This window comes from Flavicella marina, assembly GCF_009193215.1.
Taxonomy (GTDB): Bacteria; Bacteroidota; Bacteroidia; order Flavobacteriales; family Flavobacteriaceae; genus Flavicella; species Flavicella marina.
In genome coordinates, this window is the sequence record NZ_VYVA01000006.1 from 115,343 (window position 1) to 173,013 (window position 57,671).

Sequence of the window (57,671 nt, forward strand, 5' to 3'; positions counted from 1 at the left end):
TTGGAGATGTGGTTTTATCTGATGCCGACAAGAAAATGTATATGGAGCAAAAAAATTCACGTTACTTATCGTATGTTGCTCAAATGGACGATAGTGAAATACTACCAGGTATAAAGGAATTGTTGACTTATTTGCATAAAAACAATGTGCCTTTTTCATTAGGTTCTGCTAGTAAAAATGCACGTGTAATTTTAGAAGGTGTTAATTTATTAGATGCATTTACAGCGATTGTAGATGGTAATGATGTTTCAAAAGCCAAGCCAGATCCTGAAGTGTTTTTGATAGCAGCTGATAAATTACAACTTAATCCAGAAAACTGCATAGTAATTGAAGATGCTGCAGCTGGAATCGAAGCTGCCAAAAGGGCTAAAATGATTAGTGTTGGTATTGGAGAAGAAGATATGTTAGGTGCTGCAGATTACCTCTTAAACAGTACTTCCAAATTATCAATAGCATTTGCTAAAAATCTGTTGAACTAAAAAATATTAAAATTTAGTATACGATTTCAAACCTAAAATGTAGAAATCGAAATTAAATTATGTGTGTTGTAAAACGGCATACATAGGTTGAATTTTGCCTTTATCTAACTATGGAGGCAGTAAAAAAATCTAGAAATGAATCAAAATTATATCATAGAAAACGAATGGTCAATCCTAGAAGAAGGGTTTGATCCTAAGAATGTTACTGCTTCTGAAAGTATCTTTAGTATAGGGAATGGAGTAATGGGACAAAGAGCGAATTTCGAGGAAAAATACTCAGGAGAAACGTTTCAAGGGAGTTATATAGGCGGGGTGTATTATCCAGATAAAACAAGAGTTGGATGGTGGAAAAATGGATACCCAGAATATTTTGCAAAAGTACTAAATGCTCCTAATTGGATAGGAATTAATGTTGTTGTAAATGGCATTGAGTTAGATTTAGCTAAAGCAAAAGTTTCTAAATTTAAAAGAGAATTAAATATGAAAGAAGGTTGGTTGCAGCGTTCTTTCGAAGCAGAATTGGTAAATGGAAATAAAATAGCCGTTTCTTCGTTGCGTTTTTTAAGTATGACTACTTCAGAAGTAGGAGCAATACGCTACAGTGTTACACCTCTAAATTTTTCGGGAGAAATAACTTTTTCACCTTATTTGGATGGTGGAATTAGCAATGAAGATACGAATTATGATGAGCTGTTTTGGGAAGTTTTAGACGTGCAACATGAAGGGGACTTTGCTTCAGTTTTAGCAAAAACCTTGAAAACAGAATATCATGTAAGTACAGCCATGCAAATAGAACTTGCATTGGATTCTGAAAAATGTGAATTAGTACCTGTTGTAACAAAAAATGAGAAGAGTATTGAGTTTTCTTATAGTGCTCAGGTTTCAGAAAATAAAAGTTTTACGATTTATAAATATGGAGGGTATGTTCATTCTATGAATCACGAAATCAATAGTTTACAATCAAATTCAAAAAAATCATTGGCAACTGCAGTGGATACAGGTTTCGATACTTTGTTGACGAATCAGGTTGCATATTGGAATAATGCTTGGGAAACAGCAGATATTGTTATTGATGGAGATGTAAAAGCCCAGCAAGCAATCCGTTTTAATATTTTTCAATTAACACAAACGTACACAGGTGAAGATGCAAGGTTGAATATTGGTCCTAAAGGTTTTACAGGTGAAAAATATGGAGGAAGTACTTACTGGGATACTGAAGCGTATTGTATTCCATTTTATATGCGTACTAAAGACCCTGTAGTAGCGAGAAATTTATTAGTATATCGTCACAATCAATTGGGGAAAGCAATAGAAAATGCAGAGAAATTAGGTTTTACAAACGGAGCTGCTTTGTATCCGATGGTTACAATGAACGGTGAAGAGTGTCATAATGAATGGGAAATTACTTTTGAAGAAATTCACAGAAATGGTGCCATGATTTACGCAATTAACAACTATGTAAATTATACAGGAGATTATAGTTATATCCCTGAATTGGGTATGGAAGTTATGATTGCTGTCGCTCGTTTTTGGCATCAAAGAGCAACTTTTTCTGAAGACAAAAATCAGTATGTGATTTTAGGAGTTACAGGACCAAACGAATATGAAAACAACATTAATAATAATTTTTATACAAATTATCTAGCAAAATGGTGTATCGAATATGCTGTTGAGAATTTATCGAAAATTGAAAAGGAGTACAGTAAGGATTATTCAAGAATTATTGAATTGACCAATTTAACAGCTCAAGAAATAGAAGCTTGGTTGAACGTGTCAAGCAATATGTACTTCCCTTACAGCGATAAACATGAGGTGTTTTTGCAGCAAGATGGCTTCTTAGACAAAGAATTGATTCCAGTATCTCAATTGTCGAAAGAAAATCGACCGATCAATCAAAAGTGGTCTTGGGATAGAATTCTAAGGTCGTGTTATATAAAACAAGCAGATGTATTGCAAGGGTTTTATATGTTTGAGAATCATTTTGATAAAAACGAGATTGAGAAACACTTTGATTTTTATGAGCCGTTAACCGTTCACGAATCATCACTTTCTCCTTGTATTCATTCAATTTTAGCTGCTTCAATAGATCGTATGCCAAAGGCGTATGAACAATATTTAAGAACATCGAGATTAGATTTAGATGATTACAACCATGAAGTGCACGAAGGTTTGCACATTACTTCAATGGCGGGTACATGGATGTCTATCGTTGAAGGATTCGGAGGAATGCGAGTTTGGAGCGATGGCAAATTGATTTTCAACCCTCAAATTCCAAAAGAATGGAATTCATATTCGTTTAAAGTGAATTTTAGAGGTGTAACGTTAAAAGTTGAAAAATCTCAAAACGATTGTAAGTTTATCAATGAATCTGCAGAACAAGTATCTGTTTATATTGATGATAAGAAAGTAGTGGTACCAGCGCAAGAAAGTGTTGTTGTGGTTGCTGCTGCAGTATGATTTTAGATTAGGTTTTTGAGTTTGGGGTGTTGGTATAAATAAATCAATTCCCCAAATAAAACCTAAAATATTGTATGTAAATTAGAACAAAAAATTAAAGATGATGAAGCAATTATTCTTATTCCTTTTTTTGTGTTTTGGACTGCAGGTTCAAGGGCAAAATTCACAAAGAGAATTCATAGAAGTTAAGAAGTACGATTCTTATATAGAGATTTCTGTAAGTGACGGAGTTTATAAAATTCAAGCTTTGTCTGATTTAATTTTTGAAACAACATTTACTCCTTTAAAAAAGCAAAAATCAATTCCTTCTCATGCAGTGGTGTTACAACCAACAATATTGAAAACTCAATTTGAGAATCACGAAAATCAAGTTGTTTTTGGAACGAAGGATTATCAGGCAATTATCAACAAAGCGCCTTTTCAAATTAGGTATCAATATCTAAATAGAACGCTACTATCTGAGAATTTAGGCTTTGTAGATAATGACACGTTGCAGATAATTGATTTTTCAATCGATAGTAAAGAAGCATTGTATGGAACTGGTGCAAGGGCTTTAGGAATGAATCGCAGAGGCAATCGTTTAGAATTATATAACAAAGCTCATTATGGATATGAAACTCAATCTGAATTGATGAATTTCACCATGCCAATTGTATTGTCGTCAAAAAGATATTTAGTGCATTTCGATAATCCACAAACGGGTTGGATTGATCTCGATAGTCATCAAAACAATTCGTTACGCTATGAGAGCATTGGTGGTAGAAAAACGTATCAGGTAATTGCTGGTGTTAGTTGGAGGTCTTTAATGAATTCTTATACAAATTTGACGGGGAAACAACCGATACCACCAAGGTGGTCATTCGGGAACTTCGCAAGTAGATTCGGATATCATTCAGAGTCAGAGGCTAGAGCTGTGGTTGCTAAATTCAAAGAAGACGAAATACCGCTCGATGCAATAATTTTTGATTTGTATTGGTTCGGAAAAGATATTCAAGGCACTATGGGAAATTTCGAGTTTTTAAAAGATTCTTTTCCTGAGCCGAAAAAAATGATCACTGATTTTAATGCTAAAGGAGTAAAAACTGTATTGATAACGGAACCTTTTATTTTAAAGACTTCGAAAAAATGGGAAGAAGCAGTTGCAAAAGATATATTAGGGAAAAAGAAGAATGGAACTCCTTATGTGTACGATTTTTATTTTGGTACCACAGGGTTGATAGATATTTTTAAGGAAGAAGGGAAAAATTGGTTTTGGGATGTATATAAAAGATACGCTGATATTGGCGTTGCTGGTTGGTGGGGAGATTTAGGTGAGCCAGAGGTACATCCAGAAGATTTGATTCATGCAAATGGTACGGCTAATGAAGTACACAATGTATATGGGCACTATTGGGCAAAACTTATTGCGGAAGGTTACAAAACAGCGTATCCAGAAACGAGACCGTTTGTATTAATGCGAGCAGGTTATTCTGGTTCTCAACGATTCGGAATGATTCCATGGTCAGGTGATGTAAATAGAACCTGGGGAGGTTTACAGTCTCAGATGGAAATATCACTTCAAATGGGAATGCAAGGGATGGCCTATATGCATTCTGATTTGGGCGGGTTTGCCGGGAACTACGAAGATGATGAGTTGTATACACGTTGGTTGCAATATGGAGTTTTTCAACCCGTATTTAGACCACATGCTCAAGAGGAGTTGGCTTCAGAGCCAATCTTTAAGAATGATTTCACAAAGTCATTAGCAAAAAAGGCAATCGAACTTCGTTATCAATTATTGCCCTACAATTATACATTAGCATTTGAGAATAATCAATCAGGAATGCCGTTTATGCGTCCCTTGTTTTTTGAAGAACCAGAAAATGAAAATTTGTTGAATGTTGCCTCGACCTATTTATGGGGGAATGACTTATTAGTACATCCTGTTGTAGAAAAATCTAAAAAGAAAAGTGTTGTCTATTTTCCAAAAAGAAACAATTGGTTTGATTTTTATTCGGGTCGTAAGTATAAAGGAGGGACAACAGAAATGGTGGATTTACAAATAGAAAACATACCTGTTTTTGTAAGAGGAGGAGCCTTGATTCCGATGATCAAAACCATTCAAAACACAGAACAATATTCGATTGCTAATTTTGATTTACATTATTATTTTGATAAATCAGTTCTCTCTAGCAAGTCACAATTATACCAAGATGATGGAAAAACAGCCGAAGCTTTTGAAAAAGGATTGTACGAGCTTTTAGATTTTGAAACCGTAGTTAAGAAAAAATCAATCATCCTAACAATCGATACAGTGGTTGGAAGTGAATACACATCACAAGACAAAAAAATGAACCTTGTAGTTCATAATTTTTCAGAAAAACCTGAAAAAATTATTTCTAATGGAAAAAAAATAAAGTTTGAGTATACAAACAATACCATAGTCGTTGAGGTTGCTTTGGAGCTTAATAACAAAATAAAAATATGTTTATAATGGTCAGATTTTTTAAAATAAATATTTTAATACTTTTTGTTTTGCTGCTTTCAAACTGCAAACAAAATAGCGTGGAAAAAATAACATCAGAAGCACCTTTTGTATGGGAAGCTGCAAATGTATATTTTTTGTTAACAGATCGTTTCTGTAATGGAAATACCACCAATGATGTGAATTTTGATAGAACCCAAAAAACAGCAACACTACGAGGTTTTAAAGGTGGAGATTTACAAGGGATAACGAAAAAAATAAATGAGGGATATTTTAATAAATTAGGAATCAATGCCATTTGGATGACCCCAATTTTTGAGCAAATTCATGGGTCAGTGAATGAAGGTTCCGGCGTTACATATGGTTTTCATGGGTATTGGATGAAAGATTGGACAAAACTTGACCCGAATTTTGGCACAAAACAAGACTTGAAAGATTTGGTGGAAACAGCACATGAACATGGAATTAGAATACTGTTAGATGCTGTTGTAAACCATACAGGTCCGGTTACGGATATAGACCCCGTTTGGGAAGAAGCTTGGGTAAGAACATCTCCAACATGTACATATCAAGATTATGAAAGTACTGTAACTTGTACTTTGGTGAAGAATTTACCAGATGTAAAAACAGAATCTGATGATGAAGTTTTACTTCCTAAACATCTAGAAGAAAAATGGAAAACAGAGGGGAGGTTTGAACAAGAAAAAAATGAGTTGGATACTTTTTTTAAAGAAACAGGGTATCCGAGAGCACCACGATTCTATATCATGAAGTGGTTAGCAGATTATGTCAGAGAATTTGGGATTGATGGTTACCGTGTGGATACGGTAAAGCATACGGAAGAATCTGTGTGGAAAGAGTTTAAGGAAATTTGTGAAGCTGCGTTTTTAGATTGGAAAAATGATCACCCGAAAGTAGTATTAGATGATAATTCTTTTTTTACTGTAGCTGAAGTATATAATTTTAATATTAGCACCGCTACTGCTTTTGACTTCGGAGATAAAAAGGTAAACTATTATGAAAATGGGTTCAATAGCGTTATTAATTTTGAGTTTAAATACAATGCTAATAATTCGTATGAAGAACTATTTTCGAGATATTCAGAAATTTTGAATACACAATTGAAAGGCAATTCGATAATGAATTATTTTTCTTCTCACGATGACGGGCAACCTTTTGATGCGAATCGAGAAAAAAATAAAGAATCTGCAATCAAATTATTATTGACACCAGGTATTTCACAAGTCTATTATGGAGACGAGTCAGATCGTCCTTTGGTAATTCCAAACACTATTGGTGATGCTACTTTAAGGTCTTTTATGAATTGGGAAGCCATAGAAAAAGATAGTTCAACACAAGCAAAAGTGGCTTTTTGGGGTGTGTTAGGTAGGTTCAGGAGAGATAATCCTGCTGTGGGTGCGGGTGTACATCAAATGTTATCGCAGTCACCTTATGTATTTGCTAGAACGTATAAAATGGGGGATTACGCTAATAAAGTGATAGTAGGATTAGAATTACAGAAAGGTGAAAAAGAATTAGTTGTATCGGATGTTTTTGCAGATGGAACTATATTGGTAGATGCTTGTTCTGGACATGAAGTTATGGTGAGAAACGGTCATGTTGTGTTAGATACAGATTATGATTTAGTATTGTTGGCAATAAAGAAATAGAACTATGAAGAAGATTGGTATAGTAGTATTTGGAGTATTGATGTTATTTGCTTGTGAAAATAGAAGCAAAGTACAGGACAAAAAAACAGTTGAACAAAAAAAAGTAGTTTATCAAGTGTTTACACGATTGTTTGGGAACACGAAAACAACAAATAAGGCTTGGGGAACTAAAGAAGAGAATGGAGTAGGGAAATTTATCGATTTTTCAGAGAAAGCATTGTCAGAAATTAAGAAATTAGGAGTTACACATATTTGGTATACGGGGGTTTTACATCATGCAATGGTTACCGACTATACAGATTATGGCATTTCTAACGACGATCCAGATGTGGTAAAAGGACGAGCAGGTTCTCCATATGCGGTTAAAGATTATTACAATGTAGATCCTGATTTAGCAGTGAATCCTGAAAAGCGTATGCAAGAATTTGAAGCATTGATTGAAAGAACACACAACGCCGGTATGAAAGTGATTATCGATATAGTGCCAAATCACATTGCCAGAAAATACGAGGGTAAGTCTAACCCTGAGGGAGTGAAAGATTTTGGTGCAAATGATGACACTACTAAAGAGTATGATAGAAACAATAACTTTTATTATGTGGTAGGAGAAGAGTTTAAAGTACCTAAACCGTTACATAATTACAAGCCATTAGGAGGAGAGAACCACATAGGTGTTGATGGTGAGTTTATTGAGAATCCTGCGAAATGGACGGGAAATGGCTCAAGGTTGGCACAGCCAAATTTTTATGATTGGTATGAAACTGTAAAAATAAATTATGGGGTAAGACCTGATGGAACCAAAGATTTTTCTGTACTTCCAAAAGGATATGCGTTAAAAGAAGCTAAAGAACATTTTGAGTTTTGGAAAGGGCAAGAAGTCCCCGATTCATGGAATAAATTTAAAGACATTGCATTGTTTTGGTTGGGTAAAGGAGTTGATGGTTTTAGGTATGATATGGCAGAAATGGTTCCGGTTGAATTTTGGAGTTATATGAATTCTTCCATCAAGATGAAAAATAAGGATGCTTTCTTGTTGGCGGAGGTGTACAATCCTGACCTGTATAGAGACTATATTCATTTAGGGAAAATGGATTATTTATATGATAAGGTAGCGCTGTACGATAGTATCAAAAAAATAGTTCAAGAAAAAGGAAGTACGGATGCGATTTCGATGATTGTTGATGATTTAAAAGATATAGAACACAATATGTTGCATTTTTTAGAGAATCACGACGAGCAGCGCTTTGCAAGTGCTGAATTTGCAGGAAGCTCTAAGAAAATAAAACCAGCAATGATTGTTTCGGCAACATTAACAAGTGCACCTACGATGCTATACTTTGGACAAGAAGTTGGAGAAAAAGCAGAAGAAAATGCTGGTTTTGGTACAGCAACACGTACCTCAATTTTTGATTACATTGGAGTGCCGGCACATCAGCGATGGATGAATAATGGAGCGTTCGATGGAGGACAGCTTTCAAAGGGAGAACAAGAATTAAGAGCGTTTTATAAGACATTGTTGAATTTTACAATAAATAGCAGTGCCCTGATGGGAGACTTTTATGATTTACATTCCTATAACAGGATGAATTCAGAGATGTATAATAACTTGCATTATGCATTTGCTCGATGGTCTGAAAACGAGCAGTTAATCATTTTTGTGAATTTTGATAAAAATATTACAAATCAACTCGTGCTGCACCTTCCAAAAGACTTAATTACAACATTTAATCTAAATGACGGAACATATACTTTGAAGGATCAGTTAGGTGGTAATGCAAAGCATAAATTGGTTGTGAAAAATGGTTTGGGTTTTATTAGGATCCATGCAAATGGCTTAGACGGATTTATTTTTAAAATTCAATAAATACATTGTTTTTTAAGCGTTGAAAGTACGTTTAATTTTATGGAAATGAGTGATCTGATGTTGTTCATACCTTCGAAAACGATATAGTATCGATAGTTGTTGTTAGTTCAAATATGTTATAATATATTTGAGAAAAATTAAACGAAAACTTATGATTTTAATAGCAGACGGAGGATCAACTAAAGTAGATTGGATTGCTTTAGATGAGAATAAAAATGAACTTTTTAAGGTAAGAACTCCAGGTTTAAATCCAGCAGTTGTTGATGAGAAAGTATTGAGAGAAAGAGTACTTTCAGCGAAAGAATTTTCTGAAAACTTAGAAAAAGTTACACAAGTTTTTTTCTATGGAGCTGGTTGTGGTACTGTTGTCGCTACTAAAATATTAAAAGATTTATTTGAAGAGCTTTTTTCTAATGCTGAGGTTGTTGTAGAAGAAGATATGTTGGCTGCAGTGTATGCGGCGACAGGAAGTGAACCTGCTATAGTATGTATTTTAGGTACGGGATCAAATAGTTGTTATTATGATGGAAAAGATATTTATTCTTCGACTGTTTCTTTGGGATATATGTTGATGGATGAAGCAAGCGGTAATTATTTTGGTAAACGTTTGATACGTAATTATTATTACAAAACTATGCCAGAAGATATTGCAAAAAAGTTTGAAGAATCTTACGATTTATCTCCAGATACGATCAAACATAATTTATACAAAGAACCTAATCCTAATACGTATTTAGCGGATTTTGCCAGTTTTATGTTCCAGTTTAAAGAGGAACAATTTGTAAAAGATTTAATGGAATCTGGATTTGAAGAGTTTTTTGTCACGAGGGTTTTACCTTATAAGAAAGACAAAGCAACTCCGATTTATTTTATAGGTTCGATTGCACATTATTTTTATGATATTCTTGAAAAGGTAGCTCAAAAACACGGATTGAATTTAGCGGGAGCTATTCAACGTCCAATAGATAATTTAATCAAATACCACAAAGAGCATTTAATCAAATAACGCTAATGTTCTTTCTAAAGCCATTCCTCTAGAGCCCTTTATGAGATAGGTGCAAGGAGTTGGTTCAAATGATTTACTAAAAGCCTCAAAAGAAGTATGCAAATTACCTTTTGAGGTTTTTACTTTTGAGAAATGTTCACCGATAAAATGTAATTGTTCGAAATCGAGTGATTGGGCATATTCTACAATATCTTGATGTTCTTTTTCGCTGTCAACACCGAGTTCAAACATATCACCTAAAATCACGACTTTATTTGCTGAACTCATTCTTGAGAAGTTGTCAAGAGCTGCTTTCATGCTAGTAGGGTTTGCATTGTATGCATCCAAAATAATTTTCGTCCCTTTTTTTTCTATTATTTGTGATCTGTTATTATCTGGGGTATAGTTCTCGATAGCAGATTTGATTTGTTCTGTGGTTATCTTGAAATGTTTTCCTATGGTAATTGCGGCCTTAATATTTGAAAAGTTATAGGTTCCTATTAAGTTTGTTTTTATTCTAGTTTTATCCAATGCAATCTCAAGAAATGGATTGGAATCAAGTAGCGTTATATTCTCGTAAAAATTGATGGAGGTGATATTTTCTGTTTTCGATACCTGGATGTGATCTTCAGGATTTACAAATGCAGTTTTTTCGTTCTTTTGTAGGTAAGTATATATTTCTGATTTACCTTTGATTACACCTTCAACGCCACCAAAACCTTCTAAGTGTGCTTTTCCAAAGTTTGTGATATATCCAAAATTTGGTTCGGCAATTGAACACAATAATTCAATTTCTTTTTGGTGATTTGCTCCCATTTCAACGATACCTATCTCCGTTTTATCTGAAAACGATAACAATGTTAAGGGCACTCCAATATGATTGTTGAAATTTCCTACTGTAGCTGTTGTTGTGTATTGGGTAGATAAAACACAATTAATTAACTCTTTTGTAGTTGTTTTTCCATTGCTGCCTGTAAGTGCAATGACTGGTATGTTTAGTTTTTTTCTATGATAGTTTGCAAGAGTTTGTAGGGTTGTTAAAACATCTTTTACTTGAATTAATTTACTATGTTTTTTGGTAGAGTCTACCTCGTCTACCACAGCATATGTAGCACCTGACTCTATGGCTTTTAATGCAAATTCATTTCCGTTAAAATTAGCTCCTTTTAGGGCGAAAAAAATACTATTGTTTTTAATTTTGCGTGTGTCTGTAGCGATGCCGCTTGATGCTATAAAAAGCTGATACAACTCAGAAATGTTCATTTGCAAACGTATTTATAATAAAAAACCTCACTAAGTTATAGTAAGGTTTTATTCAGTTAATTTTATCTTCTTATTTGTAATAAGGAGTTTTTTTAGATTCTGTCATGTTCCCTACTTTGTCTAAAGCACATCTAAATCCAATAAACTCAGTGGCCATATATTGTGGTAGGTATCTTCTTTGGGCTGGATCTAGCCAAAATTCTCGATCTCTCCAAGAACCTCCTTTGTATACTCTTGTTCTATCTCCAATTAAAGTAGTTCGTTTTTTGTCGTCAAACTTCGTCTCAAGTTCTCCAGTTTCATAGTCGAATGTAGTTACTGGGTCTAAAGGTGAATTGTACATTCTAGGGATAACTTCCATTTCGGTAATGTCTTTGTTGTAATATCTAGAATTCGTCAAATCCCCATCTCCTAAACTAGAATTGTCTGATTGAGTATAGTTAAAGCGAAGTTGTGCATCCTCTTCAGTTATAGGTTCGTAGATAACCCTACCAGGAATGTTTTTAGCCACGATTTTTCCGTTAGGTAGTGTATCATATAAAACATCATCGTAATCTGCAATCACAACTCTTCCTGTTTCATCTATAGATTTTTTCATAAATAGATTTCCTCGTACGTAGTTGAAGTCATTCATCTCAGTGTCGATATGAGGACGATATACGTCATACACCCATTCAGCAACATTTCCGGCCATGTCATACAAACCAAAAGCATTTGGAGGATAAGATTTTATGCGATTCGTAATGTCTGCACCGTCATTACTCCAACCAGCAATTCCACTGTAATCACCTCTTCCTTGTTTGAAGTTTGCTAGTTGGTCACCTCTATTGCTTCTAGAATTGTTTCTAGTGTATTTACCATCCCAAGGATATTTTTTTCTACCTCTAATGTTGTTGTATTCTCTGTTCTGAATAATTGCTTTCGCTGCATATTCCCATTCAGCCTCTGTTGGAAGTCTAAAATCTGGGTATAATATACCATCATGTGGTTTTACGTGTCTTCCTTTGAAGCCTTTTCTACCTTTAATAGTATCTTTTGTGATATCAGATCTTCTAATACTTTTTAATCCTTTGTTATAAATGCTTGAATCTCCATCAAAAAGGATATCTGGACTTGAATAATAAGCTTCTGTGTTGAAGTGGTTTTTACCTTCTACTAAAATAGAATCTTCATTGAATAGATTTTTAATGATTCCTAAGTCCATTAATATTTTTTCGTTCACACGATCGGTTCTCCATTCACAATAATCATTTGCTTGAGACCAACTTACTCCAACTACAGGGTAATTTGCATATGCAGGGTGACGTAAATAAGTTTCACTTAACGACTCATTACTACCTAATGCATTTCTCCAAACTAAAGTATCAGGTAAAGCCGCTTCATAAATATGACTATAATCATCGACTCTAGGAGGGAAAACTCTTTCTAACCACAGCAAATAAAATAAGTATTCTGAATTTGTAACTTCCGCTTCATCCATATAAAAAGAACGAATTTGCATTCTTCTAGGAGTTGTATTCCAATCAGACATAATATCATCCTGTACACTACCCATGGTAAAAGTACCTCCTTCAATCAAGACCATTGCAGGCGGTGTTTTGTGTTCTTTATACTTGTTATTTACAGCAAAGCCTCCATAATCTGGATCATTAAATTTCCAACCTGTTAACGTAGAGGTAGTTGAGCTTTTGTTTGAATTTGAATTTTTACTACAGCTTGAAATTCCTATGCTTAGAAGAACAAGGGCGAAAAATTTTATTTTAAACAATTGATTCATATTTAATATTAAATTATGGGGTATTACAATCAAGACGCAATTTACACTATTTATGTTTTTTCACAATAAATTCATCATAAAATAGTTCATTATAAATGAATGCTAATTTTTAGTTGCGCTTTGTTTATAACGTTTGCTTTTTTTCTTTATTATGTATTATCTTGCAGACTTTATTGAAATTCGTACTGTAACCAAACTTTATATGTGTTTTAAGAGATTTGTTTTGTTGATGTTTTTGTGTAGTACCCTATTTGGTTATGCTCAAAAATCAGTTGTAAAATCAATAAGTTTGGAATGGGATATGTCCTCTGTTTTAGAAACATCTCAAGGGAATAAACAGTTGTTGCCTCTTGTAAAAGGTGGTTTTGTTGATGAAAACGGGGTTCCAGTTTATCAAATGTTTTGGGAGGTTCCTGAAGAAATGAATAATGTATCGTATACTTTAGAAAATATCGTATCCGAAACTGTTGATTCGAAATATTTAAATGCCATAGATAAGTCAAATTTATCTACTGAAGTTTCCAATAAATTGACGATTTCAAAGTCTCCTAAGCTATATGGACTGTCATTAGTCATCAATCCTTTGGTAAACATTAACGGTGAGGTTAAAAAACTCATTTCTTTTGATGTAGTTTATCAATTAACGAATAGAGCTCAAAAATTAAGTACTACGGCTAATTTTGGAGATTCTGTTTTGAAAGATGGTAGGTGGTTCAAATTTGCCATTGACAGAACAGGAGTGTTTAAGATTGACGCTGCATTTTTGAACAGTATTGGTTTGTCAACAGAAGGGTTAAACCCTAGAAATATTAGGATATATGGTAATGGTAGTGCTTTACTTCCAAATCTGAACAGTGATTTTAGGTATAATGACTTGCAAGAAAATGATATTCTAGTTGTTGGAGAAGAAGATGGTGCTTTTGACGAAAGTGATTATATATTGTTTTATGGAATAGGACCCGATGATTGGATCAATGATAGCGAAAGTACGATTCGGCACAGAAAAAATATTTATACCGAACGTGGTTTTTATTTTATTACTGTAGATAAAGGACCTGGTGCTCGAATTGCAACCAATGAACCGCTGATTTTTGATGCCACTGAGAGGGTAACAACATTTAAAGATTACATTTTTAAAGAAGACGAATTCGTAAATCTACTAGGAGGTGGCCAACAATGGTTTGGAGATGCTTTTGATGAGCAAAATATTCGAAACTATAGTTTGAATTTCGAGAATATCGATATATCTAAAGATATTCAGGTAAGAATTCGTGCTGCTGCTAGTTCTAATACAACGACACAATTGAGTGCAACGTTAAATGGTTCTCCTCTAGAAACCATGAATTTCTCTGCAATTAGTGTAGGAGCTGTTCGAAAGTATGATGATGATACCGTTGATGAATTTGTATCTGTGGATACTCCGAATATAAATATAAGCCTAAATTACAACAATAATGGTCTTCCAAATTCTCTATGTTATTTGGATTATATTGAAATAATTGGAGACAAATTGTTACGAGCAAATGGAAGTCAATTCGGATTCAGAAATTATTCTTCTCAAGATGTAGGTAAGGTACTTGAGTATTCAATTGAAAACAAAAATGCAATTTCTATGGTATGGGATGTAACTGATTTTTTGCATCCAAAAAGTATTTCAAATGAAAAACCCGAAGAAGCTTCTTATGACTTTAAAGCTTTGTCAGGGGTTTTTAGAGAATATAGAGTATTGAATACTAATGATTATTATGCTCCAATCGCAATAGAAAACGCTCAAATAGGAAATCAAAATTTACACGGATTACGAGATATTCAATACTTAATAATTACTAGAGAAGAGTTGGTAAGTCAGGCACAAAGAATCGCTAATTACCATCAGAATAATTCTGCTTTAAATTGTCGTGTTGTATCTCTTAAGCAGATTTATAATGAATTTGGCTCTGGTTCTCCAGATATTACTGCAATTCGTGATTTTGTAAAATATTTATACGATAATGCAACCTCTGAAGATAATAAAGTAAAATATTTATGCTCGTTTGGAGATTCGACTTATGATTATAAAGATAGATTAACAAACAATAATAATATAGTACCAGTTTATTTGTCATACGATAGTTTTAGCTTGGTAACGTCTTATGTTACTGATGATTATTATGGAATGATGGATTCTTGGGAGGGAACGATGCTTTCCACAGATAAACAGGATGTAGCTACAGGTAGAATATTAGTTTCTGATAATATTGAAGCCGAAATTGTGGTTAGTAAACTATTAAATTATTACACGAAAAATTCTTTTGGAGCATGGCGAAATTCTATCGTGATGTTTACCGATGATATGGATAATGCAAGTGAAGTTGTGTTTATGGAGGACATGGACAGGATTGCAGAAGCTGTAGTACTTCAGAAACCGCAATTGAATATCAAAAAGATTTATGCAGATGCCTATGTTCAATTAGAGACAGCAGGTGGAAGTAGATATCCGGATGTTAATGCTGCCGTCTCAAACTCAGTAGAGAAAGGAAGTCTAATGATCAATTACTTCGGGCATGGAGGAGAACAAGGTTTGGGTAGTGAACGTTTGATGACGATCAATGATATCAAATCATGGGTGAATTATGATAAGCCACCGCTTTTTGTGACCATTACTTGTGATTTCACTAGATTTGATAATCCATTCGTCTTTACAGCAGGAGAAGAAATGGTAGTTGCTAGAAATGGCGGAAGTCCAACATTGATAACAACAACGAGAGAAGTTTATATCAGGGAAGGGAGAAGATTTAACCAAACTTTGATGCCAAAAGTTTTAGACGTAAATAACGAAGGATATACGATTTCTGAAGCTTTAATGCATGCCAAAAATGAAACTCCGCTAGCAAGTAAACAGCATTTCTTCATTTATTCCATAGGTGATCCTGCAATGAGATTGGGAATTCCGGAACCAAATATAAAAGTCACACATATAAATGATAAAGATGTTACAGTTTCTCGTGATACTTTAAAGGCTTTGTCTAAAATAAAAATTACAGGTATCATTACTGATGGGGCTGATAATAAACTAACCGATTTTTCGGGAGAGCTTTCATCAACAATTTTTGATAAAATATCGCAAAGGTCTACCTTAAATAATGATGGATTTACCGAAGTTATTGACGGGGTTAGAGTTCCTATTATTAGAGATTTTAATGTGCAAGAAAGTAATGTCTACAGAGGTAAAACGAAGGTGGTTAACGGTGAATTTTCATATGAATTTATAGTTCCAAAAGACATAAAACTGTCTTTCGGGAAATCAAAAATTAGTTTGTTTGCAACCAATGATATAGATAATAAAGGAGGCGTTGATATTGAAACTATCATTGGAGGTTTGAATGAAAATGCAGAAGAAGACATTGAAGGTCCGGAAATAGCTCTGTATATGAATGATGAAACTTTTGTAGATGGAGCGAATACAAGTGCAACACCAAATTTAATAGCTCAATTTTCAGATGCAAGTGGTATCAATACTTCTTCTGGGGCAATAGGTCATGCAATTACAGCAGTAATTGATGGAGATGAGGGGAATCCGATTGAGTTAAATGAGTTTTATGAATCCGAAACAGGAGATTTTACAAAAGGTACTTTAACTTATACATTAAGAAATTTAGAACCAGGTCCACATACTTTGAAATTAAAAGTTTGGGACACATACAACAATGTCTCAGAAAAATCGTTATCTTTTACCGTGACTGAAGCATCTGAATTTCTTTTGGAGAATGTTTTGAATTATCCAAATCCATTTTTAGATTACACACAATTTTGGTTTACACATAACCAGCCAAATCAATTGTTAGATGTAAAAATATATATTTATACCGTTTCAGGTAAATTGATAAAATCTATAAACGAAGTTATTCAAACTCCAGGAAGTTTGTCTCGATCTATCTCATGGAATGGTCTTGACGATTTTGGAGACAGAATAGGAAAGGGAGTTTATGTTTATAAATTAGAAGTAAAAAATATTACAACGGGTGTAAAAGCCGAAAAATTTGAAAAATTAGTAATGCTTCAATAGAAGCCAAACCATAATTAAATGAGAATACAAAAAGCAGCAATACTATTTTTGCTATTACTAGGGGTAAATAATAATATCGTATCTCAGGCTCCTGAGCCTAATCCAATTTCTACAGTTGCACCTTTGATGATGATTAATTCTGATGCGAGGTCAGCAGGTCAGGGTGATGTTGGTGTAGCCACAACTTCTGATGCAAGCTCAATTTACCACAACTCGGCGAAAATGGCCTTCAATACTTCAGAATATACCGTAGGAGTTAATTATACACCTTGGTTGCAAAACCTTGTTGACGGTTTGTTCGTGGGTGGTTTTTCAATTATCAATCGTATTGATGAAAGAAGTGCTTGGGGAGCAAATTTGAGGTATTTTTCTTTGGGGACTATTGATTTATATGATGATATAGGTATTCCGCAGGGTGTTGAGAACCCAAATGAGTTAACTGCAGCAGTTTCTTACGCATTAAAATTGAATGATTATTTCTCTATGGGAGTTGCATTGCGTTATATTCGATCTGATTTGTCGATAAAGTCTTCCAATACAGATATTTCTCCAATCAATGGTTTTGGGGTAGATGTAAATGGATTTTACCAATCTCCTGAAAAAAATTATGGAAGTTTCAATGGTCGAATAAGAGCTGGATTTAATATTTCGAATTTAGGACCTAAAGTTTCGTATACATCAGGAGTAGAAAATTTTATTCCAACTCGTTTGCGTTTAGGAGGTGGATTTGATTTTATTTTAGATAATTATAACACGATTGCAGTAACTACGGAGTTTTCTAAATTATTGGTTCCAACACCGCCAATTAGAGATTCTTCAGGTAATATTATTAAGGGACAAGATGATAATGTTGGTTGGGTTGAAGGTATGTTCCAGTCTTTCTCTGATGCACCTTATGGTTTCGGTGAAGAAATGCAAGAAATTACTGTAGGTTTGGGGGCAGAATATTTATATAATAATTCTTTTGCTTTACGAGCTGGTTATTTTCATGAAAGTGAGATGAAAGGTAATCGTCAATATTTTACTATGGGTGGTGGAATCAAAGCAAAATCATTTAATATAGATTTATCTTATTTGGTGAATACGGCTTCTGCTTACAATCCTTTAGAAAGTACACTTCGTTTTTCTTTATCATTTGATATTGGAGATATTTACGATAATTTTTAAATTATTTTTGTGGATATAGATTCTCGTGAAGATTTGCATAAAATCGTGTCGCTTTTTTATCAAAAATTATTTGATGATAGTGAAATGAAGCAATTTTTTACGGATTTTTTGGAGCCAACTTTTCTTGAGAAACATCTTCAAGTTTTAGTAGATTTTTGGTATGGTGTATTATTCCATTCCGGAACGTATTCTAAAAATGCTATGGCACCTCATATGCAAAAGCATCGCGAAATGCCTTTTAACTCTAAACATTTTAAAAAGTGGATGTTGTTATTTTCTGATTCAATTGATGCTCTTTTTGAGGGAGTTAATGCAGAAACCTTAAAAAACAGAGCTCAATCCATTGCGACTGTAATGGAGTTGAAGATTTTACACAAGCCAGAGGATGTTTAAACGATCATTTTGTTGTCATTTGTATAGATGTATGTATTTTTGCAACTGAAATATTTTCTGGCGATAAAATCGTTTGGTGGAATTAAAAAATAAATTATGTCGGTTTATTCTGTTATTACTGGAACTGGAAGCTGTATTCCAACTCTTATCAAAAAAAATTCTGATTTTTTAGATAGTACTTTTTTAAATGAGGATGGTACAAGTTTTTCAAATGACAATGAGACCATTGTTCAAAAATTTAAAGAAATAACTGGTATTGAAGAAAGAAGGTATGCTGAAAGTGGAGTCAATGCTTCTGATCTAGGTGCGGCGGCTGCTGAAAAGGCTATCGTAAAAGCTGGCATTGACAAAAATACGATAGATCAGATAATTGTTGCACATAATTTTGGTGATGTCGCTGAAGGAAGTATTCAAGGTGATACATTGCCGAGTGTTGCTTCAAAAATTAAAAATAAATTAGGAATACAAAACACTTCATGTATTGCTTATGATTTGCTTTTTGGTTGTCCTGGTTGGGTTCAAGGGGTTATTCAAGCCGAGGCTTTTATTAAGTCTGGTATGGCGAAGAGAGTATTGGTTATAGGAACAGAGACATTATCGAGAGTAGTCGACGATTACGATCGAGATTCAATGATATATGCAGATGGTGCAGGTGCTGTAATTATTGAAGCAGTCGAGAGTGATGAGCCAATTGGTGTTTTAAGTCATGGAGCGCAAACGTTTACTGAAGAAGAAACGAATTATTTGTTTTTTGGAGAATCTTATAAAGACGATGTGAAAAACACGACGCGATACATTAAAATGTACGGTAGAAAGATTTATGAATTTGCATTGAATAATGTGCCTAATGCAATGAAACAAGTACTTGATAACAGTGGTGTTTCTATTGATCAAGTGAAAAAAATCTGCATACATCAAGCCAATGAGAAAATGGATGAGGCAATTGTAAAAAGATTCTTTAGATTGTATAAAGCTAAAGTTCCAAAAGGCGTTATGCCTATGAGTATCCATAAATTAGGGAATAGTTCTGTAGCTACAGTTCCTACTTTGTTAGATTTAATCTTAGAAGGAGAAATGGAAGGACAAGAAATCAACAAAGGTGATGTGATTATTTTGGCATCAGTAGGGGCTGGTATGAACATTAATGCTGTTGTTCATAAATTTTAAGCTATTATTTCTTCACAAATTCGATATCGAAAAGATTTGTCAAGTGTTTGAGTGTTTTTTCTTTCACTTCGTTTTCTGATATTTTTTTACCTAACTCAGCTTCCATGGAAGTAACAGCTTTCCCTTTTATACCGCAAGGAATAATATTATCGAAATAACCCAAGTCGACATTTACATTTAATGCAAATCCATGCATGCTTACCCATCTACTGCATCGTACGCCTAAAGCGCAAATTTTTCTAGCAAACGGAGTTCCAGTATCAAACCAAACTCCAGTTTCTCCATCACTGCGTTCCCCTTTTAATCCATACTCAGCTAAGGTTAAAATGATAGCTTCTTCTAGAAAGCGTAAATATTTATGAATGTCTGTGAAAAAATTTTCCAAATCAAAAATAGGGTATCCTACGATTTGTCCAGGTCCATGGTAGGTAATATCACCGCCTCTATTGCTTTTATAAAACGTAGCTCCTTTGGCTTCAAGTTGCTTTTCGTTCAGTAAAAGATTGCTCAAATCACCGCTCTTCCCTAATGTGTATACATGAGGATGCTCTACAAATAAAAAATAGTTTTCTGTTTCAATAGAAGTTTCGTTATTTCGATTTTCCATTTTTTTAGCAACAATCGCATCAAACAGTTCTACTTGGTAATCCCAAGCTTCTTGGTATCCTTTTTTGCCAATATCTTCTATGTAAACCTTTTTATTCATCTTCAGTATGCCAATTCTATTGCAATGCAAAGGTCTGAAAAAATAACGAGTTTTAGCTTTAGATACTAAGACTTGTTTTTTTAAGTTATCTATATGAAAATACTTACCTTGAATAATGTATTTTTGTTTAAAATTTGTTGATCAATGTCAATTAAAGTAACAGATATTAGCAAGTATTATGATGCACAAAAGGCGTTAGATACTGTTGGTTTTTCAATCGAAAAAGGAGAGGTTGTTGGGTTTTTAGGACCAAATGGTGCTGGTAAGTCTACATTGATGAAAATTCTCACTGGTTTTTTGTTACCGGATGAAGGATGTGTTATGGTATGTGGAATAGATGTTGAACTAGATCCTATCAATGCGCAAAAGAAAATAGGCTATTTACCTGAACAGAATCCGTTGTATGAAGAAATGTACGTACGTGAATATTTACTTTTTGTGGCAGAATTACATGGCGTTCAGAAAAACAATATTGAAACACTTGTCGAACGAATTGGATTGACGCCAGAAGCAAACAAAAAAATAAAAGAACTTTCTAAAGGGTTCAAGCAAAGAGTTGGTTTGGCTGCAGCTTTGTTGCATGATCCTGAAGTGTTGATTCTCGATGAACCGACCACAGGCTTAGACCCAAACCAATTGATAGAAATTAGAGAGTTGATAAAAGAACTTGGTACAAACAAAATTGTTTTATTCTCAACACACATCATGCAAGAAGTGGAAGCTGTTTGTGATAGAGTACTGATTTTAAAAAATGGGAAGATAATTGCTGATGAGAATTTGCAAGAGCTAAAGGCACAACAGCAACAGGTTATCGAAGTAGCTTTTGATTTTCAAATTGAAGAACGTTTCTTGAAAGAGATACCATATCTTGAAAAATGTATATGTGTGAGCGGAAGTAATTGGGAGTTGTATTTCTCAACAGCAGAAGATATGCGTTCAGAGGTTTTTGATTTTGCTAATAAAAATGGGTTGAAAATTATTCAGCTAAACACTCAAAATAAAAATTTAGAAAGTTTGTTTACAGAATTAACTAGTTAGTATCATTTACTTTCAATCTTGCATTGGCCGTTATTGCTACTTGACTAAAGTTGTTGTCTAAATATTTGTAATAGCCTGCAATAGCTATCATTCCTGCATTGTCTGTCGTGTATTCGAATTTTGGAATGTAAGTAGTCCATCCATATTTGTTTTCAGCTTCTTGAATTCTTTTTCGAACTTCAGAGTTGGCAGAAACGCCCCCTGCAATAGCGATATGTTTGATACCTGTTTCTTTCACGGCATTTTTTAATTTGTCCATCAATATAGTAACAATTGTATGCTGTAATGAGGCACAAATATCATGTAAGTTTTCTTTGATGAAATTCGGATTTGTTTTTTCTTCTTTTTGAATGAAGTACAAAAAAGCGGTTTTCAAACCACTAAAGCTAAAATCCATGGCACCTACTCGAGGTTTTGTAAACTTGTATGCTTTGGGGTTTCCTGTCTGAGCGTATTTGTCAATTAAGGGGCCACCTGGATAAGGAAGGTCTAATATTTTGGCCGATTTATCATATGCCTCTCCAACAGCATCGTCGATAGTTTCACCCAATACCTTCATCTCAAAGTAGTTTTCTACTTTTACAATTTGTGTATGCCCCCCGCTAATGGTTAAACAGATAAATGGAAAAGGAGGTTTTTTACTGTTTTCTTCCTCTATAAAATGAGCCAAAACGTGCCCTTGCATGTGGTTGATATCTAACAAAGGTATGTTCAAACTTTGCGCTAAAGATTTTGCGAATGAGGTACCAACAAGTAAAGATCCCATTAAACCAGGTCCGCGTGTAAAAGCTATGGCATTTAAGTCTTTTTTGTCGATATTTGCTTTTTGAATCGCTTGTTGAACAACAGGTACTATATTTTGCTGATGAGCACGTGAAGCTAATTCTGGAACGACACCACCGTATTCAGCATGAATTTCTTGATTGGCTACTGTATTTGATAAAATTCTATCATTACAAATAACGGCAGCACTCGTATCGTCACAAGATGATTCAATGGCAAGGATGTAAACAGGTTTATTCGACATATATAACGGTTTAGGCATTCTTTTTGCAAACAGAGAACAAAAATAAAGCATATCAAACGAATAAGAAAAATACTCATCAGGTTTTTAGCAATTGTTTTGCTTTTATTGGTTGTTCTTAGTTTTTTATTGACACTACCTTCAGTTCAAACAAAAATCGGGACGAAAGTTTCACAGTTTTTAAAAGAAAAGTACGATACTGATATTACGGTAGACCAAATAAAAATAGCGGTAGTTGGTGACCTTGAATTAAAAGGGATATTGATAAAAGATCACCATAATGATACCTTGATTGCTGCTAAGAAGTTAACAACAGGCCTGAAAGAGATAAATTCTCTTTTGCGAAATAGACTGTCATTAGGTGAAGCAGATATTTTCGATGGCGTATTTCATATGATCACATATGAGGGAGAAGAAACTAATAATTTAACTGTTTTTTCTAGAAAATTCTCTAATAAAAACAAAACGAAAAAGAAATCATTCCGTCTGAATGCTCCAAGAATTGGACTCCATAATATCAATTTTGATATCGTCAATCAGAACAAAAAAAAATCGCCAATTGTTTATTACAATAAAATTGAGGGAGATGTAAAAGATTTTAATCTTAATGGTACTTTACTTGATTTAAAAGTAGTAAACACTAGTTTTGTTGAAAATCATGGTTTAGAGGTGGAAAACCTATCTACAGGGTTTACGTATTCACCGACAAAAATGGAATTTGAAGATGCCGTTTTAGAAACATCACATTCTAAATTAAATGCGAAAATAGATTTTGATTATTCGGGGACAGATATGCAAGATTTTATAAATAAAGTAAAAATCGATGCTGCGTTTTCTAATTCTAAGGTTTCTATTAAAGATTTAAAAAAACTATACAAAGAACTTGGTGGTAATGAAACGTTTTTTGTGAAGAGTAGGTTTAGAGGTACGTTGAATAATTTTAAACTTTCAAATTTTAATTTAACGTCGACTTCTCAATTTGTTGTAAAGGGCAATTATCACTTTAAACAAGCAATTTCTCAAGGAAATTCTTTTAGTATCAATGGTATAAGCGAACAGGTTACAGCAAATTATTCTCAGTTAAAAGCATTGTTACCAAATATTATTGGTAAAAATATTCCCTCGGAGTTTAAGAAAATTGGAAAGTTTACGTTAACCGGCTCAACTTTAATAACCAAAAGCCTTTTAGACTTGGCAATTGATATTAAATCAAGTGTTGGAAAAGCAAGCGTTGATTTGGAATTGCAAAATTTTGATAATATTGATGAAGCTTCTTACGAAGGTTATGTAAATGTTACAAATTTTCAGTTGGGTAAAATGGTCGGTAATCCGCTGATTGGAAAGTTGTCTTTCGAAGGTGAAGTAAGTGGAGCAGGGTTTAGAATAGATAACATTAACACCTCATTGATTGGAATCGTTTCGAAACATCAATACAAAGGATATACTTATCGGGGGATTCAAGTAGATGGTTTCTTTCAAAACAACTTATTCAACGGTCATATGAATGTCAATGACCCAAATATAAGAATGGAGTTTACGGGGTTGGCAGATTTATCTTCAGAAAAAAACAAATTCGATTTTAGTGCCAAAATAGAGAAGTTCGATTTAAAAAAACTCAATCTTTTTGAAAGAGATAGTGTCTCACTAGTTAGAGGTAATATTGATATCGATTTAGTGGGGAACTCTATAGATGACATTGTTGGATCAGCCAGTTTTTCTGATGCTACTTATATCAACGAATACCAAGAACATCGTTTTGAGAATTTTTATTTAAAATCTGAAATGAATGAAAAAGTTAGGGTACTAACTTTCGATTCACAAGATATTATTAATGGTCAAGTAAAAGGTGAGTTTCAATTCAAAGATTTGAAACATTTGGTTGAAAATTCATTGGGTAGTATGATGACAAATTATGCACCACATGAAATAAAGCAAGATCAATTTATTGAGTTTGATTTTGAAATTTTCGAGCAAATTATTCCTGTGATCTCTCCAAAAGTTAGTTTGCTGTCGAGTGCTAGTTTGAAAGGTAAAGTGGTTGGTGAAAACAATGAAATAAAAATGCTTTTCGAAACACCAAAATTACGTGTCAATAAAACTTTTGTAGATAGTGTTAGTCTTAAGTTGGATAATAAAAACCCATCTTTAAACACCAATTTTATTGTCAAGAAAATTAAGACGCCAAAATATACATTCAGAGACATCAACCTTTACAATAAGAAAATAAACGACACCTTATTTTTTAGAACGGATTTTACTGGTGGCGCAGAGAATAAAGAGCGGTTCGGAATGGTATTTTATTATACGATTGATAAAAATAAAAACTCTGTTCTTGGAATTTTGGAATCGAAAATTTTATTCAAAGACAAAGAATGGAAAATTAACCCTGAAGGAAATAAAGAAAATAAACTGGTTTTTGATTTATACAAACAAGAGTATCAAATTAAAGAAATTGAATTGTTGACAGAAGGTCAAGAAATTCGATTTGAAGGGGTGATTCGAGATTCTACTTATAAAAATTTGAACATGAAGTTCAATAACGTAAATCTCGATCAAGTAATGCCAAAAATAGATAGTCTTTCTTTGAGTGGTATTATCGATGGAGATTTAAACTTTAAACAAGAAGATGGTATCTACAATCCTTTGGGTAATTTGCAAATCAAAGAATTTACGATCAATGAATCTTTTCAAGGTGATTTGAATATGCATATCAATGCAAAAGATTCTTACGAGAAATACAAAGTAGATATTTCTTTATTAGATGATTCGTTCAAAAGACTAAACGCGACAGGGTTAATTGATATCAGTCCAAAAGTCCCAGCGATTGATTTGAATGTGAGTTTAGACGCTTTTAATTTAAATGCATTTAGTCCGCTAGGTAAAAATGTATTATCTCATTTACGAGGCGTAGCCAATGGCGGTTTTAGTGTTAAAGGACCACTTTCTAATCCAAATATGGATGGGGTGTTGTATTTAAAAAATGCAGGTTTTACATTTCCGTATTTAAATGTTGATTACAACTTGATACAATCTCCTCGAGTGTTGTTGAAAGGACAATCTTTTGTTTTTGATAATCTTTCGTTACAAGACACCAAGCATTTGACTAGAGGAACAATAAATGGTTCTATAGAACATTCATTCTATAAAAATTGGGAGTTAAATTTAAGTTTAAAATCAGATCGAATTCTTGTTTTAGATACAGAAGATGGAGAAAATGTTGCCTATTATGGAACAGGGTATATATCAGGAGAATCAAAAATTTCTGGTACAACGAATGATTTAAAAATTGATGTAAAAGCAAAAACATTAGAAGGGACGAAGTTTGTTATACCATTGAATGATGTCAAAGCTGTAGAGAATTCTAATTTGATACATTTCAAATCTTTGACAAATGTAGATTTCGAAAATTCATTTTTGAACAATGACTTTTTGATTGAAAAATTTCAAGGTTTGTCTCTTAACTTTGATATTGATGTAACTCCAGATGCCGAGGCCGAAATTGTAATTGATAGGGTTTCTGGTAGTTCTTTGAAAGGTACAGGTTCGGGTAATTTGTTGATAGAAATCGATACCAAAGGAAAATTTAATATGTATGGTGACTATCTCATCGATAAAGGGAACTACAATTTTATCTATGGAGGAATCATTAATAAACCTTTCGAAATTCAAAAAGGAGGAACTATTTCTTGGGACGGTGACCCAATGAATGCGAACCTAAATATTCAAGCAATACACACCGTAAAGGCAAATCCAAAAGTATTGTTGACGGACTTAAATACCAACAGGAAAATTTCGGTCGATTTGATTACTGATATCAGTGGGGGACTTTTTAATTCTCAAGAAGATTTTAGTATAGTAATACCCAATTCAAGTTCAACAGTAGCCTCAGAGTTGTCTTTTGTTTTAAATAACGATGATGAAAACGCCACCTTAAGACAGTTTTTTTCATTGCTAATTACTAAAAGTTTCTTTAATGAAGATAATGCAGTTTCTACAAGTAGTTCTGCAATTACGGGTACTACTTCAGATATTATTTCTGGAGCGTTGTCAGATATATTTAACGAAGAAGGAGATAAGTTTCAAATCGATTTAGGATATACTTCAGGTGATAAAAGTAATGTTGAAGAATATAATATAGACAACCAGGTAGATATTTCCTTAAAAACGCAAATAAATGATCGAATATTGATTGATGGAAATTTAGGAGTACCTGTAGGTACAAAAACGCAATCGAATGTCATTGGAGAAGTGAAAGTTGAAATTTTGGCCGATGATGATGGGAATTTAAGATATACAGTATTTAATAGACAAAACGAAGTTCAATATTCTCAAGAAGAAGAAGGTTATACCCAAGGGATAGGTTTGATTTATCAAATTGATTTTAATAACCTAAAAGAAATGTTTACAAAATTAGGATTTAGAAGAAAAAAAAGAAATACTTTTGATGCGCTTGATAAGGAGCAATATTCAGATGAATTAATTTTGGTTGTTCCTTCTATATTATAAGAATTAAAATAAAACAAATGAAAAAGCACACGTTAGTAATTCTGGCTGCTGGTATGGGAAGTCGTTATGGAGGTTTGAAACAATTAGATCAAATGTCTGAAGATGGAGACACGATTATAGATTTTTCTCTTTTCGATGCGATTGAAGCAGGCTTTAAAAAAGTCGTATTTATCATTCGTGAATCTTTTAAAGAAGAGTTCGTTAAAATATACGACGAACGTTTGAAAGATAAAGTAGAGGTCGCTTATGTATGTCAAGAATTAGATAAAATACCAAGTGGATATGAAGTAAGCAAAGATCGTGTGAAGCCTTGGGGAACCGGACATGCCACTTTAATGATTAAAGACGTGGTAGACGGAAACTTTATCGTGATTAATGGAGACGATTTTTACTCTAAAGGTGCATTTAGAACAATTATAAAACAATTAGATGTTTTAGATGCTAACTCTTACGATATGTGTATGGTTGGTTACAACTTAAAAAATACGATTTCTGAAAATGGATACGTTTCTCGAGGTGAGTGTTTTGTGAACGAATCTAATGAGTTAACAAATATTATTGAAAGAACTCATATCGAAGAAGTGAATGGTCAAATTCAAAGAAAAGATGATCAAGGTAATTTTGTTCCTATGGATGAAAATTCAATAGTATCGATGAATTTTTGGGGATTTACACCGAAATATTTAGAAGTATTAGAGCAAGAATTTGAAAGCTTTCTTGTAAAGCGTTCTAAAGAACTGAAAAGTGAATTTTTTATACCAACTGTAGTAAATAAGATTATCGAATCGGGTAAAGGTTCAGTAAAAGTTCTTACATCTGATGCGAAATGGATGGGAGTAACCTATGCAGAAGATAGACCTATTGTAGTTGAAGCAATTGCTAAATTAAAATCAGAAGAAATTTATCCAAAAAATTTCTGGTCTTAGTTTATTGCTTTGACAACTAATCCATAAAAAGACTAAGAGACCATTAATCGGGGTTTTTAGTCTTTTTTTGTTATTAATAAGTTAATTATTAGTGAGTTTCAAAAATAAAATATCGCTTTGTAAGAATAAAATCTTATTTTAGTACTTCTGTAAAATTAACAAAAAATCTAGGGGGTTTTACAGTAAAAAACATGTGTTTTAGCCGAAAACGTTTTCGTATAAAACTGTCTAAATAAGTATTACGACCTAATAATAATAGTAATTTTACTACAATATTTTAGAAAGATGAATATACAGTTAAAAAAGATAGCAGTCATGACCTCAGGAGGAGATTCTCCAGGGATGAATGCAGCAATTAGATCAGTAGTAAGAACATGTGCTTATCACAAAGTAGAATGTGTTGGTATCTATCAAGGATACCAAGGGATGATAGAAGGAAATTTTGTGAGTTTAAATGCAAGAAGTGTAAACAATATCATCAACAAAGGTGGTACGATGTTGCAATCTGCAAGATCTATGGAGTTTATGACTCCAGAGGGAAGAGCAAAAGCTTATGAAAATTTAGTTGCCAAAGGTATTGAAGGATTAGTGATTATTGGAGGAGATGGTACTTTTACAGGAGGTATGATCTTTAATCAAGAACATAATTTCCCAATTATAGGAATTCCTTGTACAATCGATAATGACATCTACGGAACTCAATTTACATTAGGATATGACACAGCATTAAATACTGTTGTAGAAGCTATTGATAAAATTAGAGATACCGCTTCTTCTCACAACAGATTGTTTTTTGTTGAAGTGATGGGTAGAGATGCAGGATTTATTGCTTTAAACGCAGGTGTTGGAGCAGGAGCAGAGGAGATTTTAATTCCAGAAGAAAATATTGGATTAGAAAAAATGCTTGAGTCTCTGATTAAAAGCAAAGAATCTGGAAAAACTTCGAGTATTGTGGTAGTGGCTGAAGGAGAGAAAACAGGGAAAAATATTTTTGAATTGGCAGAATATGCTGAAGAAAATTTACCTGAATACGATATCCGAGTATCTGTTTTAGGACACATGCAAAGAGGAGGAGCACCAAGTTGTTTTGATAGAGTTTTGGCAAGTAGATTTGGAGTAGCAGCTGTAGAGTTGTTATTGTCTGGATCTTCTAATTTAATGGTTGGTTTTGTAAACAATGAAATCAAATACACGCCATTAGAAAAAGCAGTGAAGGAAAACCACGCAATTGATGAAGAACTTTTAAGAGTTTCTGATATCATGACTGTATAAATAAAAATAGTAAGAATAAATTAAATTTAGAAAAATGATTAAAATAGGAATTAATGGATTTGGAAGAATCGGAAGATTTGCTTTTAGATCTGCAGTAGCAAGAGAAAATGTACAAGTAGTTGGAATCAACGATTTGTTAGATGTTGATTATTTAGCATACATGTTGAAGTATGATTCAGTACACGGTCCTTTTCAAGGTACTGTTGAGGTAGCAGATGGGAAATTAATCGTTAACGGTAACGAAATTAGAATTACTGCTGAGCGTAATCCTGCTGACTTAAAATGGGATGAAATTGGAGCTGAGTACATTATCGAATCTACTGGATTCTTTTTAACTAAAGAAACTGCAGGTGGTCACTTAGAAGCTGGAGCTAAAAAAGTAGTTTTATCTGCTCCATCTAAAGATGATACTCCAATGTTTGTAATGGGTGTAAACAATACTGACTTGAAAGCAGATGAGAAAATTTTCTCTAACGCTTCTTGTACAACTAACTGTTTGTCTCCTATCGCAAAAGTATTAAACGATAACTGGGGAATCGCTGAAGGTTTAATGACTACGGTTCATGCTGCTACAGCAACTCAAAAAACTGTTGATGGTCCTTCTATGAAAGACTGGAGAGGTGGACGTTCTGCGATCCATAACATTATACCTTCTTCTACTGGTGCTGCAAAAGCAGTAGGTAAAGTAATTCCTTCTTTGAATGGAAAATTAACTGGTATGGCTTTTCGTGTACCAACTATGGATGTTTCTGTTGTTGATTTAACTGTAAAATTAGAAAAACCAGCTACTTATGCTGAGATTTGTGCAGCTATGAAGTCGGCTTCTGAAAACGAAATGGCTGGTGTATTAGGATATACTGAAGATTTAGTAGTTTCTCAAGATTTTGTTGGAGAAACTCGTACTTCTGTATTTGATGCTAATGCTGGTATCGCATTGACAGATAACTTTGTGAAAGTTGTTTCTTGGTACGATAACGAAATCGGATACTCTACTAAAATTGTTGACTTAATTGAGTACGCTGCTACTTTGTAAGAGGCACAATTTTTTTTATTATATTAAAATCTCGGTTTTAAAAACCGAGATTTTTTTTGCTTTCTAATTAGTAATATACTTGGGTAGAAATGCTTATTTTGCATTAAAATTTATAAGATATAGATATGGAAATTGCAATAATTGCACATGATGGGAAAAAAGCCGAAATGGTTCAGTTTTTGTCAAAACACAAAGAGTTGATACTAAAAAATAATATTGAATTGATATCTACAGGTACTACTGGTGGACATGCAGAAAACTCTGGATTATCTGTTACAAAGTACCTTTCAGGTCCTATGGGTGGAGATGCACAAATCGCAGGTAGAGTAGCCGAAGGAAAAGTGTCGATGGTGTTGTTTTTTAGAGATCCTCTTGAAAAACATCCGCATGAGCCAGATGTATTAATGTTGATGCGTTTGTGCGATGTGCATAATGTGCCATTAGCAACAAACCCAGCAACTGCTGCTCTATTGATGGAGGCTTTAGGGTAATATTAATTGATAGAAAAAAGTTAATTTCTCCCGAATAAACGGCTGAAGAAATTTCCTTTTTTCTTCTTTTTTTCTTGAGTCGTTGAATCCTTTTTTGTTTTGTTTTTATCGAAAAAATCAAAGAATTTTTCAACAGTGTTTTCTTCTCTATAGTAGTCACAATTACAAGCTTCTACGATAGCTTCATTGAATTCTGGAAAACCAGCAGAAAGGGTTTTGCTGAGTTCTTGTTCTTTATATTTGTGAGCAAGAATACCACCTACGATAGGTAATGCTGCTACTGAGCCACCTCCAATACCAGAGCCTAAACTTATACTTGGGTATTTGCAACCTACCCAGCTACCAATAATCATATTTTGATTGAATCCGATAAACCAAGAATCACTATATTCTTGAGAAGTACCAGTCTTACCAGCCCAATCTCCTTTTGCTTTGTATACCGTTTTTAGTTTGTTTGCCGTTCCATTATCAACAACTCCTTTTAGTAAATATTGCATTGTTTCTAAGGTAGAGTTACTAATGTCGTTTGGTTCGATGGATTGTGGTTTGTGTTCATAAATGATCGTTCCGGTTGCTGTTTTTATAGAACGGATCATATAGGGGGCTATACTATTATTTCTTGTAGCAAATGGAATGTATGCATGTACCAACTCTTTAAGAGAATAAGTGGTTGAGCCTAAGGCTGTAGAAGGAACATTTCGCAGGGTTTTTGAAAGTCCAAGTGCATCCACAGTTTCTTGCATTTTTTTATGTCCCACCTCGAAATAGGTTTCTATAGTAGGGATGTTCATACTTTTTGCCAATGCACCTGGCATAGAATAATAACCACCTTCTGAGTGATCATAATTTTCTGGTTGCCAACTATCATACTCTTCATATACTTTAAATTCATTGTTGATCCAATCACAAGGATGTTGTCCGTTTTCCAAAGCTGCTGCATAGACAAATGGCTTAAAGGTTGAAGCGGATTGCCTTTCACTTGTAATAAGGTTGTATGGCAAATATTGATAATTATTTCCTCCTATATAAATTTGCACGGCACCTGTATGTACATCAACACCATATACTGCAGCACTTATCATTTTCAAGTAGTGATGAATTGAATCTATTTTTGAAAAATTCTGTGTCGAGTTTTGCCAATCAAAGATGAATTTCTTTTCTTTCTTTTTTGCAGAATCTATAATAGCGTTGTTGCTGAGTTTTAGTTTTTTGTAGATCCTATAATCTTTCGTGTTTTCCCATTCTTTTTCAACGATTCTTTTGATTATTTTTTTGCGCTTCAAATAATTCCAATGATTGTCCATTTTCTTTTGAAGTTGCATTAAGTGTTTTTTTCGAGATGCTAATGCCGTGTTTTGCAATTCAGAAATTAGTGTCGTGGAAATAATCAATCCATCTTGTTCTAAATCCCATTGTTTACCATCCTCTTTTAAATGGTTTTTAAGAATCGTTTTTGCTTCATTTTTAACTTGATGTAAAAAGTAACCATTAGGGTTTTGTTGCAATAGGTTTTTATAATTCGTCGTTAATGGTGTTTTACTAGCTTTCGTTTTTTCATTCAAACTAATAAAACCAGCTTTTTCCATTTGAGAGAGTACAACATTCCTTCTTCGTTTGGCGTGTTCAGGATGTTTTCTAGGGTTGTAATAAGAATTGGCTTTTAGCATTCCTATCAAAACAGCACTTTCTTCTAATGATAAACGTTGCGTAGTTTTGGAAAAATATCTTTGAGCTGCTGATTCAATTCCATAAACTCCTTCTCCGAATGGAACTGTGTTTAGATACAATTCAAGAATATCGTTTTTACTGTATATAGTTTCTAATCGATTCGCAAGTATGGCTTCTTTTGTCTTGTTTACAGGCATCGATAAATATGAAAAATTTTTTCTGTGGAATAAATTTTTCGCGAGTTGTTGCGAAATAGTACTTCCTCCTCCAGCAGAGCTGTTTCTTAGTATTATTGATTTTACCAATACTCGAAGCATTGCTATTTTATCAATTCCATCGTGCTCGTAAAAACGAACATCTTCAGTTGCAATTAAAGCATTGATTAAATGTTTCGGAATTTTGTCAAAAGTGATTTGTGTGCGATTGGTCAAATAATATTTTCCTAATATTTCATCATCAGCACTATAAACAATGCTTGCTTGAGCTTGTTTGATATCAGATAATTCTTTAGAACTCGGTATGGGGCCGAATCCACCAACCAATACGGTACCGATGAATACAGCAAGTAATACTGACAATAACAGTGCTAGTTTTAAAAAGAAGATGATGATTTTTTTTCGCATCGAGGCTTATTTATAGGCGATCATTGAAATTTCAACGTTTACATTTTTGGGAAGTTTTGCGACTTCTACCGTTTCTCTTGCAGGAGCTGTATCTTCATTGAAATAATTTCCATAGATTTTATTTATGTTTCCAAAATTATCCATGTCACTAATAAATATCGATGATTTTATTACATTATCAAAAGTCATGTCAGCAGCTTGTAGAATGGCTTCTAGATTATGCATTACCTGTGTTGTTTCTGCTTCTATTGAATCTAAAACAAACGCTCCATTCGTTGGGTTGATGGCAATTTGTCCAGAGATATATAAAGTTTTACCTTCAATTAACACAGCTTGATTGTAGGGACCTAAAGGTGCCGGAGCATTTTCGGTGTTGATAATTTTTTTCATATGTGAGTTTTTTCAAAAATAATAAATGTAAAAATTATTTCCTTTTGATTTCTAAGATTTCAAAATGAGAACGGTGATCAAAAAGATGCTCAGAATTTCACATCTGATCGTTGTAGTTGTATTTATAGATTTGAGGTTTTTTTGAGTTAGGTTTTCTATTCTTACAATCATATTACTAGAACGAATAAAAAAACTTTTTCGTTTCTTTTTTATAATTAAAAAGGGTAGTTATGTAACTACCCTTTTAGTTTATTCTTCAATTAGGTCAATATGTCTATCGTGGTAACCTAGTAAGTATAGTACTCCATCCAGACCAATACTAGATATTGAGCTTTGCGCATTGTCTTTTACTTTTGGTTTTGCATGGAAAGCAATTCCTAAACCGGCTAAATTCAACATCGGTAAGTCATTAGCCCCATCACCAACGGCAATTGTTTGACTGATATTGATGCCTTCTTGTGCTGCAATTTGCTTTAGGTATTCTGCTTTTTTGTTACCATCAACAATTTCGCCTAAGTACCCTCCTGTCAAGGCACCGTCTTTAATTTCAAGTTGGTTGGCATACACATAGTCTATTCCTAGTTCTTTCTGAAGATAATGACCAAAGTACGTAAATCCACCAGATAAGATTGCCGTCTTAAACCCATAGCTTTTTAATGTGTTGATCAAGCGATGCGCTCCTTTTGTTATAGGTAAGTTTTTAGCTACTTCTTGTAAAACTTCTTCACTTAGGCCCTCTAACAATGCCATGCGTTTTTTGAAACTTTCATTAAAATCAATTTCACCCTGCATAGCAGATTCAGTAATGGCTTTTACCTGAGTACCAACACCAGCTAATTCTGCCAATTCATCAATCACTTCTGTTTGAATCAAGGTAGAATCCATGTCGAAGCAAACGAGCCTTCTGTTTCTTCTATAAATATTGTCTTCTTGAAAGGCAATGTCAACATCTAAGTCTCTAGATATTTGCATGAATTTAGAAGTTACCGATTCTTTGTCTTTTATTTCTCCTCGAATTGAAAGTTGAATTGAAGCTCGAGGGTACGGATCGTTTTTAACCAATGAAGTTCTACCTGTTAGTCTTTTTATAGAGTCGATATTCAGGTTGATATCAGAAATCACATTTGTCACCGCAGAAATTTGTTCAGCAGCTAATTTTTCTCCTAATATGGTTACTATATATCTGTTTTTACCTTGAGTAGATACCCAATTTTCATACTTTTCTAAAGTAATAGGCTTGAATTTCGCTGTGATGCCCAATTCGTATGCTTTAAAAAGTAAATCTTTTAATACAGGAGCAGAGCTTGAGTTTGCTTTGATTTCAAACAAAATTCCAAGTGATAGTGTGTCGTGAATGTTTGCTTGTCCGATATCTAGTACTTTTGCACCGTATGCTGCTAGTACTCCTGTTAAACTAGCCGTAAGACCAGGTTTGTCTTGACCTGAGATGTTTAATAAAATGATTTCTTTTGACATGTCATTTGAGTTTATGATAGTTCTTTTATTGTTAGAAGAGACGTTGATCTGGTGCACTTCTTTTTTCGTATTTTAAATCGCTTAACATAGGTGATTTTACACCAATATAAAAATAATAAGATGTTCTGTCTCCAAAAGGAACCCAGTTGAAGTTAACTTTCCAACTGTCTAGATCTCGTGAAAATCTAAGTTGTGTATAGGTGAAGCCAGCATTTACAAAATCGTAACCGGATGAAACTCCTACTTTCCATTTTGGAGTTAGTTCTACATCACCAGTAAACATTAAACTGTTGTTTGTTATCTCGCTTTCTCGGTTGCTATTTGAATAGGTGCTTGAATAAGATAGTCGAAGCGACCAAGGTATACTATTTTTGTACAGTACAACTTTTTCGTCTTTTCTGGAGTTTTCGTCATCAGGATTATTACCGTTGTTGAACTGGTCATTCGTCATACTTTGTCCAAACAAATCTGTGTTTTGTTCATTTAGTATTTCGTTCTCGTCTTTGTCTTTATCCTTGTCTTTCTTCTTTTCATCTTTATCGAAGTCCTTATTAGACAAAGAATAACTCATAGTAATATTCGCTCTAGTCAAACGAAACAAGCTTCCTCCATTGTTTATGTTATAGGTGTCATATCGTTGTCCGTTTGCATTGATAGCATAAGGATCAAGTGATGCTCCACCATTTATACTTAGCTTATTGTTGAAAATTTGAGTTCCTGCGGTTACATTCACAGGACTCCATTTCAAACTATCAGCAGCGATGTTATAACTAGTTGAGAAATTTAAATTATTCAATATAGTTATCTTTTTAAATTCTTCATCACCGGTAGCTTCGTCATCTCTTACTTTGGCTTCAAAATTATTATTCAAAGACATTCCAACTGTTTGAGACATTCCTTTCGAAGGTTGCCCATATACACCTCCTTCAAAAGGAGTGTATTCGATTTTGTCCAATGGATCTCCACTTTGTTGCACTTCTTCATAATAATACCCAAAGTCTGGTCTGTAGTTGTATGAAATTGAAGGACGAACAGTATGGCGAATGGCTTCTAGTTTCTTTCCTTTGAATTTGAACATACCATAAATGTTTGTTGATAAGGAGGCTCCAGCAGAATATTCTCTAAAGGAAGCAAAACCATCTATTGTATCTGTTACAGCAACTTGCTCGTCAGGATCGTATGTTTTTTCGATTGATTTAAAATACCAGACTTCTTTATAATTAGCAGAAGGAGAAAGTGTAAAATACTTTAACATTTTCATGTTGGTACTCGCTGAAACATCTTGTTGTATACCTGCTTTCGCTTCGTCAAACATTTTTGGTGTAAAAAAATCTTCTTCTTTCACAACCATTCGGTTGTCTCCTTTCAAAGCATAATTCAACCCGATTTTTTGAAAGGCATTTTTCTGAGTACCCGACTTCGGAGCAAATGGGAAAATACGATCCATGTTGAATTGCAACGAAGGCAAAGTCATGGTGATTTCTTCTGTATTTGTGTTTTGAGAATGAGAAGCAGATACAGAAAAATTAAACGGAGTACCAACTATTTTTCTGTAGTATGAAACAGATGAACTAAGCGTGTTGGTCAAAGCGTTTGAATTGTTGTATTCATTCAAAGATTGACTGTAGTATTTACTACTACCTAAATTTACAGATGCAGAAAGTTTTGAGTTAGGGTTCGCTTTAGAATCTTGCGTGTGAGACCATCTGATGTTGTAATTTTGACTTTTACTATAGTCATCAAAACCTTGAACACTATAGATTAGATTTTCATACCTAAAACTCATATTACCAGAATATTTGTACCTTTTTTTGTAAGATGATGCTAGGTTTACTCCCCAACTACCGTTCGAGTATAAATCTCCTAAAACTGTCAAATCAAAAAAGTCATTTCCAGCAAAATAATATCCTCCATTCTGAAAAAAGAATCCTTGACTAACTGACTGTCCGTAGGTAGGTACTACGATTCCTGATGTTTTTGTTGTGGTTAAAGGCAAGTATGCAAATGGTAAAAATACCGGTGTTGGTACATCTGCCACAACAAGGTGTGTAAACCCTACAATAATTTTTTTTCCTGGAACTATTTTTGCCTTGCTCGTTTGTAGATAATAATCTGGGTTTGCTTTGTCTGATGTTGTAAATCGAATTTTTCGAACATAAATGGTAGAGTCATTTAATCTTTTCATTTTTTGTCCAAGCGTGTAGATTCCGTCTTGTTCAGTTTTCAAACCATACACTAAAGCTTTGTCAGTTTTGAAATTAAAAACAATGGAGTCTTGTTCTGATTCTTCGCCGCCTTGATTGAAAACAGGAACTTGCGTGTATTCGCCGACACTGTCTTTGATACCTTTTGCAGTTACCGTATTTGTTTTATAGTCAATTTTGATGTCACCTGCCTTGATGTTTACATCTTTGTAAGTTATTTCGGCATTATTGTAAAGAGAAACTTTTTTGTTTACCACATCTTCAATAATGTAATCGTCAGCAGTGTGGTCAATAATAGCGTCAACAGCACCTTTCTGTTCTTCTTGAGGAGCCAGACTATCTTGTTGGATACTGTCGTTTGCAATTAAATTTTCAGGAGGAGGGATGCTATCGTTAAGACTAAGTTTTTGGTTCGCTTCTTCTTGAATTTCTTCTTTGGTTTGAGCGTAGCTTTGCGTGGTTGCTATGAAGATAAACCCCAGTAATAAAAGTATGTATTTTATATTTGTTCGCAATGCTTTATATGCTATTTTTGTGCTATTAGTCTTGCTTTTTTGAGCAACTTCATAAGTTGCCAAAATTAATTAAAAAATATTGATGAACTTGTTACATTCTTCTAAAATTAACCATAAAATCAAACAAATTGTTTTTTTGTTAATTTTTTTTCAAACTATTTGTTTTTTGCCTGCAATTTCGGGGCAAGAAAAAATCTTTACAGTGGTGTTAGATGCGGGACATGGCGGAAAAGATCCGGGTAAAGTTGGTTACAAGAAATACAAAGAAAAAGACATAGCTTTAGATATTGTTTTACGCGTTGGAAAAATCTTAGAAAAAGGTAGGAATATTGAAGTGATTTATACTCGAAAGAAAGATGTTTTTATCGATTTATGGGAGCGCGGTAGAATTGCAAATCGAGCGGATGCAGATTTGTTTGTTTCGGTGCATTGCAACGCACACAATTCGCAAGCATCAGGATCAGAGACTTGGGTTCTAGGATTGCATGCGAATAAAAGAAATTTTGAGGTAGCAAAAGCAGAAAATGAAGTGATTTTGCTAGAGGAAAACTATCAGGAAAAATACAAAGGTTTTAATCCAAATTCTCCTGAGTCGATGATTGGACTTACTTTAGAACAAGAAGAAAATCTCGATGAAAGTATTTTATTGGCAAGTTCGATTCAGAAGTATTTTAAATCGAAGTTAAAGCGAACCGATAGAGGTGTAAAACAAGCAGGGTTTGTTGTGTTGCATCAAACTTACATGCCAAGTATATTGATAGAAACAGGTTTTTTAACCAATAAAAAAGAAGGGGCCTATCTCTATTCAAAAAAGGGGAAATCAGAAATGGCTTCTGCTATATCTGGAGCCATGTTGAATTATATAGATGGTATCCGTTTGAACACAGTTTCAGAGGTCGCTACATTGCCTGTATCGACGAATAATATTTCAAAATCACATGAAGAAAAACCTTATTTCAAAATTCAAATAGCTTCCGGAAAAACAAAAATTAGTACTGCAAGTTATAATTTCAAAGGACTAAAGAATATAGAACGTGTACCAGTTGGTAGTTATTACAAATATTATCTTGGGAATACAGAAAGTTATGATGAAGCGAAATCACTATTAAAAAAGGCTAAGAAAGCAGGGTACAAATCTTCATTTATTGCGGCGTTTGTTGGCAATGAAAGAATTTCTTTAGCAGACGCAATTAAGTAGTATTTAATTTTTACAGACAGATTTAATTAGTAATTTTGTTTTATATTTAAATATATGATTAAGATTAATAGAGAGTTTAAAACAGGTATTGTAGTAATCGTAGTTGTTGCGGTTTTTATTTGGGGGTTTAATTACTTAAAAGGACACAATATCTTCGATGGAAATTCAGATACGTATTATACAAGATATCAAAATGTACAAGGCTTGAGCACTTCTAGTGCTGTTACTGTTAATGGTTTTGCCATTGGAAAAGTGATTGATATTTCTTTTGATCCGGACCCAGAAAGGAGAGGGGATTTGATTGTGAAGTTTAGCATAGAGAAAAAGTTTGATTTTGGTAAGGAAAGTATTGCTAAAGTATATAGCGCAAGTTTGATGGGAGGTAAGTCGTTGGCAATTGTACCTTCTTATGATAGTGAGCCTGCAGTTTCAGGAGATTTTTTGAAGGGAGAAATTGAATCTGATATATTTTCGTCGGTTGGTGAAAAATTAAATCCATTACAGTCGAAACTAGAAAGTGTAATAACAAGTGCAGATTCACTTTTGGTGAATGTCAATCATGTATTAGATAAGGAGACTCAAGGACATATTAAAAACTCAATAGCTAGTCTTGATGGAGCGATGAGGAATCTAGAAAGAATGATTTTGAACTCTGAGATGATGGTGATAGAAAACAGAAAAACGCTTAACAATTCTATGAAGAACGTTGAAAATGTTTCTCAGAATTTTTCGGCTATTTCGGATACCCTGGCAAATGCAAACTTAGGAGAATTGATGGCTAAGATCGATTCTACGATGGCAAATTTAGAAGCGATAACAACCACCATTAACAATGGAGACGGTACTATAGGGAAATTTGTAAATGACCCAGCAGTGTATGATAACTTAGAGAAAGCAACTGGAGAATTAGGAGAACTTTTAGAAGATCTTAAACTAAACCCGAAACGCTATGTGCATTTTTCTATGTTTGGTAAAAAACAGAAAGAATACGTTGAGAATGACTCGATTCCAGCAGAGAAATAAACAAATTCCTTATCTTTAATTATGGAATACTTACCTAATATAATTTTTACTTTACTTGCAGTAGCTAGTATTGGTTTTTTTGTGAAAAATGTAAAAAAATTAAAACGAAATATTTTTCTAGGAAAAGATATTGATCGGAATGACAGATCAAAAGAAAGATGGGCGAATATGTTTCGTATTGCATTAGGACAATCAAAAATGGTTAGGAGACCTGTATCTGGTTTTTTACATATCATTGTTTATGTTGGGTTTATTATCATCAATATAGAAGTGTTAGAAATACTTTTAGATGGGGTTTTAGGTACGCATCGTTTGTTCTTGCCATTGTTAGGTGATAACGTCTATGGTTTTTTAATTGGAACATTTGAAGTATTAGCATTTTTGGTTTTTGTGTCTGTCGTAGTTTTTTGGATTCGAAGAAACATTATAAAAATCAAACGTTTTTGGAATAAAGAAATGACGAGTTGGCCCAAAAATGATGGAAACAATATTTTGTACTTTGAAATGGTGTTGATGTCGTTGTTTTTAATCATGAATGCATCGGATGTTCATTTTCAAGAAATCAACATAGGAAATCCGATTAGTCAGTTTTTAGCACCATTTTTTAATTCACTCTCAACTGAAAGTGTCCATTTTGTTGAGCGAACTGCTTGGTGGATTCATATTTGTGGAATTTTCGTGTTTTTGAATTATTTATACTATTCGAAGCATTTGCATGTGCTGTTGGCATTCCCGAATACGTTTTATGCAAATTTGAATTCTAAAGGAAAGTTTCCGAACAATCCAACGGTAACGAAAGAAGTACAAACCATGATGGATCCAAACGCTGATCCTTACGCAATGCCTGAAGAGCCTGAAGGGGAACCTGAAAAATTTGGAGCTAGTGATGTTACTGATTTGAACTGGGTGCAATTGATGAATGCTTATACTTGTACAGAGTGCGGTAGATGTACTTCTGTTTGCCCTGCAAATCAAACTGGTAAAGAATTATCACCACGTGCAATCATGATGAAAACTCGTGATCGATTGGAAGAAGTGGGGAAAAACATTGATTTTAATAAAGGGAGTTTTGTTGATGATGGAAAACAATTGTTGGGTGAAGGATACATTACGCAAGAAGAAATTTGGGCTTGTACAAGTTGTAATGCTTGTGTAGAAGAATGTCCTGTCAATATTGATCCTTTGTCCATAATTATGGACATGCGTCAGTATTTGGTGATGGAGCAGTCTGCTGCGCCTCAAGAGTTGAATTCGATGATGAGTAATATTGAAAATAATGGAGCTCCATGGCCGTACAATCAAATGGATCGTTTGAATTGGAAAGACGAAGCTTAATAAATAAAAATAATAGAGGAAACTCTTAAAAATATAGAAGTATGAACGTACCTACAATGGCTGAAATGATGACACAAGGAAAACAACCAGAAGTGTTGTTTTGGGTTGGATGCGCAGGGAGTTTTGATGATAGAGCAAAAAAAATCACCAAAGCTTTTGTTAAGATTTTGAACAATGCAAATATCGATTTTGCTGTTTTAGGAGCTGAAGAAAGTTGTACAGGAGATCCAGCGAAGCGTTCTGGAAATGAGTTCTTGTTTCAGATGCAAGCGATGGCAAATATTGAGGTGCTGAATGCTTATGAGGTGAAGAAAATAGTTACTGCTTGTCCTCATTGCTTCAATACGATAAAAAATGAATATCCAGAATTAGGAGGGAACTATGAGGTTGTGCACCATACTCAGTTATTGAAAGATTTGTTAGATACTGGAAAAATGACGATTGAAGGTGGGCAATTTAAAGGAAAGAAAATTACATTTCACGATCCGTGTTATTTAGGTAGGGCCAATGATGTTTACGAGGCACCAAGAGAATTGATTCGTAAACTAGACGTTGAATTGGTAGAAATGAAACGTTGCAAAGTGAATGGATTGTGTTGTGGAGCAGGAGGCGCTCAAATGTTTAAGGATGCTGAAAAAGGAGATAAAGAAGTCAATGTTTTACGTACAGAAGATGCTATCAAAGTAAAACCAGAAATAATTGCAACCGGTTGTCCGTTTTGTAATACTATGATGACGGATGGTGTCAAAAACAAAGAAAAAGAAACAGAAATTGAGGTAATGGATATTGCAGAAATGATTGCTAACGCTCAAGATTTATAAGGTTTCTTAAGAACAAAGGCATATTACACTATAGTAACTGATTTATAAAAAGTACACTTCGATATGCTCGGTGTACTTTTTTTATTTGAAATACTTTTTTGCTTCGTCCCAAAAAACATCCATCTCTTCAAGTGACATATCAGATAGTTTTTTGTTTTTCTTCTGAGCTGCAGATTCTAAAAACTGAAATCGTTTTGTGAATTTTTTATTCGTACGCTCTAAAGCATTCTCTGGGTTTACGTTTATAAATCGTGCATAATTGATCATAGAAAATAATACATCACCAAATTCTGCCTCAATTTTATCTACGTTTCCATTTTTTACCTCTTCGTTTAACTCACCTAATTCTTCTTGCACTTTTTCCCAAACTTGATGTGGTTCTTCCCAATCAAAACCAACACCAGCAACTTTATCTTGAATACGGTTGGCTTTTACCAAGGCGGGTAAAGATTTAGGCACTCCTTCTAGAACAGAAGTTTTCCCTTCCTTTAATTTGAGTTTTTCCCAATTCTTTTTCACTTCTTCTTCATCGGTAACTTTAACATCACCATAGATATGCGGATGCCTATGGATAAGTTTTTCAACAATGGTGTCAGAAATACTGCCTAAGTCAAAAGAATTTGTTTCTGAACCGATTTTAGCGTAAAAAACGATATGCAGTAATAAGTCACCTAATTCTTTTTTTATTTCTTCTTTGTCGTCTTCTAAGATTGCATCTGCCAGCTCATAGGTTTCTTCAATAGTCAAGTGACGTAAGGTTTCAAAAGTTTGTTTTTTATCCCATGGGCACTTTTCGCGAAGTTCATCCATTACGTCTAATAATTTGTTGAAGGATGCAAGTTGTTTCTCTCTATTCGTCATGTTGAAATTTTTATAAAAATAGAAAATACAATTGAGATTAAACCTAAAAAAAGCCGATGTATAAACATCAGCTTTTTTTATTTTAACGGAAGAAATTATGCTTCTTCGGTTTCTTCTGATTCTTTGATTGTAGCAAAGTCAAATTCTGCATTTACTAAGATGTTGTACCATTGAATCACTTTTTTGATATTCGATGCATACACACGTTCTTCATCAAAATTTGGAAGTACTTCACTGAAATAGTTTAATAATGTTGCATTGTCAGCCTTATGGCTAATTTCGGTTGTTTTACCAGCTTCTTTTTCATGCATTGATAAGAATACTTCTCTTAAAGGTACTTCTTCTTCATAGGTGTAGATGGCAATATCATTCAATACACTCACATTATGGCTGTTCGTGATAGGAGATTTTTTTTGATCTACTAAAGATTGAACTACAAAGCCTCCTTTAGACTGTGAAATGATATTAAATAATCCTGGTTTTCCAGAAATAGCGATAGTTTTAGATAATCCCATTTTAAATATTTTAAATTTTTATTTTCTTTTAGCATTTGGAAAACGCATTCTATATTCAGAATTTACTTTTCCTTTTGATATGTTTTCTAATTTTTTCTTTAATAGTCTTTTTTTCAAAGAAGAAAGTTTGTCTGTAAAAAGAACTCCCTCTATGTGGTCGTATTCGTGTTGAAAAACTCTAGCAGCCAAACCTTTTAATTCCATAGTTTGTTTCTCAAAGCTTTCATTTAAATATTCAATTTTTACAGTTTCTTTTCTAAATACATCTTCACGAATATCAGGAATACTTAAACAACCTTCACTAAAAGCCCATTCATCACCAGTCTCTTCAATTATTTTTGCATTGATAAATACATGTCTGAAATCTTTTAAAGCAGTTCTGTCTTCTTCTGATAATTCTTCATCTTCTGCAAACGGAGACGCATCGATCACGAAAAGTCGAATTGCACGGCCAATTTGAGGAGCAGCCAAGCCAACTCCATGTGCGTTTTCCATGGTTTCCCACATATTGCTAATAAGCTTTTCTAATTCAGAATATTCAGCATCAATATCTTTCCCTACTTTTCTTAATACAGGATCGCCATAGGCAACAATTGGTAAAATCATCTGTAGATCTTTTTAATTTAGGCTGCAAAAGTACAAAATATAAGCAGTGTTTTAAAACTTATTTACGAAGAGAAAATTATTTAGAATATAAATAAGATTGAAGAATAATAGTAGCACTGATTTCGTCGATTAATGCTTTATCTCTTCTTTTCTTTTTAGAGAGTCCGCTATCGATCATTGTTTGAAAAGCCATTTTTGATGTAAACCTTTCATCTTCTCTAACGATAGGGATTTTTGGAAATCTAGCTTTTATTTTTTTTATAAATTCTATGATGAGTACTTCACTTTCTGAATCCGTATTGTTCATTTGTTTGGGTTTGCCAATAACAAAAGACTCAACAGTTTCTTCGTTTGTGTATTTCGATAGAAAATCAAGTAATTTCGGTGTTTCAATGGTGGTAAGTCCAGATGCTATGATTTGTAAATCGTCTGTAACAGCAATACCTGTTCTTTTTTTTCCAAAATCTAATGCCATTATTTTTCCCATGATTTTCATTTTACAGTCCGATGTAAATTTAAATAAAACCTCGAGAATATGAAGTTTCTTTAAATGAATATATATATTTGTTTTGTGGAAAAAACAACGGAACAAATCAAAATAAACACTACAAATAAATCAGGTAAGCTTTTATCAATTGTTATTGTGAATTATAGAAGTTGGAGGCATCTAGAAAAATGTTTAGATTCTATATTGGCTATTGATTCTGCAAAATTTTCGATTGAGGTAATTGTTGTTGATAATGATTTAATGACTGAAGATAGGGCTCAGTTTCAAAAACGTTTTGATTCCGTTTCTATTGTCGGGAATACAGGTAATAACGGTTTTGCCAACGGATGTAATTATGGAGCAAATTTGGCAACTGGAGATTTTCTGATGTTTTTAAATCCTGATACTATTGTGAATCAAGAAGCATTTGAAAAAATGTTGTTGGCAATTGAAAATAATCCGGAGTATGGAATCGTTTCTTGTACGCAATTAAACAAAAATGGTGATAAAGAAAAAGAAATACGATTTTTTCCAAATACTAAGGTTTTGTTCGGATTGTTTCGTGCTTTCTATAGAATTTTCAATAAAAAAATACTTCAAGAAAAATATCAGGATTCAAAAGCTGTTATTTTTCCAGATTGGGTTTCAGGTTCTTTGATTTTGATTAGAAGAGATGATTTTATCACTGTTGGAGGTTGGAATGAAGATTATTGGATGTATTTTGAGGATGTTGATTTGTGTAAAAAAGTGACAGATATCGGTAAGAAGATTGCTTTATTACGTAATGTGAATATTATACACAATCATGGAGGAGCTTCAAGGATTAATGTTAAGATCTCTGCCATGACTAGATCTCATGTGTTGATTTCACGGCATATTTATGTTTGCAATTATTTTGAAGGACCCACAAAACTCTTTACTCAATCGTTGTTGGTGCTATATGTTTTGATAAGCAAGTTTGTAGGTGGTTTGTTGGGAATGTTATTTTTCTTTTTACCTAAAATGAGATTGCAAACAACTCTGTTGAAAAACATGATCACTTATTATATTTCTGCAACTAAAAATTCTACTTGGTTGAGTCTTTATTCTAGAAACTTTTTTAAAAACAAAGTTATTGTTGATAGCAATGAGATTAGAATCGGTTTTGACGCTAAACGAATTTACCATAACACAACAGGTTTAGGAAATTATAGTAGAGATTTGGTTTCTATTTTGACACGTTTTTTTTCTGAGAATAAGTATTTTTTATACAATCCGAAAGAAAAAAGAATTGATCGGTTAGCGGATAAAAAGAATATTATTGAAGTGCTTCCGAATTCAAAGTTTTGGAAAAGATATTCTTCTATTTGGAGACAAGGACCTGTAATCAAACAGTTGAAAGAAGATAAAATTCAGTTGTTTCATGGTTTATCCGGAGAGGTTCCGAGAGGACTTAAAAAAGCAAATATCAAAAGTATAGTTACGATTCATGATTTGATTTTTATAAGATATCCAAAACTATATTCGTACATGGATCGAAAAATTCATTTCAGAAAATTTTATTATGCAGTTCACAGTGCAGATATTGTTATTGCTATCACAGAACAAACAAAAAGAGATATTGTAAAGTTCTTAAAAGCAGATCCTTTAAAGATAAGGGTTGTTTATCAAGGTTGTCATGAGAAATTTAAAGCGTCTGTTTCTGATGTTTTTAAATTACAAGTGCGTAAACGTTATAAGCTACCGAAAAACTTTATTTTGAATGTTGGAACTATTGAAGAAAGGAAAAACTTATTGTTAGCGGTAAAAGCAATCAGAAAACTAGATACCACTTTGGTTGTTGTAGGGGCTAAAACAAAATACTATCAAAAAGTTTGTAACTACATCCAACGAAAAGGCATCGAACATAAAGTACTGTTTTTAGAAAACGTGGTTCTAGACGACTTAGTTGCGTTGTACCAAATGGCGGGTTTATTTGTGTACCCAAGTGTTTTTGAAGGGTTTGGAATTCCTATTATAGAGGCCCTCTATAGCAAGACACCGGTAATTACAAGTACAGGAAGTTGTTTCTCAGAGGCAGGAGGTCCGGCTACAATTTATGTTGCTCCTGATGATTATAGGCAATTGAGAAAAAAAATATCGGAAGTGTTAACTGATAATAAGTTGCGTGATTCAATGGTCGCTGAAGGATATCGCTTTGTTCAAAAGTTTAACGATGAACAAATTGCTGAAAATATTATGAAAGTTTATAAAGAGTTGTTGTAGTTGACTAACGAGGGAGTGAAATTGGAATATTGGGTTGCCTGTCTAAAATGTATTGAATCCAGTTACTAAAGGCGTATTTTCTTTTTATTTCATTTTGAATGATATAATCACTTGATAAAAATGATTTTAGTTTAGAAATGTTATCTCCTTTCCAAATAAAAATATTGTTTTCGTTGTAAAAATCGTATTTTTTTATCTCTTTGTTGTTCGTTATTAATTTTTTGTCGAATTGAATGGCCTCAAAAACTCGAAAAGATAAACCATGATGTGTACCATTTAAAAAATCAAGAATGACTTTTGATTTTTTTATATATGCTATGTTTTCAGAATAGCTAATATGGGTCGATAAATAGTTGATTTCTTCCTGCTTATATTTGTTAGTTTTATTTTTGTCGGTACAGTAAATATAATATTTGGAGTTTAGATTGAGATATCTAGTTTTGTTGATGAAATCTTCTATAATCGGCATTCTTTGCGTGATATATGACCCCATGAAATATAGATCAAAATCAAGTTTGATTTCACTAGAATCAGATTCAGAATCGAAATAAAAATTAGTAGTGGGTAAGTAGCCTTGATTGAAGTCTTTGGGGTCAAAAATAAAAAATCGATCAAAATATGGAATCATTTTATTGATGGCCGGAAAGCGATGTAAACCATCCCAATGATATGTGATGAGAGAATTTGATTTCTCTTTTAGTTTAGAGATAATGTCTAAGGGGTAAATGTCTGCTCGAATCAATAAAGTGTATTCTACTTTCCCGTTGATGGAATTTATTTGATTGATGATATTATTTTTATACGGGGCAAATTTTAAAATGCTTTTATAATTTCTGTCTCCTAAAACTAGTTTTCTGAAAATATATATCACGTTTTGCGTGAAAGTTTTTTTTAGTTTTTTGTGTTCTGGATAAGAGATGTTGATGACTTCAAATCCCAATATTTCTAGATTCTTTTGTATGAGACTGTTTACTTCAAAAGATTGTGGTAAACCAATAATAATGCGAGGTTTCATCAAGTTGTGTTTTGTTTAATAAAAGTAATATAATTATTTAAATATTATTAAGTTTGTGTGGCTAAAGAAATGATAAAATGAAAAGAAAACCTACCATATGTATCGATATAGAAAGAATGAAATACAAAAATATTGGTTTGTTTACCTTTTGTAATGAGTTGGTTTTAGCTCTTAAAGATGGATTTAAATATTCATATTTTGGTACTACAACATTTAGCACAATTAAGCCTAAATGGTATCATAAATATTTAGACGTACCTGTCAAGAATATTGATATTTGGCATGCGACACATCAAGATACTAATTATTTACCGCAGAGTGATGTTCCCGTTGTTTTGACAATTCACGACCTCAATTTTTTATATGCAGATAAATCTAAATCAAAGGTAGACAAACGTTTAAATAAAGTGCAAAGGCTGATTGATAGATCGAGTTTTATAGTGGTTATCTCAAATTATGTTTTAGAAGATGTAAAGAAATTTCTTGATTTGAAAGGTACACCGATAAAAGTGATTTATAATGGTACAAAAACACCTGAAAAAAATCTTGAGAAACAGAAGGTATTATCAGAAGAGCCTTTCCTGTTTACAATTGGTACAGTTGTTCCGAAAAAAAACTTTCATGTTTTGTTGTGCTTGTTGATTAATTCGCCATACAAACTTGTTGTTGCTGGTAATCAAAATGATAAAGATTATTTAGATTCAATTATTTCTGAAGCAACAGCACTTGGTGTTATGGATAAATTAGAGTTGGTCGGACCTGTATCTGAAAATGATAAGAATTGGTATTATGAAAATTGTCGAGCATTTTTATTTCCTTCTTTGTCTGAAGGTTTTGGATTGCCAGTAATTGAAGCGATGAGATTTGGTAAACCCGTGTTTTGCTCGAATTTAACAAGCCTTCCAGAGATAGGAGGGGCTGAAGCTTATTATTTTACTTCTTTTGATGAAAAGCATATGCAAGATGTTTTTACTAATGGGATGAATGATTACGACAATGATTCTGATAAGAAAAATAAAATTATAGCTTGGTCTAATCAATTCACTTGGGGAAAAACAGCGCAGCACTATGAAGAAGTGTATTTATCCGTACTTAACGAGGTATGTCAATAACGGTGTAAGGTTTTTCATTTAAAAGATATTTAATCCAATTCTTAAAAGAATATTTTTCCTTTACCTCTTTAGGTATTTCTTGATAAGGAAGCTTTAAAAAATCTTCGAAACCTTCTAAGCTTTCTCCATCCCAGATAAAAATATTGTTTGGATGGTAGAAATCATACTTTGAAATACTAGGGTTGTTTGTGATTAGTTTTTTTGATAACTGTAATCCTTCGAAAAACCGAAAGGAAAGTCCTTGATGTGAGTCACTTACCAAGTCAAATATTATAGCACTTCGCTTTACAAAACTGATGTTGTCATCATAAGTTTTATGTTTGTCAATATACTCAATATTAGTATTTTCTTGAACATCCACCGAATTAGTGAAATGTAGGAGAAATTTATTATTTAGATTGAGGTGTTCGGTTTTTTCGATAAAGTTGTTAATGTATTGGACTCTTTTACCACCTGTCGAACCAATATAAAAAATATCAAATTCGTCATTCTTCGAATTTGTGTTTGAGTAATAATCAAAATAAAAATTCGTCGAAGAAAAGAAATGGTTATTTTGATGTGTGTTAAAATCTTCAGGATCGAAAATAAAAAAGCGATCAAAATATGTTATATAGTCTAATATTTGTGGAAAGCGAGCCAGTCCATCCCAGTGATATGAAATTAATTGATTGGACTTTGATTTTATTAGTTTGATTACTTTTTCAGGATAAATATCAGCTCTGATTAAAAGCGCTGCATCAGCATTTTTTACTGATTTAAGTTTGTTGGTTATTTCGTTTTGATAGGGTTTAAATTTCAGTTTGTTTTTATAATGTTTGTCGTTTAAGAATAATTTTCTGAACGTATTGGTAATTCTCTCTCCAAAATTGCGATATTGAAAATCATGATTAGGGTAGCTTATATCAATAACTGTATAACCATGGAATTCAAGGTTCTTTTTTATCGAAGCGTATAAACTAAAAGTTTGAGGTAACCCTAGAATTATTTTTTTCATTAAAATAAAGTTATTGGTTGATGCGGTTCAATGTCTAATACATAGTTAGACCAATTTGTAAAGCTATATTTGTTTTTTATCGATGCTTCAATTGGCGCAAAAGGTAGTTCTAAAAACGCTTCATAACCATCTAGATTGTAGCCATCCCAATAAAAAATATTTTGTGGGTTGTAAAAGTCATACGCTTTTACAAGCGGGTTGTTTGTTATTAATTTTTTGTTATAAAAAATAGCTTCAAATGTTCGGAATGAAAGTCCATTATGGTCATCTGTTTTAAAGTCTAAAACTATTCTAGCGTCTTTTATATGTGCAATTGTTTCGCCATAACTGATAAATTCGTCAATATAAGTGATTCCATTAATTAGGTATTGAGACGCAACACTTTTTTTCTGATTATAAATAAGTACGTTTAATTTTTGATTTAGCTCTTGAGATTTCTCGATAAAAGTTTTTATTTTCGGCATTCTTGACTGCAAAAAGGTACCTATAAAAAATATATCTGTGCTGCAGTTTGTATTGTTGTTTGGGTTATCATAGTCAAAATAAAAATTTGTTAATGGTAAGAAGTTTTGGTTCTTTGTCAAATCTGATTTGTCGAACACAAAAAATCGTTGGAAATATTTTTGATAATTGTAAATTTCAGGATATCTATCCAAACCATCCCATTGATAGCAAATGTTTAGTTTAGCAAGTTTGGTTAATTTTTCTACTACTTCTTTCGGAAACATATCAGGTCTAATAAAAAAAGTATAATCAAAATTATGTGACATTAATTCTTTTACAGTTTCAGAAGTTTGAAGGGTTTTATATTTATAATACAAGGTTGTACTTTTGTATGTTTTGTCTCCTAGGCAAGTTTTTCTGAAAAAATTAATAATCTTATCTTTTTTGTTTAGGTATTTAATTTCACCATCAATGATCAACGATGTAACTTCGAAGCCTAAAAATTCAAAGTTTTTTACAATTGATTTGTACAAGTTGAAATGATTCGGTGCAGCAAATAATATTTTTTTCATTCCATTTAAAATTTAAGTAGTGTGATTTTTTATCAGTGTTTTAATACTTTGTTTTTTTAGTTTTCCCTTAAATGCTGATTTAACAAAAAAATGATATTTTTTCCAGGCTATAATACTTCTATTTATTTTGTAGTTCCATATTGGAATTTTAATGATTAGGAATAAGTGTTTTAGAATATATTTTAAGTTGTACCTTATAAATACTCTTGTTTTAGAGTGCTTATTTTCAAAGGCTACCTGGCTTTTAATCTGTCTGATTTCAGATGAAAAATCTAACTTGTGATCGAACCAGTAAAACCAAGGGTTTCCCGATCTCAAATCACCTTTTAAGTATTCTAATTTTGTGAAATTTGTTTTCCAAACACAATAATTAAAGCTTAATTGATCCCTTTTACTTCTGTTTTGAACAAAACTCCACCACATATCCATTAGTTCAATCAAGTCATTGTCATGATGCTTTCGTATCAAAACTGCGGCAAATATAAGTCCGTTATGTTGTGGATAATTTTCTGATTTAAAAAAATCTATTTGACTTTTCATCGTTCTAGGGTCGTCTCTATAGTTTCCTAGGTGTTCTCCAATAGCGACAAGTTCATTGTATTCTTTGTATGCACAATTTCTTGGGTCTAAGTAGGTTTGATTATGGTCAAAACACAACATAGAGGCGTTGTTCAATTTAGCAAGAAGCTTTTGTCTAAAATCGCGAATGATTAAATAATTAGCGTCGATATAAACACTTATCTCGTAATTTTTTAAGTGTTTATGAGGTAAAATTTTATAATATCTATTTGAACGAGTATTGTCTCCCGGAACGGGGGGCGAAACTTTTATGATATTCCAAGAGTTTGAAGATAGGTCTTGATCAGTATAACAAATATAGTCTATTCCTTCTATTTTGGGCTGTTCAATAAGTCCACTATAATTTCCAAATAAAGCTGTATAAACAACGATTTTTTGTTTCATGATTGAGTAATATTTAAATCAATATTTTTATCAAGCGTTAAGTTTAATTCATTATTTCATTCAGGTTAGAAATGTAGTTTTTTATATCAGTTTTATTCCAATCAAACTCTAGACAAAAGAAAAAAATTTTTCGATATTCTTTAAAAGATATTACTTTGTTTTTGAATTTTAAATGCCAAAGAGGAATTTTAATTAGTAAATATGGTAGAAAAATCAATTTTGAGATATAAGATAAAAGACTATGGCTTTTAACAATGATTTTGTACTTCTTAAGATTGTCAGAAATCATAGCTAGGTCATACTTAGGATGAATTGAATGAATTACTTTCTTATATTTATGAAGGTTTTTACGATTATAGGTGTTTCTTGTAAAAAGGGTTCTCTTGATAAATGGAAAACCTCTTAGAATCATGAGTTCCCAGTCTTTTGCTGGGTCATGCAAGAATGAATTTGGTTTTTCGATAAAGTAAGTGTCATATGAAAAATTATCTTCTTCCAAAATTCGTGTTAATCCATGTTCGTATTTTAAAATGATATTACGTCTAATTTTTTCTTTTTTAATTGATGTAATAAAGTTAGAAAACGTGTCGGATTTAAATGCGTCTTTATTTATAGAAACAAAATAACTTTGTATGTGAGGTGAGCTATCTATCGTGTTGTGAGTGAAACCCCAAAAGTCAATGTTTTTATTTTCCATTTTGTGAAACACGGCGTCTAGTTTGTAAAATGGCCCATAACATGAATCATTTGCGAGTATTAACCAATCATAATTTTTTAGGATATCTAATTCAATAGCTTTTAGATAACTTAATTTATGTGAGCCAAAATCATATTCTCCATGAGATTTACATGTGCTAGTTAATATAAATGGATTTATTTTTTCTAATTCAAATTCGCTTAATTCGCAATCTGCAGAAAAAATTATGTCTGAAACGTAATTAAGCTCCTTTAAATAATGTATGACATATGTATCAATTTGGTTTTTTGGATCATAAAATGAAAAAAACGTTAATCTTTTCATTGTTTTTTGTTTTTGTCAAATTGGCTAATAAAATCTTTGATTTCATGGATGTCTAATTTGATATTTGAATTATAACATTTTAATATTATCTGTAGGTATTCTTTGAATGTAATCGTTCTTCTGTTGAAACGATTAAACCAAAAGGGGCCTTTTACTATTAAGTATAAAAGATTTAGTGTAGATAAGAAAAAATCATCAATCTTAAGTTTCAGATGTCTAAGAGATCTAAAATTTTGTATTTCTTCGGCTAGTTCAAAATATTTTACTATTTGAAGGTCAATGTTTAAATTCTCCAATGCGTATTCCCGGAGGAACTCCCCGTCTTTAGCATTGTATTGTAGAAATTCGTTTTCGAGTTCGTCTGAATTGAATTTTTTCTTAGAAAATCGACCGCTACAATTATTTATTATAAAATTGGAAATGTTTTTTTCTGTTACATAACCATCTGCAAATGACTCTGAGTATTCTCTGTTATCAAATATAACAACAGGTCTACCACAAGCCATGGCTTCATATGCTGATCTACCTAATCCTATTACTAAATCAACTTTATTGATTATTTGTTCAACATTCCAAGTAGCATTTATATGCTTGTTTAAAATATGCAGTTGTATGCCCATTTTCTCACATGCTGTACGAATCATTTTATTTGCGCTCTCAGATTGAGATAGACTTAGAATATTTTTTAAAGAAGAGTTTATGGAGTGATTAGAAAAAAAACGATTACAATCGATACCATTTAAAATTAATTTGCTTTTGAACCCTTTATTAGTCAGATGATCCATTACTTCTTGTGATATTGCTACGTGTCTATCAGCATATTTTGATGGCTGCTCAGATTTAGGAAAAATACCATGACAGGTCTGAATTATTTTTCCTTTTGAATACAAATAGTTAACACAGGTATTATGATTTGCAAAAATAACGTCGTATTTCTTTTTGCTCATAAATCTTACATTCAAATCTTTTTCAATTTTCGTAGAAGTAATCCCTTTGAAAAACGTAAAATATTCAACGTTATATCCTTTTTCAATAAGTTTTGAAATTAAGGTATAGGTAAATGTTTCAGACCCACCTATCTTCTGTAAATGATTATTAGCGACTAATATAGAAGGCATCAAATAGGAATATTAAATTTATTTTTCACCTTTTTTATTTTTACAAGATTTTTATAATTACTCGGTGGGTAAACAGGGTTACCTTCCTTCCAATTATTAAAATAATCAACATAAAATTCTATGTTGTTGTTTTTGTAGACTCCATTTGCGCTAGAGTTAGTTAATTTTGAAGAGATGTTTTTTCGAACCAAGGTCATATGGTGCATTTGAATAACTTTTCTATCAAATAAAATGAACTTATTACCTCTGACTCTGCGTGTGGGGTCAACTTTTACTGGATAGTTAATATTATATTTGAATTTTTTGAAACGTTTAATTTTAAAAATAAAAGATACGTAATATTCTGGTTGATTTTGGTAAATCATTTCATAAATTGGTTTTTTGAAATAATTTGTTAAACGTACAGCGGTTATATCGTATTTATTTTTTGAAATTATGGTTTTAGCTTCTTGCAATTGTTTTACATCATAGAATTCATCAGAATCCATTGATAGAAAATGAGTGCATTTGTTTTTTTTGGCAATTTTTAGACCAATGTTTCGTTTTTTCGTTTCATTAAAATGTTCTGTTTTTGTTAGGTCTGGTGTATATTCGAATAGTTGGTCAATTAATTTTTCTTCTACAAGTCTATCAAGTATTGGTAACAAATACTCAGAGCAATTTTGCCCCTTATTTGAAATTTTTTGGAAAACGACATTTATATGATTTGTTTCCTCTCTGATAGATTTTATAGAAGCTTCCAATAATTCTTCAGTGTCAAATAAATTATAGGAAACACCTAGTTTCATCTTCATTGTGTTATTTGTTTGTTTATATTTACCCCTCTAACTGTTGTAAGTTCACCAAATTCGTATAGGTTCCGTTTAAGGCTAACAGCTCATCGTGAGTTCCTTGTTCAACAGCTTTTCCTTTTTTCATAACTACAATCAAATCTGCATTTTGAATTGTCGAGAGTCTATGAGCAATTACCAATGAAGTTCTGTTTTTCATCATGTTTTCGATGGCATCTTGAACTAGTTTCTCTGATTCTGTATCCAAAGCAGAAGTAGCTTCATCTAAAATCATGATAGGTGGGTTTTTCATTACTGCTCTTGCGATAGCAATACGCTGTTTTTGTCCCCCAGAAAGCATACCACCACCATCACCAACAGGACTGTTATACTGTTCAGGTAAATCCATGATAAAGTCATGCGCATTCGCAATTTTCGCTGCTTCGACAATTTTTTCATGTGTTGGGTTTTCTATACCGAGTGATATGTTATTTGCAATTGTGTCGTTGAATAAAATAGAGTCTTGTGTTACAATACCCATTTGATCTCTTAAAGAAGTTGTTGTGACATCTTTGATGTTGATTCCATCGATCGTAATTTTACCTTCAGTAACATCCCAAAAGCGAGTGATTAGGTTGGCTAAAGTAGATTTACCACTCCCAGATTGACCAACCAATGCTATTTTTTTTCCTTTGGGCACTGCTAATGAAAAATTTTCTAAGACATATTCCTTGTCGTATTTGAAAGAAATATTTTCGAATTTCACTTCTTTATTGAACCCTTTTAAGTCTTCACTTCCTTCTGAGTCTTTTAATGGGTTATCAGTATCGAGAATTTCAATAACCCTTTCTGCTGCAGAGTTTCCAATTTTTACAGCATTGCTGGCACTCGATATGGCTTTTGCCGGTGTTAATATGTTATAGGCAAGTCCCATAAAAGCAATGAAAGTACCAGCTTTTAGAGATTCGTCAATCAAAACCATTCTACCTCCAAACCAAAGTAGAGATGCGATAGTTGCGATGCCTAAGAATTCACTCATCGGAGATGCCATAGAATTTCTCTGTGCTAATTGGTTACTAAGGGTTTTGATTCTTTGATTAAAATCTTCATATTTTTTTCCAAAGAATTTTTCCGAGTTAAAGGCTTTAATAACACGCAACCCAGTTAGAGTTTCTTCAATAATACTCAGCATGTTACCAGATTCTTTAAATAATGTAGCAGATTGACTTTTGATTTTTTTGCTAATTATAGAAATGATCCATCCAGAAACAGGAATGAATGTAAAAACAAAAATGGAGAGCTCAACACTTAAGTTCAACATAAAGATTAAGGTAAAAATGATATTCAGAGGCTCTCGGATAATAACAATTGAAAGGTTCAAAAAAGTTTCGTTTATCGTACCTAAATCACCGGTAGCTCTTGCTATAATATCACCTTTTCTTTTAGTTGAGAAAAACGAAATAGGTAAGCTGATTATTTTTTGATAGATTTCATTTCTAAGATCTTTTAATACATTATTCTTTAAAAACACCATGAAAAGACCGGCGAAATAACCAAAAATATTTTTCAAAAAGAAAACGACAATAACACTAAGAACCATATAAGTGAGAGTGCTTTCTGGTCCGAAATCAGCTGTGTTTTTCGTTATAAAATAATTTAGGGATTTTTCTAGAAACTCTTTGTTCAAACTTTCAGAGCCTAAAAAATCAGGTTTTACATATATTTTCTCTGTGTCTCCAAATAATACGTTCAACATCGGTATTAGTGTTAAGAATGAAAGTGCGGAAAAAAGAGCATACATTACATTCAAAAAAATACTGGTGATACCTATCCATTTGTATGGAATTGCATAGGCAAGAAAACGTTTGAAATATTTCATTAATTTTTTGTTCAGATGTTAAGAGGCAAAGATACTATTTCACATGTTAATAAAAATAAAAAGCTTGTAATTATCTGATTTATTCTGTACTTCAATTTTGTACAGCGTAGAATATGTGGTAGCTTTGCAGCGCAATTGAAAAGTGATTACAGATTGATTATGCATCCTATAGATTATAAAACTGCTTTAACGCATCCTGTGTTTTCTTATATTACTCGAGCTAGTAGAGAATTAAATTTACAGAGCTATGTAATTGGTGGTTTTGTACGAGATTTTATTTTGCAACGTGGTACTGCTAAAGATATTGATGTGGTAGCAATTGGAAGCGGAATTACTTTGGCAAAAAAAGTGGCTCAATTGTTACCCAATAAACCAAAGGTTCAGGTTTTTAAAACCTATGGTACTGCTATGCTGCGTTACAAGGATATTGAAATTGAATTTGTAGGAGCTAGAAAAGAGTCGTATGCCGAAGATAGCCGTAACCCAGAGGTTTCAGAAGGTACGCTAGAAGATGATCAGAATAGACGTGACTTTACAATAAATGCATTGGCATTGAGTTTGAATGAAGATTCGTTTGGAGAATTGTTAGATCCTTTTGGAGGAATTGACGCTATGCATCAAAAGTCAATCCGTACTCCGTTAGATCCAGATATTACTTATTCTGATGATCCATTGCGAATGATGCGAGCAATTCGATTTGCTACCCAATTAAATTTCCAAATTGATAAAGCTTCTTTAGATGCTATTTCAAGAAATAAAGAACGTATTGATATTATTACAAAGGAGCGCATCATTGTTGAGCTGCAAAAAATAATGGAATCACCTGTTCCTTCTATCGGTTTTTTGTTATTAGAACAAACGGGCTTGTTAGAAAAAATCATTCCTGAACTTACAGCTTTAAAAGGAGTAGATGAAGTGGAAGGGCAAAAACATAAAGATAATTTTTACCACACGTTAGAGGTGGTAGATAATATTTCTAGAAATACGGAAGATGTGTGGTTGCGTTGGGCGGCTTTGTTACATGATATAGGTAAAGCTCCTACCAAACGTTTTGATAAAAAAAATGGATGGACTTTTCATGCACATGAAT

General features: G+C 33.0%; 43 protein-coding genes (2 of these 43 running past the window's edge). 23 read left to right on the plus strand and 20 right to left on the minus strand.

All coding sequences use genetic code 11. The features are described 5' to 3' along the window. The 6 genes from pgmB to F6P99_RS12325 form a co-directional block, all read left to right on the plus strand. Positions 1–479 carry the 3' portion of a beta-phosphoglucomutase gene (pgmB, locus tag F6P99_RS12300; RefSeq protein ID WP_152287790.1) on the plus strand. Its footprint begins 175 nt before the window's first position, so 479 of the gene's 654 nt are visible here — the last part of the coding sequence; the start codon falls outside the window, past its left edge; the stop codon is at positions 477–479. A 135-nt stretch (positions 480–614) separates the two neighbouring features. Next, positions 615–2,936, plus strand: coding sequence for a glycoside hydrolase family 65 protein (locus F6P99_RS12305; protein ID WP_152287791.1), 2,322 nt, complete (start codon positions 615–617; stop codon positions 2,934–2,936). 100 nt (positions 2,937–3,036) lie between these two features. Beyond that, positions 3,037–5,409, plus strand: coding sequence for a glycoside hydrolase family 31 protein (locus F6P99_RS12310; RefSeq protein ID WP_152287792.1), 2,373 nt, complete (start codon positions 3,037–3,039; stop codon positions 5,407–5,409). Then, the gene (locus F6P99_RS12315) at positions 5,409–7,070 is read left to right on the plus strand and encodes an alpha-amylase family glycosyl hydrolase (RefSeq protein WP_152287793.1); all 1,662 of its coding nucleotides are present in this window, start codon (positions 5,409–5,411) and stop codon (positions 7,068–7,070) included. Before F6P99_RS12310 ends, F6P99_RS12315 begins: the two co-directional genes overlap by 1 nt. A 4-nt stretch (positions 7,071–7,074) precedes the next feature. Beyond that, positions 7,075–8,934 (plus strand): alpha-amylase family protein, encoded by a 1,860-nt coding sequence (locus tag F6P99_RS12320; RefSeq protein ID WP_152287794.1) that lies wholly within the window; start codon positions 7,075–7,077, stop codon positions 8,932–8,934. A gap of 151 nt (positions 8,935–9,085) precedes the next feature. Next, positions 9,086–9,940: an N-acetylglucosamine kinase gene (locus F6P99_RS12325; RefSeq protein ID WP_152287795.1), complete on the plus strand. Its 855-nt coding sequence runs from the start codon at positions 9,086–9,088 to the stop codon at positions 9,938–9,940. Here the strand turns inward: F6P99_RS12325 and F6P99_RS12330 are convergent. Both F6P99_RS12330 and gldJ read right to left on the minus strand, forming a co-directional pair. Continuing rightward, on the minus strand, positions 9,929–11,182 hold the full coding sequence (locus tag F6P99_RS12330) for a UDP-N-acetylmuramoyl-tripeptide--D-alanyl-D-alanine ligase (RefSeq protein ID WP_152287796.1): 1,254 nt from the start codon (positions 11,180–11,182) through the stop codon (positions 9,929–9,931). The two genes, F6P99_RS12325 and F6P99_RS12330, sit on opposite strands and share 12 nt — an antisense overlap. Positions 11,183–11,252: 70 nt before the next feature. Beyond that, entirely contained in the window at positions 11,253–12,959 is a 1,707-nt protein-coding gene (gldJ, locus tag F6P99_RS12335; protein WP_152287797.1) for a gliding motility lipoprotein GldJ, read from the minus strand. Positions 12,960–13,161: 202 nt separating this feature from the next. Here gldJ and porU point away from each other — a divergent pair, with 202 nt between their 5' ends. The 4 genes from porU (at position 13,162) to F6P99_RS12355 (ending at position 19,731) form a co-directional block, all read left to right on the plus strand. Beyond that, positions 13,162–17,004 (plus strand): type IX secretion system sortase PorU, encoded by a 3,843-nt coding sequence (porU, locus tag F6P99_RS12340; protein WP_193316075.1) that lies wholly within the window; start codon positions 13,162–13,164, stop codon positions 17,002–17,004. Between the two features lie 18 nt (positions 17,005–17,022). Further along, entirely contained in the window at positions 17,023–18,171 is a 1,149-nt protein-coding gene (porV, locus tag F6P99_RS12345; protein ID WP_152287799.1) for a type IX secretion system outer membrane channel protein PorV, read from the plus strand. Between the two features lie 9 nt (positions 18,172–18,180). Continuing rightward, on the plus strand, positions 18,181–18,564 hold the full coding sequence (locus F6P99_RS12350; RefSeq protein WP_193316076.1) for a group III truncated hemoglobin: 384 nt from the start codon (positions 18,181–18,183) through the stop codon (positions 18,562–18,564). A 96-nt stretch (positions 18,565–18,660) separates the two neighbouring features. Continuing rightward, the gene (locus F6P99_RS12355) at positions 18,661–19,731 is read left to right on the plus strand and encodes a 3-oxoacyl-ACP synthase III family protein (RefSeq protein WP_152287801.1); all 1,071 of its coding nucleotides are present in this window, start codon (positions 18,661–18,663) and stop codon (positions 19,729–19,731) included. Between the two features lie 4 nt (positions 19,732–19,735). Here F6P99_RS12355 and lipB read toward each other — a convergent pair whose 3' ends face one another. After that, the gene (gene lipB / locus F6P99_RS12360) at positions 19,736–20,437 is read right to left on the minus strand and encodes a lipoyl(octanoyl) transferase LipB (protein ID WP_152287802.1); all 702 of its coding nucleotides are present in this window, start codon (positions 20,435–20,437) and stop codon (positions 19,736–19,738) included. A gap of 144 nt (positions 20,438–20,581) precedes the next feature. On the opposite strand from lipB, the gene gldA reads away from it, so the two are divergent. Further along, entirely contained in the window at positions 20,582–21,475 is an 894-nt protein-coding gene (gldA, locus tag F6P99_RS12365; RefSeq protein ID WP_152287803.1) for a gliding motility-associated ABC transporter ATP-binding subunit GldA, read from the plus strand. Here the strand turns inward: gldA and tsaD are convergent. Next, entirely contained in the window at positions 21,468–22,502 is a 1,035-nt protein-coding gene (gene tsaD, locus F6P99_RS12370; RefSeq protein ID WP_152287804.1) for a tRNA (adenosine(37)-N6)-threonylcarbamoyltransferase complex transferase subunit TsaD, read from the minus strand. The two genes, gldA and tsaD, sit on opposite strands and share 8 nt — an antisense overlap. Before the next feature lie 126 nt (positions 22,503–22,628). Between tsaD and F6P99_RS12375 the strand changes: the two genes are divergently transcribed. From F6P99_RS12375 to F6P99_RS12395, 5 genes are all read left to right on the plus strand, one after another. Continuing rightward, positions 22,629–27,005 (plus strand): translocation/assembly module TamB domain-containing protein, encoded by a 4,377-nt coding sequence (locus F6P99_RS12375; protein WP_193316077.1) that lies wholly within the window; start codon positions 22,629–22,631, stop codon positions 27,003–27,005. A gap of 17 nt (positions 27,006–27,022) precedes the next feature. Beyond that, positions 27,023–27,931, plus strand: coding sequence for a sugar phosphate nucleotidyltransferase (locus tag F6P99_RS12380; protein WP_152287806.1), 909 nt, complete (start codon positions 27,023–27,025; stop codon positions 27,929–27,931). Positions 27,932–28,216: 285 nt separating this feature from the next. After that, positions 28,217–29,203, plus strand: a complete 987-nt coding sequence (gene pfkA / locus F6P99_RS12385) for a 6-phosphofructokinase (protein ID WP_152287807.1) — start codon at positions 28,217–28,219, stop codon at positions 29,201–29,203. A 34-nt stretch (positions 29,204–29,237) separates the two neighbouring features. Further along, positions 29,238–30,236: a type I glyceraldehyde-3-phosphate dehydrogenase gene (gene gap / locus F6P99_RS12390; RefSeq protein ID WP_152287808.1), complete on the plus strand. Its 999-nt coding sequence runs from the start codon at positions 29,238–29,240 to the stop codon at positions 30,234–30,236. A 125-nt stretch (positions 30,237–30,361) separates the two neighbouring features. Then, entirely contained in the window at positions 30,362–30,727 is a 366-nt protein-coding gene (locus F6P99_RS12395) for a methylglyoxal synthase (RefSeq protein WP_152287809.1), read from the plus strand. A 20-nt stretch (positions 30,728–30,747) separates the two neighbouring features. Here F6P99_RS12395 and F6P99_RS12400 read toward each other — a convergent pair whose 3' ends face one another. The 4 genes from F6P99_RS12400 to F6P99_RS12415 all read right to left on the minus strand — a co-directional run bounded on the left by F6P99_RS12400 (position 30,748) and on the right by F6P99_RS12415 (position 37,603). Next, on the minus strand, positions 30,748–33,018 hold the full coding sequence (locus F6P99_RS12400) for a transglycosylase domain-containing protein (RefSeq protein ID WP_152287810.1): 2,271 nt from the start codon (positions 33,016–33,018) through the stop codon (positions 30,748–30,750). A 6-nt stretch (positions 33,019–33,024) separates the two neighbouring features. Further along, positions 33,025–33,408, minus strand: coding sequence for a Rid family detoxifying hydrolase (locus F6P99_RS12405; protein ID WP_152287811.1), 384 nt, complete (start codon positions 33,406–33,408; stop codon positions 33,025–33,027). Between the two features lie 249 nt (positions 33,409–33,657). Continuing rightward, the gene (serB, locus tag F6P99_RS12410; RefSeq protein ID WP_152287812.1) at positions 33,658–34,884 is read right to left on the minus strand and encodes a phosphoserine phosphatase SerB; all 1,227 of its coding nucleotides are present in this window, start codon (positions 34,882–34,884) and stop codon (positions 33,658–33,660) included. Positions 34,885–34,915: 31 nt separating this feature from the next. Next, the gene (locus F6P99_RS12415) at positions 34,916–37,603 is read right to left on the minus strand and encodes a putative LPS assembly protein LptD (RefSeq protein ID WP_152287813.1); all 2,688 of its coding nucleotides are present in this window, start codon (positions 37,601–37,603) and stop codon (positions 34,916–34,918) included. A gap of 166 nt (positions 37,604–37,769) precedes the next feature. Between F6P99_RS12415 and F6P99_RS12420 the strand changes: the two genes are divergently transcribed. From F6P99_RS12420 to F6P99_RS12435, 4 genes are read left to right on the plus strand one after another with little or no spacing between them, the layout of a single operon-like run. Next, positions 37,770–38,801 carry an N-acetylmuramoyl-L-alanine amidase family protein gene (locus F6P99_RS12420; RefSeq protein ID WP_226913076.1) on the plus strand — a complete coding sequence of 344 codons (1,032 nt, stop codon included), beginning with the start codon at positions 37,770–37,772 and terminating at the stop codon, positions 38,799–38,801. A 54-nt stretch (positions 38,802–38,855) separates the two neighbouring features. Further along, positions 38,856–39,824, plus strand: a complete 969-nt coding sequence (locus tag F6P99_RS12425) for an MlaD family protein (RefSeq protein WP_152287815.1) — start codon at positions 38,856–38,858, stop codon at positions 39,822–39,824. A gap of 21 nt (positions 39,825–39,845) precedes the next feature. Next, on the plus strand, positions 39,846–41,159 hold the full coding sequence (locus F6P99_RS12430) for a (Fe-S)-binding protein (RefSeq protein ID WP_152287816.1): 1,314 nt from the start codon (positions 39,846–39,848) through the stop codon (positions 41,157–41,159). Positions 41,160–41,200: 41 nt separating this feature from the next. Beyond that, positions 41,201–41,980, plus strand: a complete 780-nt coding sequence (locus F6P99_RS12435) for a (Fe-S)-binding protein (protein WP_152287817.1) — start codon at positions 41,201–41,203, stop codon at positions 41,978–41,980. 81 nt (positions 41,981–42,061) lie between these two features. Here F6P99_RS12435 and mazG read toward each other — a convergent pair whose 3' ends face one another. The 4 genes from mazG to ruvX all read right to left on the minus strand — a co-directional run bounded on the left by mazG (position 42,062) and on the right by ruvX (position 44,449). Then, positions 42,062–42,841 (minus strand): nucleoside triphosphate pyrophosphohydrolase, encoded by a 780-nt coding sequence (gene mazG / locus F6P99_RS12440; RefSeq protein ID WP_152287818.1) that lies wholly within the window; start codon positions 42,839–42,841, stop codon positions 42,062–42,064. A 95-nt stretch (positions 42,842–42,936) separates the two neighbouring features. Beyond that, the gene (locus F6P99_RS12445; RefSeq protein WP_152287819.1) at positions 42,937–43,356 is read right to left on the minus strand and encodes a DUF5606 family protein; all 420 of its coding nucleotides are present in this window, start codon (positions 43,354–43,356) and stop codon (positions 42,937–42,939) included. Positions 43,357–43,374: 18 nt separating this feature from the next. Further along, positions 43,375–43,962, minus strand: coding sequence for a peptide deformylase (def, locus tag F6P99_RS12450; RefSeq protein ID WP_152287820.1), 588 nt, complete (start codon positions 43,960–43,962; stop codon positions 43,375–43,377). Positions 43,963–44,038: 76 nt separating this feature from the next. Further along, the gene (gene ruvX, locus F6P99_RS12455; protein ID WP_152287821.1) at positions 44,039–44,449 is read right to left on the minus strand and encodes a Holliday junction resolvase RuvX; all 411 of its coding nucleotides are present in this window, start codon (positions 44,447–44,449) and stop codon (positions 44,039–44,041) included. 84 nt (positions 44,450–44,533) lie between these two features. On the opposite strand from ruvX, the gene F6P99_RS13525 reads away from it, so the two are divergent. Then, the gene (locus F6P99_RS13525) at positions 44,534–46,693 is read left to right on the plus strand and encodes a glycosyltransferase (protein WP_193316078.1); all 2,160 of its coding nucleotides are present in this window, start codon (positions 44,534–44,536) and stop codon (positions 46,691–46,693) included. 4 nt (positions 46,694–46,697) lie between these two features. Here F6P99_RS13525 and F6P99_RS12465 read toward each other — a convergent pair whose 3' ends face one another. Next, positions 46,698–47,708 (minus strand): hypothetical protein, encoded by a 1,011-nt coding sequence (locus F6P99_RS12465; protein WP_152287823.1) that lies wholly within the window; start codon positions 47,706–47,708, stop codon positions 46,698–46,700. A gap of 77 nt (positions 47,709–47,785) precedes the next feature. Between F6P99_RS12465 and F6P99_RS12470 the strand changes: the two genes are divergently transcribed. After that, complete coding sequence (locus F6P99_RS12470; protein ID WP_152287824.1) at positions 47,786–48,820, plus strand: glycosyltransferase family 4 protein; 1,035 nt, start codon at positions 47,786–47,788, stop codon at positions 48,818–48,820. Here the strand turns inward: F6P99_RS12470 and F6P99_RS12475 are convergent. The 7 genes from F6P99_RS12475 to F6P99_RS12505 are packed head-to-tail and all read right to left on the minus strand — an operon-like array spanning position 48,801 to position 56,581. After that, positions 48,801–49,814 (minus strand): hypothetical protein, encoded by a 1,014-nt coding sequence (locus F6P99_RS12475; protein ID WP_152287825.1) that lies wholly within the window; start codon positions 49,812–49,814, stop codon positions 48,801–48,803. The two genes, F6P99_RS12470 and F6P99_RS12475, sit on opposite strands and share 20 nt — an antisense overlap. Next, on the minus strand, positions 49,814–50,830 hold the full coding sequence (locus F6P99_RS12480; RefSeq protein WP_152287826.1) for a hypothetical protein: 1,017 nt from the start codon (positions 50,828–50,830) through the stop codon (positions 49,814–49,816). The genes F6P99_RS12475 and F6P99_RS12480 overlap by 1 nt, the downstream gene beginning before the upstream one ends. 12 nt (positions 50,831–50,842) lie before the next feature. After that, a complete protein-coding gene (locus F6P99_RS12485) occupies positions 50,843–51,793 on the minus strand; it encodes a glycosyltransferase domain-containing protein (protein ID WP_152287827.1) in 951 nt (316 codons plus the stop codon). 43 nt (positions 51,794–51,836) lie between these two features. Then, positions 51,837–52,814: a rhamnan synthesis F family protein gene (locus tag F6P99_RS12490; protein ID WP_152287828.1), complete on the minus strand. Its 978-nt coding sequence runs from the start codon at positions 52,812–52,814 to the stop codon at positions 51,837–51,839. Continuing rightward, positions 52,811–53,932: a glycosyltransferase family protein gene (locus F6P99_RS12495; RefSeq protein WP_152287829.1), complete on the minus strand. Its 1,122-nt coding sequence runs from the start codon at positions 53,930–53,932 to the stop codon at positions 52,811–52,813. Before F6P99_RS12495 ends, F6P99_RS12490 begins: the two co-directional genes overlap by 4 nt. Beyond that, a complete protein-coding gene (locus F6P99_RS12500) occupies positions 53,932–54,726 on the minus strand; it encodes a hypothetical protein (protein WP_152287830.1) in 795 nt (264 codons plus the stop codon). The genes F6P99_RS12495 and F6P99_RS12500 overlap by 1 nt, the downstream gene beginning before the upstream one ends. A 22-nt stretch (positions 54,727–54,748) precedes the next feature. Continuing rightward, positions 54,749–56,581 (minus strand): ABC transporter ATP-binding protein, encoded by a 1,833-nt coding sequence (locus tag F6P99_RS12505; protein ID WP_152287831.1) that lies wholly within the window; start codon positions 56,579–56,581, stop codon positions 54,749–54,751. Positions 56,582–56,740: 159 nt separating this feature from the next. Between F6P99_RS12505 and F6P99_RS12510 the strand changes: the two genes are divergently transcribed. Further along, positions 56,741–57,671, plus strand: the 5' portion of a protein-coding gene (locus tag F6P99_RS12510) for a CCA tRNA nucleotidyltransferase (RefSeq protein ID WP_152287832.1). Its footprint extends 500 nt past the window's final position; the window shows 931 of its 1,431 coding nt (coding positions 1–931); it begins with the start codon at positions 56,741–56,743; its stop codon lies off the right edge, out of view.

Coding starts and splice junctions, on each gene's coding strand:
- F6P99_RS12305 (WP_152287791.1), top strand. CDS start 615: ATGAATCAAAATTATATCATAGAAAACGAATGGTCAATCCTAGAAGAA.
- F6P99_RS12310 (WP_152287792.1), top strand. CDS start 3,037: ATGATGAAGCAATTATTCTTATTCCTTTTTTTGTGTTTTGGACTGCAG.
- F6P99_RS12315 (WP_152287793.1), top strand. CDS start 5,409: ATGGTCAGATTTTTTAAAATAAATATTTTAATACTTTTTGTTTTGCTG.
- F6P99_RS12320 (WP_152287794.1), top strand. CDS start 7,075: ATGAAGAAGATTGGTATAGTAGTATTTGGAGTATTGATGTTATTTGCT.
- F6P99_RS12325 (WP_152287795.1), top strand. CDS start 9,086: ATGATTTTAATAGCAGACGGAGGATCAACTAAAGTAGATTGGATTGCT.
- F6P99_RS12330 (WP_152287796.1), bottom strand. CDS start 11,182: ATGAACATTTCTGAGTTGTATCAGCTTTTTATAGCATCAAGCGGCATC.
- gldJ (WP_152287797.1), bottom strand. CDS start 12,959: ATGAATCAATTGTTTAAAATAAAATTTTTCGCCCTTGTTCTTCTAAGC.
- porU (WP_193316075.1), top strand. CDS start 13,162: ATGTGTTTTAAGAGATTTGTTTTGTTGATGTTTTTGTGTAGTACCCTA.
- porV (WP_152287799.1), top strand. CDS start 17,023: ATGAGAATACAAAAAGCAGCAATACTATTTTTGCTATTACTAGGGGTA.
- F6P99_RS12355 (WP_152287801.1), top strand. CDS start 18,661: ATGTCGGTTTATTCTGTTATTACTGGAACTGGAAGCTGTATTCCAACT.
- lipB (WP_152287802.1), bottom strand. CDS start 20,437: ATGAATAAAAAGGTTTACATAGAAGATATTGGCAAAAAAGGATACCAA.
- gldA (WP_152287803.1), top strand. CDS start 20,582: ATGTCAATTAAAGTAACAGATATTAGCAAGTATTATGATGCACAAAAG.
- tsaD (WP_152287804.1), bottom strand. CDS start 22,502: ATGTCGAATAAACCTGTTTACATCCTTGCCATTGAATCATCTTGTGAC.
- F6P99_RS12380 (WP_152287806.1), top strand. CDS start 27,023: ATGAAAAAGCACACGTTAGTAATTCTGGCTGCTGGTATGGGAAGTCGT.
- pfkA (WP_152287807.1), top strand. CDS start 28,217: ATGAATATACAGTTAAAAAAGATAGCAGTCATGACCTCAGGAGGAGAT.
- gap (WP_152287808.1), top strand. CDS start 29,238: ATGATTAAAATAGGAATTAATGGATTTGGAAGAATCGGAAGATTTGCT.
- F6P99_RS12395 (WP_152287809.1), top strand. CDS start 30,362: ATGGAAATTGCAATAATTGCACATGATGGGAAAAAAGCCGAAATGGTT.
- F6P99_RS12400 (WP_152287810.1), bottom strand. CDS start 33,018: ATGCGAAAAAAAATCATCATCTTCTTTTTAAAACTAGCACTGTTATTG.
- F6P99_RS12405 (WP_152287811.1), bottom strand. CDS start 33,408: ATGAAAAAAATTATCAACACCGAAAATGCTCCGGCACCTTTAGGTCCC.
- serB (WP_152287812.1), bottom strand. CDS start 34,884: ATGTCAAAAGAAATCATTTTATTAAACATCTCAGGTCAAGACAAACCT.
- F6P99_RS12425 (WP_152287815.1), top strand. CDS start 38,856: ATGATTAAGATTAATAGAGAGTTTAAAACAGGTATTGTAGTAATCGTA.
- F6P99_RS12430 (WP_152287816.1), top strand. CDS start 39,846: ATGGAATACTTACCTAATATAATTTTTACTTTACTTGCAGTAGCTAGT.
- F6P99_RS12435 (WP_152287817.1), top strand. CDS start 41,201: ATGAACGTACCTACAATGGCTGAAATGATGACACAAGGAAAACAACCA.
- mazG (WP_152287818.1), bottom strand. CDS start 42,841: ATGACGAATAGAGAGAAACAACTTGCATCCTTCAACAAATTATTAGAC.
- F6P99_RS12445 (WP_152287819.1), bottom strand. CDS start 43,356: ATGGGATTATCTAAAACTATCGCTATTTCTGGAAAACCAGGATTATTT.
- def (WP_152287820.1), bottom strand. CDS start 43,962: ATGATTTTACCAATTGTTGCCTATGGCGATCCTGTATTAAGAAAAGTA.
- ruvX (WP_152287821.1), bottom strand. CDS start 44,449: ATGGGAAAAATAATGGCATTAGATTTTGGAAAAAAAAGAACAGGTATT.
- F6P99_RS12465 (WP_152287823.1), bottom strand. CDS start 47,708: ATGAAACCTCGCATTATTATTGGTTTACCACAATCTTTTGAAGTAAAC.
- F6P99_RS12470 (WP_152287824.1), top strand. CDS start 47,786: ATGAAAAGAAAACCTACCATATGTATCGATATAGAAAGAATGAAATAC.
- F6P99_RS12475 (WP_152287825.1), bottom strand. CDS start 49,814: ATGAAAAAAATAATTCTAGGGTTACCTCAAACTTTTAGTTTATACGCT.
- F6P99_RS12480 (WP_152287826.1), bottom strand. CDS start 50,830: ATGAAAAAAATATTATTTGCTGCACCGAATCATTTCAACTTGTACAAA.
- F6P99_RS12485 (WP_152287827.1), bottom strand. CDS start 51,793: ATGAAACAAAAAATCGTTGTTTATACAGCTTTATTTGGAAATTATAGT.
- F6P99_RS12490 (WP_152287828.1), bottom strand. CDS start 52,814: ATGAAAAGATTAACGTTTTTTTCATTTTATGATCCAAAAAACCAAATT.
- F6P99_RS12495 (WP_152287829.1), bottom strand. CDS start 53,932: ATGCCTTCTATATTAGTCGCTAATAATCATTTACAGAAGATAGGTGGG.
- F6P99_RS12500 (WP_152287830.1), bottom strand. CDS start 54,726: ATGAAGATGAAACTAGGTGTTTCCTATAATTTATTTGACACTGAAGAA.
- F6P99_RS12505 (WP_152287831.1), bottom strand. CDS start 56,581: ATGAAATATTTCAAACGTTTTCTTGCCTATGCAATTCCATACAAATGG.